54 protein-coding genes (1 of these 54 cut by a window edge) are annotated in these 52,245 nt (G+C 69.1%); 19 read left to right on the top strand and 35 right to left on the bottom strand.

Annotated features, from left to right (window positions below):
• Window positions 1-152 precede the first annotated feature (152 nt).
• Entirely contained in the window at window positions 153-2,390 is a 2,238-nt protein-coding gene (recG, locus tag ACWF0M_RS16805) for an ATP-dependent DNA helicase RecG (protein ID WP_452236570.1), read from the bottom strand.
• Window positions 2,387-4,000 carry a DAK2 domain-containing protein gene (locus ACWF0M_RS16800; RefSeq protein WP_452236569.1) on the bottom strand — a complete coding sequence of 538 codons (1,614 nt, stop codon included), beginning with the start codon at window positions 3,998-4,000 and terminating at the stop codon, window positions 2,387-2,389. The genes recG and ACWF0M_RS16800 overlap by 4 nt, the downstream gene beginning before the upstream one ends.
• 334 nt (window positions 4,001-4,334) lie before the next feature.
• Here ACWF0M_RS16800 and ACWF0M_RS16795 point away from each other — a divergent pair, with 334 nt between their 5' ends.
• The gene (locus ACWF0M_RS16795; RefSeq protein WP_452236568.1) at window positions 4,335-5,282 is read left to right on the top strand and encodes an SAM-dependent methyltransferase; all 948 of its coding nucleotides are present in this window, start codon (window positions 4,335-4,337) and stop codon (window positions 5,280-5,282) included.
• A gap of 57 nt (window positions 5,283-5,339) precedes the next feature.
• Here the strand turns inward: ACWF0M_RS16795 and rpmB are convergent, their stop codons facing one another.
• The 5 genes from rpmB to ACWF0M_RS16770 form a co-directional block, all read right to left on the bottom strand.
• Window positions 5,340-5,561: a 50S ribosomal protein L28 gene (rpmB, locus tag ACWF0M_RS16790; protein ID WP_130387610.1), complete on the bottom strand. Its 222-nt coding sequence runs from the start codon at window positions 5,559-5,561 to the stop codon at window positions 5,340-5,342.
• A gap of 85 nt (window positions 5,562-5,646) precedes the next feature.
• Window positions 5,647-7,635, bottom strand: coding sequence for an aldo/keto reductase (locus ACWF0M_RS16785; protein ID WP_452236567.1), 1,989 nt, complete (start codon window positions 7,633-7,635; stop codon window positions 5,647-5,649).
• Window positions 7,636-7,665: 30 nt separating this feature from the next.
• On the bottom strand, window positions 7,666-8,493 hold the full coding sequence (locus tag ACWF0M_RS16780) for a carbohydrate ABC transporter permease (protein WP_452236566.1): 828 nt from the start codon (window positions 8,491-8,493) through the stop codon (window positions 7,666-7,668).
• Complete coding sequence (locus tag ACWF0M_RS16775) at window positions 8,483-9,514, bottom strand: carbohydrate ABC transporter permease (protein ID WP_452236565.1); 1,032 nt, start codon at window positions 9,512-9,514, stop codon at window positions 8,483-8,485. Before ACWF0M_RS16775 ends, ACWF0M_RS16780 begins: the two co-directional genes overlap by 11 nt.
• Window position 9,515: 1 nt before the next feature.
• On the bottom strand, window positions 9,516-10,790 hold the full coding sequence (locus ACWF0M_RS16770; RefSeq protein WP_452236564.1) for an ABC transporter substrate-binding protein: 1,275 nt from the start codon (window positions 10,788-10,790) through the stop codon (window positions 9,516-9,518).
• Window positions 10,791-10,943: 153 nt separating this feature from the next.
• Between ACWF0M_RS16770 and ACWF0M_RS16765 the strand changes: the two genes are divergently transcribed.
• On the top strand, window positions 10,944-11,552 hold the full coding sequence (locus ACWF0M_RS16765) for an HAD family hydrolase (RefSeq protein WP_452236563.1): 609 nt from the start codon (window positions 10,944-10,946) through the stop codon (window positions 11,550-11,552).
• A 6-nt stretch (window positions 11,553-11,558) separates the two neighbouring features.
• On the opposite strand, the gene ACWF0M_RS16760 is transcribed toward ACWF0M_RS16765, so the two are convergent.
• The 4 genes from ACWF0M_RS16760 to ACWF0M_RS16745 all read right to left on the bottom strand — a co-directional run bounded on the left by ACWF0M_RS16760 (window position 11,559) and on the right by ACWF0M_RS16745 (window position 14,898).
• Window positions 11,559-12,041 (bottom strand): N-acetyltransferase family protein, encoded by a 483-nt coding sequence (locus tag ACWF0M_RS16760; protein ID WP_452236562.1) that lies wholly within the window; start codon window positions 12,039-12,041, stop codon window positions 11,559-11,561.
• A gap of 136 nt (window positions 12,042-12,177) precedes the next feature.
• Window positions 12,178-13,011: an SMP-30/gluconolactonase/LRE family protein gene (locus tag ACWF0M_RS16755; RefSeq protein ID WP_452236561.1), complete on the bottom strand. Its 834-nt coding sequence runs from the start codon at window positions 13,009-13,011 to the stop codon at window positions 12,178-12,180.
• Between the two features lie 37 nt (window positions 13,012-13,048).
• Window positions 13,049-14,281 (bottom strand): MFS transporter, encoded by a 1,233-nt coding sequence (locus ACWF0M_RS16750; RefSeq protein WP_452236560.1) that lies wholly within the window; start codon window positions 14,279-14,281, stop codon window positions 13,049-13,051.
• Entirely contained in the window at window positions 14,278-14,898 is a 621-nt protein-coding gene (locus ACWF0M_RS16745) for an HAD-IA family hydrolase (protein ID WP_452236559.1), read from the bottom strand. Before ACWF0M_RS16745 ends, ACWF0M_RS16750 begins: the two co-directional genes overlap by 4 nt.
• Before the next feature lie 48 nt (window positions 14,899-14,946).
• Between ACWF0M_RS16745 and ACWF0M_RS16740 the strand changes: the two genes are divergently transcribed.
• Entirely contained in the window at window positions 14,947-16,104 is a 1,158-nt protein-coding gene (locus ACWF0M_RS16740; protein ID WP_452236558.1) for an ROK family transcriptional regulator, read from the top strand.
• Here ACWF0M_RS16740 and ACWF0M_RS16735 read toward each other — a convergent pair.
• Genes ACWF0M_RS16735 through ACWF0M_RS16725 form a run of 3 tightly spaced genes read right to left on the bottom strand, consistent with a single transcriptional unit; the run spans window position 16,101 to window position 18,500 of the window.
• A complete protein-coding gene (locus tag ACWF0M_RS16735) occupies window positions 16,101-16,733 on the bottom strand; it encodes a DinB family protein (protein ID WP_452236557.1) in 633 nt (210 codons plus the stop codon). The genes ACWF0M_RS16740 and ACWF0M_RS16735 overlap by 4 nt on opposite strands.
• A complete protein-coding gene (thiD, locus tag ACWF0M_RS16730) occupies window positions 16,730-17,536 on the bottom strand; it encodes a bifunctional hydroxymethylpyrimidine kinase/phosphomethylpyrimidine kinase (RefSeq protein WP_452236556.1) in 807 nt (268 codons plus the stop codon). Before thiD ends, ACWF0M_RS16735 begins: the two co-directional genes overlap by 4 nt.
• Window position 17,537: 1 nt before the next feature.
• Entirely contained in the window at window positions 17,538-18,500 is a 963-nt protein-coding gene (locus ACWF0M_RS16725; RefSeq protein ID WP_452236555.1) for a thiamine-phosphate kinase, read from the bottom strand.
• Between the two features lie 134 nt (window positions 18,501-18,634).
• On the opposite strand from ACWF0M_RS16725, the gene ACWF0M_RS16720 reads away from it, so the two are divergent.
• The 4 genes from ACWF0M_RS16720 to ACWF0M_RS16705 all read left to right on the top strand — a co-directional run bounded on the left by ACWF0M_RS16720 (window position 18,635) and on the right by ACWF0M_RS16705 (window position 21,252).
• Complete coding sequence (locus ACWF0M_RS16720) at window positions 18,635-18,871, top strand: Lrp/AsnC family transcriptional regulator (protein WP_170990044.1); 237 nt, start codon at window positions 18,635-18,637, stop codon at window positions 18,869-18,871.
• 31 nt (window positions 18,872-18,902) lie between these two features.
• The gene (locus ACWF0M_RS16715) at window positions 18,903-19,448 is read left to right on the top strand and encodes a DUF3515 domain-containing protein (RefSeq protein WP_452236554.1); all 546 of its coding nucleotides are present in this window, start codon (window positions 18,903-18,905) and stop codon (window positions 19,446-19,448) included.
• A gap of 122 nt (window positions 19,449-19,570) precedes the next feature.
• Entirely contained in the window at window positions 19,571-19,987 is a 417-nt protein-coding gene (locus tag ACWF0M_RS16710; protein ID WP_452236553.1) for a YciI family protein, read from the top strand.
• 56 nt (window positions 19,988-20,043) lie between these two features.
• Window positions 20,044-21,252 carry an RNA polymerase sigma factor gene (locus ACWF0M_RS16705; RefSeq protein WP_452236552.1) on the top strand — a complete coding sequence of 403 codons (1,209 nt, stop codon included), beginning with the start codon at window positions 20,044-20,046 and terminating at the stop codon, window positions 21,250-21,252.
• Between the two features lie 1,173 nt (window positions 21,253-22,425).
• On the opposite strand, the gene ACWF0M_RS16700 is transcribed toward ACWF0M_RS16705, so the two are convergent.
• Both ACWF0M_RS16700 and ACWF0M_RS16695 read right to left on the bottom strand, forming a co-directional pair.
• A complete protein-coding gene (locus ACWF0M_RS16700; RefSeq protein WP_452236551.1) occupies window positions 22,426-23,556 on the bottom strand; it encodes a D-alanine--D-alanine ligase family protein in 1,131 nt (376 codons plus the stop codon).
• A gap of 58 nt (window positions 23,557-23,614) precedes the next feature.
• Complete coding sequence (locus ACWF0M_RS16695; RefSeq protein ID WP_452236550.1) at window positions 23,615-24,832, bottom strand: cytochrome P450; 1,218 nt, start codon at window positions 24,830-24,832, stop codon at window positions 23,615-23,617.
• Between the two features lie 108 nt (window positions 24,833-24,940).
• On the opposite strand from ACWF0M_RS16695, the gene ACWF0M_RS16690 reads away from it, so the two are divergent.
• Both ACWF0M_RS16690 and ACWF0M_RS16685 read left to right on the top strand, forming a co-directional pair.
• A complete protein-coding gene (locus ACWF0M_RS16690) occupies window positions 24,941-25,549 on the top strand; it encodes a TetR/AcrR family transcriptional regulator (protein ID WP_452236549.1) in 609 nt (202 codons plus the stop codon).
• Between the two features lie 146 nt (window positions 25,550-25,695).
• The gene (locus tag ACWF0M_RS16685) at window positions 25,696-26,808 is read left to right on the top strand and encodes a trans-sulfuration enzyme family protein (protein ID WP_452236548.1); all 1,113 of its coding nucleotides are present in this window, start codon (window positions 25,696-25,698) and stop codon (window positions 26,806-26,808) included.
• A 309-nt stretch (window positions 26,809-27,117) separates the two neighbouring features.
• Here the strand turns inward: ACWF0M_RS16685 and ACWF0M_RS16680 are convergent, their stop codons facing one another.
• Window positions 27,118-28,287 carry an MFS transporter gene (locus ACWF0M_RS16680; protein WP_452236547.1) on the bottom strand — a complete coding sequence of 390 codons (1,170 nt, stop codon included), beginning with the start codon at window positions 28,285-28,287 and terminating at the stop codon, window positions 27,118-27,120.
• Window positions 28,284-29,045 carry a DeoR/GlpR family DNA-binding transcription regulator gene (locus ACWF0M_RS16675; protein ID WP_452236546.1) on the bottom strand — a complete coding sequence of 254 codons (762 nt, stop codon included), beginning with the start codon at window positions 29,043-29,045 and terminating at the stop codon, window positions 28,284-28,286. Before ACWF0M_RS16675 ends, ACWF0M_RS16680 begins: the two co-directional genes overlap by 4 nt.
• A gap of 52 nt (window positions 29,046-29,097) precedes the next feature.
• Between ACWF0M_RS16675 and ACWF0M_RS16670 the strand changes: the two genes are divergently transcribed.
• The 3 genes from ACWF0M_RS16670 (at window position 29,098) to ACWF0M_RS16660 (ending at window position 31,160) form a co-directional block, all read left to right on the top strand.
• Window positions 29,098-30,279 carry an MFS transporter gene (locus ACWF0M_RS16670; protein ID WP_452236545.1) on the top strand — a complete coding sequence of 394 codons (1,182 nt, stop codon included), beginning with the start codon at window positions 29,098-29,100 and terminating at the stop codon, window positions 30,277-30,279.
• A gap of 86 nt (window positions 30,280-30,365) precedes the next feature.
• Window positions 30,366-30,557, top strand: coding sequence for a hypothetical protein (locus ACWF0M_RS16665; RefSeq protein WP_452236544.1), 192 nt, complete (start codon window positions 30,366-30,368; stop codon window positions 30,555-30,557).
• Window positions 30,558-30,611: 54 nt separating this feature from the next.
• Window positions 30,612-31,160, top strand: coding sequence for a GNAT family N-acetyltransferase (locus ACWF0M_RS16660; protein WP_452236543.1), 549 nt, complete (start codon window positions 30,612-30,614; stop codon window positions 31,158-31,160).
• Here ACWF0M_RS16660 and ACWF0M_RS16655 read toward each other — a convergent pair.
• Complete coding sequence (locus tag ACWF0M_RS16655) at window positions 31,106-31,789, bottom strand: FadR/GntR family transcriptional regulator (RefSeq protein WP_452236542.1); 684 nt, start codon at window positions 31,787-31,789, stop codon at window positions 31,106-31,108. The genes ACWF0M_RS16660 and ACWF0M_RS16655 overlap by 55 nt on opposite strands.
• A 79-nt stretch (window positions 31,790-31,868) precedes the next feature.
• On the opposite strand from ACWF0M_RS16655, the gene ACWF0M_RS16650 reads away from it, so the two are divergent.
• Window positions 31,869-33,035 carry a CynX/NimT family MFS transporter gene (locus ACWF0M_RS16650; RefSeq protein WP_452236541.1) on the top strand — a complete coding sequence of 389 codons (1,167 nt, stop codon included), beginning with the start codon at window positions 31,869-31,871 and terminating at the stop codon, window positions 33,033-33,035.
• An 84-nt stretch (window positions 33,036-33,119) separates the two neighbouring features.
• On the opposite strand, the gene ACWF0M_RS16645 is transcribed toward ACWF0M_RS16650, so the two are convergent.
• Both ACWF0M_RS16645 and ACWF0M_RS16640 read right to left on the bottom strand, forming a co-directional pair.
• On the bottom strand, window positions 33,120-34,127 hold the full coding sequence (locus ACWF0M_RS16645; protein ID WP_452236540.1) for a sugar phosphate isomerase/epimerase family protein: 1,008 nt from the start codon (window positions 34,125-34,127) through the stop codon (window positions 33,120-33,122).
• 11 nt (window positions 34,128-34,138) lie between these two features.
• Window positions 34,139-35,227, bottom strand: a complete 1,089-nt coding sequence (locus tag ACWF0M_RS16640) for a Gfo/Idh/MocA family protein (protein ID WP_452236539.1) — start codon at window positions 35,225-35,227, stop codon at window positions 34,139-34,141.
• Between the two features lie 75 nt (window positions 35,228-35,302).
• Between ACWF0M_RS16640 and ACWF0M_RS16635 the strand changes: the two genes are divergently transcribed.
• Entirely contained in the window at window positions 35,303-36,472 is a 1,170-nt protein-coding gene (locus ACWF0M_RS16635; RefSeq protein WP_452236538.1) for an ROK family protein, read from the top strand.
• Here the strand turns inward: ACWF0M_RS16635 and ACWF0M_RS16630 are convergent.
• Window positions 36,435-37,076 carry a response regulator gene (locus tag ACWF0M_RS16630; RefSeq protein ID WP_452236537.1) on the bottom strand — a complete coding sequence of 214 codons (642 nt, stop codon included), beginning with the start codon at window positions 37,074-37,076 and terminating at the stop codon, window positions 36,435-36,437. The genes ACWF0M_RS16635 and ACWF0M_RS16630 overlap by 38 nt on opposite strands.
• Window positions 37,073-39,145, bottom strand: a complete 2,073-nt coding sequence (locus ACWF0M_RS16625; RefSeq protein WP_452236536.1) for a sensor histidine kinase — start codon at window positions 39,143-39,145, stop codon at window positions 37,073-37,075. Before ACWF0M_RS16625 ends, ACWF0M_RS16630 begins: the two co-directional genes overlap by 4 nt.
• 168 nt (window positions 39,146-39,313) lie before the next feature.
• Here ACWF0M_RS16625 and ACWF0M_RS16620 point away from each other — a divergent pair, with 168 nt between their 5' ends.
• Window positions 39,314-40,015 carry a hypothetical protein gene (locus tag ACWF0M_RS16620; protein ID WP_452236535.1) on the top strand — a complete coding sequence of 234 codons (702 nt, stop codon included), beginning with the start codon at window positions 39,314-39,316 and terminating at the stop codon, window positions 40,013-40,015.
• A gap of 20 nt (window positions 40,016-40,035) precedes the next feature.
• Here ACWF0M_RS16620 and ACWF0M_RS16615 read toward each other — a convergent pair whose 3' ends face one another.
• Genes ACWF0M_RS16615 through ACWF0M_RS16605 form a run of 3 tightly spaced genes read right to left on the bottom strand, consistent with a single transcriptional unit; the run spans window position 40,036 to window position 42,739 of the window.
• Window positions 40,036-40,902, bottom strand: a complete 867-nt coding sequence (locus ACWF0M_RS16615; protein ID WP_452236534.1) for an aminoglycoside phosphotransferase family protein — start codon at window positions 40,900-40,902, stop codon at window positions 40,036-40,038.
• Between the two features lie 44 nt (window positions 40,903-40,946).
• On the bottom strand, window positions 40,947-41,951 hold the full coding sequence (locus ACWF0M_RS16610) for an NAD(P)H-dependent glycerol-3-phosphate dehydrogenase (protein WP_452236533.1): 1,005 nt from the start codon (window positions 41,949-41,951) through the stop codon (window positions 40,947-40,949).
• Window positions 41,948-42,739 (bottom strand): lysophospholipid acyltransferase family protein, encoded by a 792-nt coding sequence (locus tag ACWF0M_RS16605; protein WP_452236532.1) that lies wholly within the window; start codon window positions 42,737-42,739, stop codon window positions 41,948-41,950. Before ACWF0M_RS16605 ends, ACWF0M_RS16610 begins: the two co-directional genes overlap by 4 nt.
• Before the next feature lie 16 nt (window positions 42,740-42,755).
• Between ACWF0M_RS16605 and cofC the strand changes: the two genes are divergently transcribed.
• Window positions 42,756-43,427, top strand: a complete 672-nt coding sequence (gene cofC, locus ACWF0M_RS16600) for a 2-phospho-L-lactate guanylyltransferase (RefSeq protein WP_452236531.1) — start codon at window positions 42,756-42,758, stop codon at window positions 43,425-43,427.
• Between the two features lies 1 nt (window position 43,428).
• Complete coding sequence (locus ACWF0M_RS16595; RefSeq protein ID WP_452236530.1) at window positions 43,429-43,635, top strand: hypothetical protein; 207 nt, start codon at window positions 43,429-43,431, stop codon at window positions 43,633-43,635.
• A gap of 129 nt (window positions 43,636-43,764) precedes the next feature.
• Here the strand turns inward: ACWF0M_RS16595 and ACWF0M_RS16590 are convergent, their stop codons facing one another.
• The 4 genes from ACWF0M_RS16590 to leuC all read right to left on the bottom strand — a co-directional run bounded on the left by ACWF0M_RS16590 (window position 43,765) and on the right by leuC (window position 47,979).
• A complete protein-coding gene (locus ACWF0M_RS16590; protein ID WP_452236529.1) occupies window positions 43,765-44,346 on the bottom strand; it encodes an HU family DNA-binding protein in 582 nt (193 codons plus the stop codon).
• A gap of 168 nt (window positions 44,347-44,514) precedes the next feature.
• On the bottom strand, window positions 44,515-45,681 hold the full coding sequence (corA, locus tag ACWF0M_RS16585; RefSeq protein ID WP_452236528.1) for a magnesium/cobalt transporter CorA: 1,167 nt from the start codon (window positions 45,679-45,681) through the stop codon (window positions 44,515-44,517).
• Window positions 45,682-45,940: 259 nt separating this feature from the next.
• The gene (leuD, locus tag ACWF0M_RS16580; RefSeq protein ID WP_130387570.1) at window positions 45,941-46,540 is read right to left on the bottom strand and encodes a 3-isopropylmalate dehydratase small subunit; all 600 of its coding nucleotides are present in this window, start codon (window positions 46,538-46,540) and stop codon (window positions 45,941-45,943) included.
• Window positions 46,541-46,554: 14 nt separating this feature from the next.
• A complete protein-coding gene (leuC, locus tag ACWF0M_RS16575; protein ID WP_452236527.1) occupies window positions 46,555-47,979 on the bottom strand; it encodes a 3-isopropylmalate dehydratase large subunit in 1,425 nt (474 codons plus the stop codon).
• Window positions 47,980-48,088: 109 nt separating this feature from the next.
• Between leuC and ACWF0M_RS16570 the strand changes: the two genes are divergently transcribed.
• Window positions 48,089-48,808 (top strand): IclR family transcriptional regulator, encoded by a 720-nt coding sequence (locus ACWF0M_RS16570; protein WP_130387568.1) that lies wholly within the window; start codon window positions 48,089-48,091, stop codon window positions 48,806-48,808.
• 38 nt (window positions 48,809-48,846) lie between these two features.
• Here the strand turns inward: ACWF0M_RS16570 and ACWF0M_RS16565 are convergent, their stop codons facing one another.
• Both ACWF0M_RS16565 and ACWF0M_RS16560 read right to left on the bottom strand, forming a co-directional pair.
• Window positions 48,847-49,101, bottom strand: a complete 255-nt coding sequence (locus ACWF0M_RS16565; RefSeq protein WP_452236526.1) for a type II toxin-antitoxin system RelE family toxin — start codon at window positions 49,099-49,101, stop codon at window positions 48,847-48,849.
• The gene (locus ACWF0M_RS16560) at window positions 49,098-49,364 is read right to left on the bottom strand and encodes a hypothetical protein (protein WP_452236525.1); all 267 of its coding nucleotides are present in this window, start codon (window positions 49,362-49,364) and stop codon (window positions 49,098-49,100) included. Before ACWF0M_RS16560 ends, ACWF0M_RS16565 begins: the two co-directional genes overlap by 4 nt.
• Before the next feature lie 168 nt (window positions 49,365-49,532).
• Here ACWF0M_RS16560 and ACWF0M_RS16555 point away from each other — a divergent pair, with 168 nt between their 5' ends.
• Window positions 49,533-50,102, top strand: a complete 570-nt coding sequence (locus ACWF0M_RS16555) for an HdeD family acid-resistance protein (RefSeq protein ID WP_452236524.1) — start codon at window positions 49,533-49,535, stop codon at window positions 50,100-50,102.
• 146 nt (window positions 50,103-50,248) lie between these two features.
• Here ACWF0M_RS16555 and ACWF0M_RS16550 read toward each other — a convergent pair whose 3' ends face one another.
• The 3 genes in view from ACWF0M_RS16550 to ACWF0M_RS16540 are tightly spaced (at most 19 nt apart) and all read right to left on the bottom strand, a layout consistent with a single transcriptional unit that may run on beyond the window.
• Window positions 50,249-50,632, bottom strand: coding sequence for a VOC family protein (locus ACWF0M_RS16550; RefSeq protein WP_452236523.1), 384 nt, complete (start codon window positions 50,630-50,632; stop codon window positions 50,249-50,251).
• A gap of 19 nt (window positions 50,633-50,651) precedes the next feature.
• Window positions 50,652-51,650, bottom strand: a complete 999-nt coding sequence (locus tag ACWF0M_RS16545) for a LacI family DNA-binding transcriptional regulator (RefSeq protein ID WP_452236522.1) — start codon at window positions 51,648-51,650, stop codon at window positions 50,652-50,654.
• On the bottom strand, window positions 51,622-52,245 hold the 3' portion of the coding sequence (locus tag ACWF0M_RS16540) for a nucleoside hydrolase (RefSeq protein WP_452236521.1). Its footprint extends 294 nt past the window's final position; the window shows 624 of its 918 coding nt (coding positions 295-918); the start codon falls outside the window, past its right edge; its stop codon occupies window positions 51,622-51,624. Before ACWF0M_RS16540 ends, ACWF0M_RS16545 begins: the two co-directional genes overlap by 29 nt.

Below are 52,245 nucleotides of genomic sequence, written 5' to 3'. Positions count from 1 at the left end.
CCTGGGGTTTTTGGTTGGCTCGGGTTTTTGTTTATTGCGCTCGGGGGTTTCGGGAGGGGGGGGGGGGGGCCCCCCCCCCCCCGGCGCGACGAGGGAAGAACGGGAGTAACAGCCCCGTGACCCCCGCGCCGGAGGCGCGGCATTCAGCACAGTCAATGTTTCTCCAGGTATTCGGTGGTCTCGGACTGCAACGCGTTGCGGACGATCGTGAGCAGCTCCGGGAACTCGGACAGGGCGGGGTCCACCCCGACGATCCTGGTCGCCTCGTGCCGGGCCGCGAGGATGATGTCCTCGTCCCGCAGCACGCTGAGCAGTTTGAGGCTGCTGCGTCGCCCGGACTGCGCGACACCGAGTACGTCGCCCTCGCGGCGGGTCTCGAGGTCGATCCGCGACAGCTCGAACCCGTCGGTCGTCGACGCGACCGCCTCCAGCCGCCGGAACGGACTCGCGACGCTCGGCATGTCCGTGACCAGCAGGCACAGCCCGGGAACCTTGCCGCGCCCGACCCGGCCGCGCAGCTGGTGGAGCTGCGAGATGCCGAACCGGTCGGCGTCCATGATCACCATCGTCGAGGCGTTCGGTACGTCGACGCCGACCTCGATGACCGTAGTCGCGATCAGTACGTCGATGTCGCCGGCCGCGAACCGGGACATCACCGCGTCCTTCTCGTCGGCCGGCAGCCGCCCGTGCAGGATCTCGACGCGCAGGTCGTGCAGGATCTCCGCGAGCGCCTCCGACACCTGCATCACCGAGATCGGCGGCCGGGCCTGCCTCTTCCCGCCCTCGTCGGTCTCGAGGAGCTCGCCTTCCTCGTCGGCCGCATTCTTGACGTCGTCCCCGATCCGCGGGCACACGACGTACGCCTGGTGGCCCTTGCCGACCTCCTCGCGGACGCGCGCCCAGGCCCGCTGCAACCAGTCCGGCCGCTCCTTGGCGGGGACCACGGACGACTGGATCGGCGACCGCCCCGCCGGCAGCTGGGTGAGCGTCGAGACCGCGAGGTCGCCGAACACCGTCATCGCCACCGTCCGCGGGATCGGGGTCGCGGTCATCACCAGCACGTGCGGCGTGTTCTCACCGGATTTCGCGCTCAGCGCGGCCCGCTGCTCGACCCCGAACCGGTGCTGCTCGTCGACCACCACGAGCCCGAGATCCGCGAACTGGACCTTGTCCTCGAGCAGCGCGTGCGTCCCGACCACGATCCCGGCGGCGCCGCTGGCCGCGTCGAGCATCGCCGTCCGGCGGGAGGCCGCGTTCAGCGAACCGGTCAGCAGACCGATCTTGGTGGCGTGTTCCGCGCCGCCGAGCATGCCCTGTTCGGCCAGGTCACCGAGCATCTTGGTGAGGGTCTTGTGGTGCTGGACGGCCAGCACCTCGGTCGGCGCGAGCAGAGCCGCCTGGCCGCCGTTGTCGACCACGGACAGCATCGCCCGCAGCGCGACCACGGTCTTGCCGGAGCCGACCTCGCCTTGCAGCAGCCGGTGCATCGGGTGCGCTCGGGCGAGGTCGGCGAAGATCTCCTCCCCCACCTCGGCCTGGCCCTCGGTCAGCTCGAACGGCAGCCGCTGGTCGAACTCGTCGAGCAGCGCACCGGCCTGCCGAGGCCGCGGTACGGCGCTCTGCGCGTCCATCACCGCGCGGCGCTGGGCGAGGATCGTCTGCATCACCAGCGCTTCCTCGAACCGGAACCGCTGCTGCGCGTCGTGGATGTCCTTCTCGGTGTCCGGCAGGTGCACCTTCTGCAGGGCGTCCCGGAGACCGAGCAGCTGCTCGTTGCGAAGAACATGCTGCGGGACCGGGTCGTCGACGCGGTCGTCGAGACTGTCCAGGACGATCTTGACGGACCTCTCGATCGTTGCGGTGGGCAACTTCGAGGTCGCCGGGTAGATCGGACGGAAGGGCCGGGCCCGGCGTTCGATCTCGGCCTCGGTGAGGTCTTCCTCGTCGAGCACCTCGGTGCCGGGATTCTTCAGCTGCATGGTGGTGCGGAACATCGTCACTTCGCCCCAGAACAGGGCGGCGGTGCCGGGGGTCAGCTTCGTCAGCAGCCAGGGCTGGTTGAAGAACGCCAGCTCGATGTCGTTGCGGCCGTCGGTGACCACGACCTTGGTGATCGTCCGTTGCTTGCGGAACCTCTGGACCTGGTCGGGCTTGATCTCGATCTTGCTGTCCAGCGCGCGCGCCGTGACCCTCTTGACCCGCCCGTTGACGGTCGCCTGGTCGCCCACCTCCAGCTCGTCGAACGGGGTCAGCTCACCCTTCTTCAGGTACCGCCGCGGGTAGTGCCGCAGCAGCTCGCCGACGGTCTCGATCTCGAGCACGTCCGCGAAGGTCTTGGCCGTCTTCGCCCCGAGGAAGTCCCGGAGCTTGCGGTCCATGTCCGTTTTCATTCCACCCCGATCAGCAACGGGTACCTGTCCTGTCCTCCGTCGTACACCACGACATCGACATCTTTGCGTTGCCGGCGTACGTGCCGCTCCACGGCCTCGGCCAGGGCGGGGTCGGCGTCGCGGCCGGTGACGATCGTGAGCAACTCGCCACCGCCGCCGAGCAACCGGTCGACGACCTCCAGCGCGGCCTCCTCGAGGTCGCCGGTGATGAGCGCGAAGTCGCCGTCGACGACTCCGAGCGCGTCGCCGATCCGGCACCGGCCGGCCATCGTCCAGGCGTCCTTGACCGCGATCGTGACGGCGCCGTGCCGGGTCTGCCCGGCGGCGGCCGAGAGGTGTACGACGTCGTCGTCGAAGCTGCGGTCCGGGTCGTGGACGGCGATCGCGGCGAGGCCCTGGACCTGGGCGCGGGTGGGGATCACGGCGACCCGGATCCCGTCCTGGCGCGCAGCGGTCGCGGCGGCCTCGGCGACCGCGATCGAGTCCTGGTCGTTGGGCAGGATCACGATCTCGGGCGCCTGCGACTGCTCGATCGCCTGCAGCAGCTCGCCGGTCGAGCAACGGCGCCCGGGGCCGCCGCGGATGATCCGGGCGCCGGCCTCGGTGAACAGGTCGGCCAGTCCGTCACCGGCCACGACCGCGATCACCGCACGGCCGGGAGCCGGTTCGTGGTGGTGCGCCTGGTCGTCGAAGTGGGTGACCCGGATCCGGTGCGGGCGGCCGATGTCGATGCCCTGCTCGATCGCGGCGCCGACGTCGTCGGTGTGCACGTGGACGTTCCAGAGCCCGTCGCCGCCGACCACGACGACGGAGTCGCCGAGCGCGGCCAGGGTCTGGCGGAAGTCGCCGATCTTGTCGTCGGTCGCGTCGAGCAGGTACATCACCTCGTACGCGGGCCCGTCCTGGCTTTCGGCGCCCTCGCCCTGCGGCTCGACTCTGGCCGGTACGTCGACCCGCACGTGCTGCCCGGTGAGCACCGATTCCATCGCACCGAGGATCACGACGAGACCCGCTCCCCCCGCGTCGACGACGCCCGCGCGCCGCAGTACGTCGAGCTGGTCGGTCGTCCTGGTGAGGGCCTGGCGGGCGGAGGCGACCGCGGCGAGGCAGACGTCGGCGAGGGTCTTGCCGTCGTTCGCGGCGGTCATCGCGCCGGTGGCGGCGGCGCGGGCGACAGTGAGCATGGTGCCTTCGACGGGCTGCGCGACGGCCCCGTACGCGGCGTCTGCGGCGTACTTGAGCGCGTCCGCGAAGGCGGAGGCCTCGCTCATCCGTGGGTCCGCCAGGACGCCGTCTGTCTGGTGGTGCGGGAGGTTCTCGTCGAGGCGGAGGCCACAGGCGCGGATCAGCTGGGACGTGATCACGCCGGAGTTGCCGCGGGCGCCCAGCAGCGCGCCGCGGCCGAAGGCCTGGATCGCCTCGGTGAAGGTCAGTTCGCCCTTGGGCAGCGCGTCGCAGGCGGCTTCCCAGGTCAGGTAGAGGTTCGTGCCGGTGTCGCCGTCCGGCACCGGGTACACGTTCAGCTCGTCGATCTCGGTCCGGGCCTGGGCCAGGTCGGCCAGCGCTGTCCGGGCCCAGGCCCGCAGCACGTCAACGGTCAATTCCTCCACGCCCGGAAGGCTACTCGGCAACACCTCGACAAACCGCCATCCCATCGCCTCCTCCCAGCGCCCGGAACCCTCCCCAAACCGGTTTGGGACGTACCCCGTCACCAACTGGGGAGTCCCACCTACCCGAATCGGGCAGTAGAGCTCCCCAAACCGGTTTGGGACGTACCCCGTCACCGACTGGGGAATGCCACCTACCCGAATCGGGCAGTAGAGCTCCCCACACCAGCTTCGAGGGGGGTGGATAGGGTCGGGGTGGCGGCGAGAGGTGGGAGTGGTTGTGGGCTGTGGCAGGGCTGTGTTGTTCTCGGTCGCGGCCGAGAGTTACGAGTTGGCTGTGCGGGAGATCCGGGGCGAGTTCGGGCGGGACGTGCTGGTCCAGCGGGTCGGCGCGGAGCTCGGGCGGCTCGAGGGACCGTCGGTGAACGAGTTCGCGGCGGCGTGCGATGCGGGGCGGATCATGTTCGTGCGGCATCTGACGGTCGAGATCGCGAGCTTCGAGGAGCTGCCGCCAGAGTACGAGCTGGCCGAGGTCGTGCTGGGCGAGCTGCCCGAGTACCCGAAGGCGCTCGCCGTACAGGCCTGGACCGATGCGGCCGGCGCCGGCGGGTCGTACTACCACCGCCTGGAGGACGCGCTGGCCTCTCGTGGGGTGGCTGTCACGCGTTCCGGGCAGGAGTACGTCGTCTCGTGCTTCGCGGGCCGCAAGGCGGTGCTGCTCGGGCTGAACCGGCTGGCGGACAGCTTGTCGGACTGGCCCGGGGGACGGATGCGGTTGGCTCGGGGTGACGAGCGGGTGTCGCGGTCGGAGTTCAAGCTGGAAGAGGCGATCGCGACCTTCGGGCTGGAGTTGCCGCCCGGTGGGAAGGCGGTCGACCTCGGCGCCGCACCGGGTGGGTGGACGCGGATCCTGCGGCTGCACGGGCAGGAGGTGTGGTCGGTCGATCCGGGTGCGTTGGATCCGCGGCTGCGCGGTGATCGCCGGATCCATCACGAGGCGACGACGGCGGGCCGGTTCTTCGCCGCGAACCGGGTCCGCTTCGACGTGGCGGTGAACGACATGCGAATGGACCAGGTGACGAGCGCCCGGATGATGCTGGACGCGGCGGCGCATCTGCGCGGCGGCGGCCTCGCGATCGTCACGCTGAAGGGCGGCGGCAAGAACCCCCTGGACGGGGCCCGCCGCGGTATCCAGGTCCTCCGGCAGCGGTACGACGTACTGCACGCCCGGCAACTCCACCACAACCGGAACGAGATCACCGTGGTGGCGCGTAAACACGACTAGGCGCCCGGGGTGAACCGGGCGCCTGGTCGAAGGCCCTACACGGAGGAAAGCTTCAGGTCAGCCGACGACGCGCTGGACCTTGCCGGCCTTGATGCAGGAGGTGCACACCTTCATCTTGGTGGGCGTGCCCTTGATGATCGCGCGGACCGGCTGGATGTTGGGGTTGAACCGGCGGGGCGTACGAGCCTTGACCCGCCGGATCATCGCGCCCTTACCCAGGCGGGCAACGCTGTTGCCGAACGTCGGCTGCTTGCCGCAGACATCGCACTTCTTAGACATGATTCTCCGTGTTCAGGGTCGTGACACCGACAGACCATGTTACATGCGTGTCAGTGCCCCACCAATTCGGCTGTCAGGCGGTCACTCAGGCAGTGAGATAGGCCACTTCGTCGTCCGTCAAGGACACCGAGAGCCCCGGAGTCGAGGTCCGGGTTTCGCTGACGTGCCGCGGCCCGATCAGCGGAAACACAGGATACGGCTGGTGCAGCAGCCACGCCAAAGCGATCGCGGTCGGCTCGACTCCCTTGGCCTTCGCCAGCTCCCGCGCCCGGTCCAGGCGGCGGAAGTTCTCGTCGGAGTAGAAGCAGCGCACCAGCTCGGAGTCCGAGGTGTCCTCCGGCTTGGCTCGTCCGGTGAAGAACCCGCGGGCCTGGCTCGACCACGGGAACAGCGCGACCTGCCGCTCGCGCAGCCATTTCTGCGACTCGTCGTCGGCCACGTGCCGGCATCCGGCCCACGGTACGTCGTACGCCCGCGCGAGGCTGAGGTGGTTGCTCAGTAGCGTGAACGGCTGCTTGCTGTTCGCGTCGGCGTACGCGTTGGCCTCGTCGAAGCGCGCGGTGGACCAGTTCGAGCCGCCGAACGCCTTGATCCGGCCGGCCTTGAAGTGCTCGTCGAGGACGTCGACGAACTCCGAGACCGGGATCTCCTCGTTGTCGCGGTGCATGAAGTACAGGTCGACGTGGTCGGTCTGCAGCCGTTCGAGGCTCTCGTGCAGCTGCCGCGTGATCGATTCGGGGTCGCAGTACGGCGTATGCGCGCCCTTGCCGATCACGACGACGTCGTCCCGGTTGCCGCGTGACTTCATCCACTGCCCGAGCAGCTTCTCGCCACGTCCGCCGCCGTAGATGTACGCCGTGTCGAACGTCGTACCGCCGCGCTCGACGAAGTCGTCGAAGACCACTGCTGCGTGCGGCAGCGTCTGCTGGTTGTCGACGCCCATGACGAGCCGGGACACCTGCCGGTCGACGCCCGGCACCTTGCCGTACGTCATCGGGGCGTCGTCGCGGCGGGTGAGCGGCCGTCCGGTCGCGGTCGGGATGTTCGCGTCGTCCCGCTCGCTCGCGTACTGCTGCCCGATCGCCGCCCGCCACTGGTCCTGGACGGTGAGGTTGCCGAGCGTGTCGGCCCAGCTCATCTCCGGCGCCTCCTTCGCGCCGGCCTGGATCGCCGCCTGCACCGCCTCGGCCTCGGCCGTGTAGATCAGCGCCGGCTCCGCGGAGATGTCCCGCGGGTCCTCCCCCACCCGGTGCAGGGTGACGTGGGTCGGTTTGCCGTCGCCGCCGAACCACGGGTCCTCGACGACGAGGTATCCCTCGCTGCCGAAGATGCGGACCTGGTTCTGGTCGGCGAGCCGTACGCCGGTGCTCACCTGGGCGGTGACGCCGCCGTCGAAGAACAGCGTCGCCACCGTCCATTCGTCGGCGCCGGTCTCACCCACGTGCCCGACCGCGCTGACCGCGGCCGGGTCGGCGTACGGCTGCCCGGTCGCGGCGCCGGCGATCAGCCGGGCCATCGACACCGGGTAGCCGCCGACGTCGAGGATGCCGCCGCCGGCCAGGTCGTCGGCGAAGATCCGGCTCTCCGGCCGGAACCCGGCGGCGAACGCGAACGTGGCCTGGATCTGGTGGACGGTGCCGATCTCGCCGTCGCGGACCAGTTGGGCGATCAGCTTGGTCTGCGGCAGGCACCGGTACATGTACGCCTCCATCAGGAAGACGTCGTTGCGGACGGCGGCCTCGATCATCGCCTCGGCCCACGCGCGGTTGATCGCGAGCGGCTTCTCGCACAGTACGTGCTTGCCGGCCTCGGCCGCCTTGATCGCCCACTCGACGTGCATCGGGTGCGGCGTGGCGATGTAGACGGCGTCGACGGTTCCGTCGGCGAGCAGGTCGTCGTACGAACCGTGCCGGTTGGCGATGTCCCACTTGTCGGCGAAGGCGTTCGCCGACTCGAGGGACCGGCTGCCGACGGCGACGACCGCGTTGGTCTTCGACGTCGGCACCTGGCCGGCGAACCGGGAAGCGATGTTGCCGGTGCCGATGATGCCCCAGCGGAGCTTGTCGTCAGTCAAAAGGAATCCCGTGTTTGATTGTCGGTCGGATTAGAACTTCATTGCGCCTGCCGCGAGATCGGCGATGAACGAGCGGGCGCCGATCAGGAAGACGCCGATCAGGGGGATGACGCTCATCAACGCACCGGCCATCACCATCGAGTAGTCGGTGCCGTAGATGCCGTTCAGCTGGTCGAGAGCGACCTGGAGGGTGAGGCGGTTCGGATCCGTCATCACGATCAACGGCCAGAGGTAGTCGTTCCAGACGTTGATGAAGGTGAAGATGCCGAGGAAGGCCAGACCGGGCCGGAGCACCGGCAGGCCGACGGTGAGGTACTGCCGGAAGAATCCGGCGCCGTCGACCTTGGCGGCCGAGATGAGTTCGTCGGGGATGGCGCCCTTGGCGTACTGGCGCATCCAGAAGATCCCGAACGCGTTCGCCGCGCCCGGGATGACGAGGGCCTTCAGCGACCCGATCCAGCCGAACTCGGCGAGCGTCACGAACTGCGGCACCAGCGACAACTGGGCCGGGATCATGAACGTCGCGAGCAACAGGCCGAACAGCGCGTTCCGGCCGGGGAACTCGTACTTCGCGAACGCGAACGCGGCCAGCGAGTCGAAGAACAGCACGAGAACCGTGACGCCGAGGGAAGCGATCAGCGTGAGCAGCATCGAACCGAAGAAGTCGATGTTGTCGAGCACCTTGCCCATGTTCTCGAACAGGTGCGAGCCGATCAGCAGTTTCGGCGGGTAGCTGAAGATGTCCGGGGTGGTGTTGGAGGCCATCACCACCATCCAGTAGAACGGGAACAGCGAGACCAGCACGCCGAACATCAGCACGATGTGACCGACGGCGGTGCGCATGCGCTCAACGGACATCTGCGGCCTCCCTCTTGGCATTCTGGGCTGCGATCCTGCGTTCCACTCGCCGAGCGGCGCGTCGGGTCAGGCGTTCGTCGTCGTTTCCGCCGATCAGCCGCCAGTTGATGATGCTGAACAGCACGATCAGGATGAACAGGGCCCAGCCGATCGCGGCGCCGTACCCGAACTGGTTCTTGATGAACGCGCTCTGGTACAGGTACGAGACGATCGTCAGGCCGGCGTCACCCGGACCGCCGATGTTGGAGGTGTCGCCGAACAGCACCCGCGACTCGGTGAAGATCTGCAGTCCGCCGATGGTCGAGGTGACCGCGGTGAACAGGATGACCGGCCGCATCATCGGGACGGTGATCCGCCAGAACGTCTGCCGCGGGCTCGCGCCGTCCACCTTGGCGGCCTCGTACACGTCGGCCGAGATCGCCTGCAGGCCGGCCAGGTAGATGATCGCGTTGTAGCCGACCCAGCGCCAGGTGACGATGGTGGCGATCGCGATCTTGATCCCCCACGGCGAGGTCAGCCATTGCACCTCGCCGACGCCGATCGAGCGCAGGAACGCGTTCAGCAGGCCGAAGTTGTTGCTGAAGATCGAGCCGAACACGAGGGTGATCGCGACCACCGAGGTGACGTTCGGGATGAAGTACGCGATCCGGTAGAAGGTGCGCAGCCGGGTCGCGTTGTGCAGCGCGTTGGCGATCACCAGCGCGAGCAGCAGCATCGGGACGGTCGAGAGCACCCAGATGAGCAGCGTGTTGCCGATCGTCTTCCAGAACACGGCGTCGCTGAGCAGGTAGTGGTACTGCTCCAGGCCGACCCACTTCATCTGCCCGATGCCGTCCCAGGAGTGGAACGAGATCCAGATCGAGAACAGCACCGGGAACGCGCCGAAGATCGCGAACAGGATGAAGAACGGCGACACGGCGGCGTACTGCGGGAACGCCTGCCTGTACTTGTTCGGCGGCTTCTCCGCGATGCTGGACGGCCTGGTGATCGCGGCCGGGGCGGTCTTGCTGGTGACAGCCATCTCAGATCGCCCCCGCCCGGGTGAGTTCGCGCTCGATCTGGTGCTGGGCGTCGGCCCATGCCCGGTCCGGGTCCTTGCCGGACGCCTCGACGTTCACGAGTTCGGCGCCGATCGGCGTGTCGATGATGCTGTCGTACGGCGAGAAGTAGGCGCCCGGGTACAACTTGGCGGACTCCGCGAACACGTCGACGATCTTCTGGCCGCCGAAGAACGGATCGGGCGCGGACAGCGTCGGGTCGGTGTAGGTGGCCGGCGTGGACGGGAACAGGACCGGGTCGAGGAACGCCTGGGCCTGGTTCTTCGCCGACTCGAGCCAGCTGATGAACGCGAACGCCGCCTTCGGGTTCTTGCAGTACTTCGTGATCGCGAGGAAGGACCCGCCCTTGTTACCGGCGCCACCAGGAGCCGCCGTAACCCGCCAGAGTCCCTTGGTCTTCGGCGCCGCGTTCTTCGGCCCGAGCTGGGCCCACCAGACGGCGCCGTTGTAGGCGACCAGCTTGCCGTTGGTGACGACCGCGTTCTTGTCGGTCGAGTTCTGCGCGTTGGCCGAGAGACCTTCCTTGACCACCCGGACCGCGAGATCGAACGCCTGCCGGACGTGGTCCTGATCGCCGAGGTACTGCCCGTCCGAGGTCATGTAGCGCTTGGACTGCTGCGCCATCCGGTAGCCGTAGATGCTGGTGATGTTGTCGGTGATCGCAGAGCCGGGCACGGCCTGCTTGAGCTTCTTGCCGAGCTCGATGTAGGTGTCCCAGTCCGGGGCGATCCCCGCGACGGCGGCGGGATCGATGTCGACACCGGCCTTCTGGAAGATGTCGGTCCGGTAGAACAGCGCCGTCGGCCCGGTGTCCATCGGGTAGGCCATCATCTTGCCCTGCGGGGTGATCCCCCACTTCCACTTCCAGGGCAGGAAGTCCTTCTCCAGCTCCTTCGCGCCGAGTTCGTTCAGGTCGTAGAACTGGTCGGCGTTCGGGAAGTACGTCGCGACGTCGTCGTTGATCGCGACGATGTCCGGGACGAGCGACTTGCCGGCCAGGGCGGTCAGCACCTTGGTCTTGTAGTTGGAGCCGATCCGGGTCATCGCCAGCTTCATACCGTCGTACCCGGGAATCGCCTTCTCGGCCTGGGCGATCAGGTCGTCGTTGACGGACCCGACCCAGGTCCACATGCTGAGCTCGTTCGAGCCGCCCAGCGAGCTGCGGGAGCCGCAGCCGGTCAGTCCCGCGGCGGCTATGGCGGAGCCGGCCGCGAGGAAGTGCCTTCTGCTCAAGGTCATAGCCTCACCTGGCGCTTTCTGTTGGATTTCGCCGGAAGGTGTCCACATATGTTTACGTAGCCATTAGGTAAGCGCATACCGACTGAACCGGTCAAGGGGTGGTCCTATGTCCTCCGGGTGTCCTCCGGGGCTCCGCCTGCTTAGATGGCCCGCATGATCTCCGCCGTCCTCTTCGACGCCGACGGCGTCGTCCAGCACTCCAGCCGTGACTGGTGGACCCGGCTGACCTCGCTCGTGCCCACTGACGGCGACGCGTTCGTCGCCGAGCTGATGGCGGCCGAGAAGCCGGCACTCGTCGGGAAGGTCGATTTCCGGGACGCGCTGGCCGACGTACTGCGGCGCTGGAACTCGCCGGCGTCCGTCGACGAGGCGCTCGAGCCGTGGAGCTGGTTCGTCGCGGAGCCCGAGGTGATCACGCTCATCCAGTCACTGCGCTCGGCCGGCGTCGGATGCCATCTGGCGACCAACCAGCAGGCGTACCGGCGGGCGATCATGCAGGACGAGCGCGGGTACGGCGCATGGTTCGACCGGACGTTCTACTCGTGCGACGTCGGGCTGGCCAAGCCGGACCCGGCGTACTTCCGGGCGATCCTCAGCGTGTTGGATCTACCTGCCTCGTCGGTCCTGTTCATCGACGACAACGTGGCCAACGTGCAGGGCGCTCTGAGCGTCGGGCTGCGCGCCGAGGTGTACGACCTGTCGTCCGGCGTACCGGCCCTGGTAGAGCTGCTTCGCCGGCACGACCTGCCCGGGATCTTGTGACTGGGCCTACAGTTCGCGGAAGTACACGGCGACCGGTAACTGCACGCAGCCGAGCGATTCGTAGAGCGCGCGGGCCGGCGCGTGGAAGTCGTCGCCTCCCGTGCCGATCTCGACGTACTCCGCTCCCTCGACCCGCATCGCCGCGAACGCGTGCTCACACAACGCGGTCGCGACGCTAGAACGACGCTGCTCCCGCGCGACCGCCAGAAGCTCGACCGTGGCCCGCCGGCGGGCGGGGTCGAGATGCCAGGCGGCGTACCCAGCAGGTACGCCGTCAGCGACAGCAACGGCGATGTACTTGTGTTCGGCCGGATCGTGCAACCCAGCGACCTGCTTGCGGTAGTCGCCGCGCCAGTCGCCGTGCTGGCGGGTGAAGATCAGGTCGCCGACCAGCGGCCGGAACGATTCCTCGTAGAACGGCCCGAACGTGTCGATGGTGAGGTCGATGAGCCGGGCCAGGTCAGCGTCGACGTACGGACGAATGTGCATGGAGTGTCCCTCTCGCGAGCGAGTGCAGAAGAAATCCGGGCAGGCGCGACCGACCCACCGCACGCGCAGCGCGACGGCGGTGGGCCGGGATCAGCGCCGGGTACGCCCGGCTGCGAAGCACTCCATGTCCGCGATGCTAGCGAGCGGCCGGCGGTACGGCGACCGGAACCGTGTGGACCTGCCCGGTCCGTAGGCCGCTGGTGAGCCGACCGAGGTTGTCGGCGATGCTGTCGCCCGCCCGCCATTCCGCAGTCAGGATGCACAGCGTCGGGCCGTCGAAGTCGACCAGGCCGAGCGCGAACGGCGCCCGGTTCTCGGGTACGTCGATGCGCTCGAGGATCTCGCCGCCCGCCGCGACGCGGACCACGCCCTCGCCGAGGGTCTGGCACCAGATCGCTCCCTCGGCGTCGAGGCAGATGCCGTCCGGGCCGAGGTTCTCGGCGTACACGCGACGGTTCGACAACCCGCCGTCCGGCTCGACGTCGAACGCGGTCAGCCGCCCGGCGAACGACTCCGCGATCACCAGCGTCCGGCCGTCCGGGGTCAGCACCATCCCGTTCGGGAACTGGATGTCGTCGGCGACCTGCCGCACCTGGCCGTCCGGCGTGACCAGCTTGATCCAGCCGGGTTTCGGCGCCTCGCCACCGACGAAGTCGAAGTCCGCGCCGTTCAGATAGATGTTGCCCCGGGCATCCACCACCGTCTCGTTCGCGCCCTGCTCGGCGAGCACGGTGATCGTGCCGTCGGGCTCGTACCGGCGCAGCTTGTCGCCGGTGGTCAGCATCCGGCCGTCCGGCAGCCAGTCCACGGACCAGCCCATCGGGCGTTCGACCGGCGCCTCGAACGTCTCCGTCCTGCCGTCGGCGTCGACCGCGACGATCTGCTGCTCGATCCAGTGGCAGAACCACAACCGGCCGTCGTGCCAGCGCGCGCCCTCAGGAAAGGCCAGGCCGTCCAGGAGAAGCTTCATCACGTCACCTCGTTCGTCGTTTCGGGTTGTTCACCCCCTACACGAACGAAGGCCGGTGAGATCGACGGCTGAGCAGAAAAAGTACGGCGATCAACGGCAACGTCACCAGGTACGCCGTACGCAGGTCGACGACACGTGCCAGTACGGCGAGGAGCGCCGGCGCGACCAGGATCGCCGTACCCGAGGCCATTGCACCGACCGCTGCGAGGCGGGCCGAGCTGAGACCTGGGGTCGCGACGAGGGCGGCGAGCGTCACCGGGTACAGCGGGGCGACGCCGAGACCGGCCACGACCAGGCCGAGCGCGACCGCGGCCGGCGAGTCGAAGAGGCTCACCAGCAAGGTGCCGCAAGCGGCGAGTGCGCCGGACGGGAAGACCGGCGACCAGCCGCGGTAGCGGATCGGTCCGATCGCGCGACCGACCGCCATACCGATCGGAAACGCACTACCGAGCAGGGCCGCAGCCGCAGTGGGCAGCCCACTGGCCACCAGCCGCGCCACGGCCCACACCACGAAGCAGAACTCGACCGACACGGCGAGCACAACCCGCAACCACCCGGCGCCGACATCCATCACGACCCGCCGCCCCACCCGCCGCCACTTCCACCCCAACCCAACCGCCGGAGCCGAGTCAATCAACACCGGCATGCCGACCCCCGGCCGCGTACCTTCCGCGTCCCACCGAGATGCCGCGACTGGTTCGTGGGGTGGTTGGGAGCGCCGGGTTAGCACTGCTAGGAAAAGGAGCGGTGGTGCCGCGGCGAGCATGGCGTAGCGCCCGCTGGGGCCTAGACCGTCCAGGGTGCCGATTGCTAGCGGCGCTAGAATTCCGGTCCCGCTGGCGACCGCGTTGACCCGGCTCAGGCGCTCGGCGGCCGTCGGGCCGTTGAGCATCAGCGGCGCGACCAGGACCAGCAGCGCACCGCCCAGGCCGACCAGCAGCCCACCGGCGATCACGACCGCGTACGTCGGGGCGACTGCGATCAGGACCGCACCCACCGCGCAGACGACCGAACCGACCGCAAGCACCGTCGGCATCGGCCAGCGCTTGAGCATCCGCGGACCGACCACCGCGACGAGCAGCAACCCGACCGCGAATCCCGAGGACAGCAGCGCCAGCCGGCTGGTCGGTTCGTCGAGATCCCGCGCGAGAATCGCCACAGACGCCCCTAGCCCGGCCAGCACGAACCCCATCGCCGACAGCGCGATACCGATCCGCACCTCGTCGCCACGGGCGTCGGTCTGCGGCGGGGCCTGAGCGCCCGCGGTCATTCCAGACCTTTGAACAGCGCGTCGAGCCGGTGCAGATCCGCCAGCTCGATGTCCGCCGAAATGCCCTTCAGACCGGCCGTGAGCGCACCCGCGGCCTGGCCGGCCGACAACCCGACCACGGTGTCCTCGACCACCAGACACTGCGTCGCGGGTACGCCGAGAAGCTCCGCCGCACGCAGGTACCCCTCCGGGTCCGGCTTGCCGCGGCTGACGTCGTCAACCGTGACGAGGACCGACGGCGCGATCCCGGACGCGGTCAGCCGCACCTTCGCGAGCTGGGCCGGCGCACTGGTGTAGACCGCCCACGGCAGGCCGATCCGGTCGAGCGTGCCGAGCAGGTCCAGCGCACCCGGCTTCGCCACCACGCCGGCGACGTCGTTGACCTCGAGATCGAGCACCCGCGCCCCCGCCGCTGCACGCTCGGCCGGCGTCGCGTCGGGCAGCATCTGCGCGACGGTCGCCACCGCGGGGTTCCCGTGCGCGACAGCAAGCACCTCGGCCGGCGACAAGCCGTACTCGGTCGCCCAGCGGCTCCAGCTCCGGTCGACGATCGCGTCCGAATCGACCAGAGTGCCGTCCATGTCGAACAGGACGGCGCGGATGTCCCGGATCTCCATGACCCCTCCTATTAAACTCGTCCTCCGAGCATAACGGGAAGGGCAGCGATGACTCCAGTACGCCGTGGACAATGGCAGACGGCAGCGGACGTGCTGACCCAGGTCACGCGTCAGCCCGGGATCACGCGGGCGGCGGTAGCCCGGGCGCTGCGGTTGAGCACGGGTTCGGCGACCGAGGTGACCGCTCGGCTACGCGACGTACAGCTGCTGACTGAGGTACCTGCTCCGAGTCAGGGGCGCGGTCGGCCGACCACGGTGCTGCAGGCGCATCCGCAGGGACCTGTGGTGCTCGCACTCGACCTGCGGCAGAGCAGTTGGCGCAGTGCGGTCGTAGCGCTCGACGGGTCGCTGCAGGAGCCGCAGTACAAGAGGCACCGGAGTCGGCGCGCACAGGTCGTGCTGAACAACCTGCGGCGTGAGGTGGAGCAGGCGCAGCAGCGGTACGGCGCTCGGCTCCAGATGGTCAGCCTCGCCGTACCGGGCACTGTCCGTGACAACCACCTGATGCAGGCACCGACGTTGGAGTGGGTAGAACTGGACCTGGCACAGGTCACTGCCGATACCGGCGTACCGCTGCTTGCTGGCAACGACGCGACGCTGAGTGGCGTGGCAGAGGCGCGTACTGGTGCTGCTGCAGGAGCTGGTACGGCGGTGCACCTCATCATCGAGGTGGGTATCGGTGGGACGCTGCTGATCGACGGGGTGCCAGCACAGGGTGCGTCGGGTGCAGGTGGCGAGTACGGCCACATGCCCTTCGGTGACCGGTCCCGTACCTGTCCGTGCGGTGCACGCGGCTGCTGGGACCTGGAGATCGACGGACGCGCTCTTGCGCGCTATCTCAAGCAGCCGACACCGGACGACCCTGTTGCGTATGCAGAAGAGGTACTGCGGCGCAGTGACCGGGCTGCTCGCGCTGCAGTGACCAGAGTGGTCGCCGCACTGGGCTACGGCATCGCAGGTCTCGTGAACGCGCACGACCCGGATGTGGTCACGATCGGCGGTCTGGCGATCTCCCTGCGGGCAGCAGCGGAGGACACCTTTGCGGAGGCGTACGAGAGCGGACTGATGGCGTTCCACCGCAGCGCTCCCCCACCGGTGCTGCCGGCCACGCACCAGCCAGACGGACCGCTACGTGGCGCTGCTGCACTGGCACTCGACCAGCTCACCAGCGAACAGGCCATCGCAGCCTGGGCCGCCCAGCGCTAGTCCGCGACCTCCACGCCCTCAGCTGCCCCGTCTACGTCTTCAGCTTCCTCAACCTCTTCGACGCGGGGCTTGGGGATGATCGGCGGTTCCACCTTCGCCAGGATCTCCAGGATGTCGTGGCGGTGGTGCTGGATCTCGTGGGCGGTGTGCCGAATGATCCAGCCCAGCGTGCGGGGCGCCCGGACCGGGTAGTTGTACAGCCCCAGCTTCCCCAGCTCCTGCGGCTGCAGCACCCGCGCCGCGGCACCGAACTCCCGCGCGAATCGCACCAGCGCGGCCGCGACCTCCATCGGGTCCTGGTTCTCGTACTTCTCCTGCTTCACCCGACCGGTCCGGTCCATCGGCGCGTACACCGGCCGGTCCTCAGCCAGGCACTGCGCGATCCGGTGCCGCTGCACCTCGAGTACGTCGCGCACGTGGCACGCGTACTCGATCGCCGACCACACGTCCGGCTCTGGTCGCAGCCGCACCACGTTCGGGTCCGGACCGGCGGCGGCCTTCGTCAGTGCCATGCTGCAGTCCGCCGACTGCCGGACGAGCAGCGTCACAGTGCCCTGCAAGGTCCCGGTGTCGTAGTTGAAACCGCACTGCTCGCAGTACCCGTCAACCGGGGGCTGCTGCTTGCTCAACTGGCACTCCCTCGAAATCTCCACGCATGATCTACCGGACCGATGCCCTCACCGAGCGCGAACCCGGCCGCGATCGCCCCGGTCACGTACTCCTTCGCAGCACCCACAGCAGCCGGTACGTCGTACCCACGAGCAAGGTACGACGCGATGGTGCTCGCCAGCGTGCATCCCGTGCCGTGGGTGTGCCTGTTGTCGGCCCGGAGCGCGCTGTACGAACGCCGTACCCCTTGACCGTGCAGTACGTCGACAGCCGCCGTACCGACGTCGTGGCCGCCCTTCACCAGCACCCATGACGCACCTGCCTCCAGCAGAGCCTTCGCTGCGAGCTCCCGGTCCTCTACCGTCTCCAGTTCGATGCCGGAGACCGGTCCGAGCTCAGTGAGGTTCGGAGTGAGGACTGTCGCCAGCGGAACGATCTCCGCGCGGACAGCCTCCATCGCGTCTACAGCGAGCAGAGCGTCGCCGTGCTTGGACACCGACACCGGATCGACCACCACCGGCACCTCCGGCGGCAGGGTCCGCAGCAGCGACGCGACGACGTGGACCATCGACTCGGACGCCAGCATGCCGGTCTTCACGGCGTCGACCCCGATGTCGTCCACCACGCTGCGGAACTGGGCGCGGACCTGCTCCTCCGGCAGCTCCCAGGCGCCCTGGACGCCGACGCTGTTCTGCGCGGTGATCGCGGTCAGCACGCTCATGCCGTGCACACCGTTCGCGAGCATGGCCTTCAGATCCGCCTGGATCCCGGCCCCGCCGCCGGAGTCGGAACCGGCGATCGTCAGCACTCTGGGGGGCGGCATCTCAACTCCTGAAATGGGCGTGTCCGGTGTCCGCAGCATACGGCGCGCCGTCCACCGTCACCGTCCCGGCCGGTCGCTCCTCGTTGCCCTCAGCAACCGAGCCGATCACTGTCCAGCCCTCGGGGACGTCGGCCGGCTCGAAGGTACCGACCAGGGCGTGATCCTCACCGCCGGTCAGCACGAACTTCATCGCATCCACACCGGTCGCCGCAGCCACCGCCTGCAGCGGCTCGGGCACGGTCAGCGCCTTCGTGTGCACGTCGATGATCACCTGACTCGCCGCCGCGATATGCCCCAGATCGGACAGCAGACCGTCGCTCACGTCACACAACGAGGAGGCCCCGGCGAGTGCGGCCAGCGGACCTTCGGCGTACGGCGGTTGCGGGCGCCGGTGCGCCTCGACGACAGCCCGTGGCGAGCGGAACCCGCGAGCGAGCACCGCCCAGCCCGCCTCCGCCCAGCCGAGCCGGCCCACGAACGCGACCTCGTCACCCGGGCGCGCGCCCGAGCGCAGCACCGGCTGCCGGCCGTCCAGCGAACCGAAGGCAGTCACCGAGACGACGATCTTGTCGGACTGGACCGTGTCGCCGCCGATGATGCTGGCCCCGACCAGCTCGCACTCGTCGACGATGCCCTGGTTCAGCTCCAGCGCCCAGGCGGTCGGCAGGTCGGCAGGGCCGCCGAAACCGACCACGAGCGCCGTCGGGCGGGCACCCATCGCCGCCACGTCGGCCAGATTCTGTGCGGCGGCCTTGCGGCCCACGTCGTACGCCGACGACCAGTCCTGGCGGAAGTGCCGGCCCTCGACCAGCAGGTCCGTCGTGATCACCATGCGGCCGTCCGGCACCGCCAACACGGCCGCATCGTCACCAGGACCGACCAGGACGTCCTCACCTCTGGACAGCCCCTTGGTGACGGCCGCGATCAGGCCGAACTCACCAGTGCTCCCCAACGTCTCTGTCACGTCAGCAGACCTCCCATATCGCTAGGCGGAGTCTAGGCGGTACCGTGACCGGGCAACGAAGAGTACGCCCGGCGCTCCCGCAGTACGCCTGTGGGTGGCCGGAGCCAGCTGAGGACGACTGAGTGGAGAACGACGTGGTGGTCCAGGCCTACATCCTGATCCAGACCGAGGTCGGCCGCGCGGCCGACGTCGCGGCACAGATCGCCGAGGTCCAGGGCGTCACCCTGGCCGAGGACGTCACCGGTCCGTACGACGTGATCGTCCGCGCGGAAGCCCGCAACGTCGACGAACTGGGCAAACTGGTGGTTGCCCGGGTCCAGAACGTCCCCGGCATCACCCGCACCCTGACCTGCCCCGTCGTCCACATCTGATCTCCGGCACGGGGACCCGCCACTTCTCAGCATGCCCAAACTCCCGTCCGCCGGATCGACCCGGTCCGGCCCCCGGCCCCTGCGCCGTACCCGCAGCCAACTCCGTCTACGCGGCCAGCTCGGTCTGCGCGGTCTGGTCGGTCTGGTCGGGCTGCTGCTGATCGCGGGGTGCAGCCCGGGGCCGGCGCCTGTGCCTGTCCCCTCCCCCGCGCCCGAGGTGGCCGCCGCCTGCGCCGACCTGGTCAAGGCGCTCCCCGCCAAGGTCCTGGACGCCAAGCGCCGCGAGGCCTCCCCGAAGAGCCCGCTGACCGCGGCGTACGGCGACCCGCCGATCGAAATGACCTGCGGCGTCTCACCCCCGGCCGGCATGGCCGAGGCCCAGTCCCAGTGCTTCGAGGTCAACGGCGTCGGCTGGTTCGCCAAACAGGTCGAGAACGGCTTCATCTTCACCACCATCGGCCGCTCCCTCTACTTCGAGGTAGCAGTCCCCGCCAAGTACTCCCCCGAAGCCAACGCCCTCACGGATGTCTCCGACGCTGTCCACAGATTCGACAAACTCGTCACACCCTGCACCTGACGACTGCATACTCCTTGGCGAGATCGAAAATCGTCTGCCGGTCGTGTCCGGTCGGGAGGAGTGGGAGCGACGTCTCGGGTGGAAGCGCCCTGTGGTGGGTGCTCGGAGGACGGGAGTGGTTGATGAAGTACATGATCCTGACGTACGCGTCACAGCAGGACTACGACGGGATGGCGGGGAAGGACACGGGGAAGCCTGCCTGGAAGCCGGAGGACTTCGCGGCGATGGGGGCGTTCATGGAGAAGTTCAACAGCGAGCTGATCGAGTCGGGCGAGCTGATCGAGACGCGTGCGCTGGCAGCGCCGGTGCTGACCCGGCGGCTGGGATCGAAGGACGGGCAGTCGGTGGTGACCGACGGGCCGTACGCCGAGACGCAGGAGGTGCTCGCGGGGTACTGGATCGTCGAGTGCGAGTCGTTCGACCGGGCCACGGAGATCGCGTCGCGGCTCGCCGACACGCCGGCGCCCGACTTCGTCCGCGCGACGGCGTACGCGGATATCCGCCCGCTCGTCGAGGGTCGCGACGACCTGGTGGAGTGATCGACGATGACCGCACGTCTGGCCGGGCTGCCGGCGCGGTCATGGGGCTGTGACTCATGACCGCGCCGCTCGAGGAGCTGATGCGGGAGCTGGCGCCGCAGGTTCTCGGGGCGCTCGTCCGGCGGTACGGGCACTTCGACACGGCCGAGGACGCGGTGCAAGAAGCGCTGCTCGCGGCGGCGCAGCAGTGGCCGGCGGACGGAGTGCCCGACAGTCCGCGCGGGTGGTTGATCACGGTCGCTTCTCGTCGGCTGACGGATCTGCTCAGGCGGGAGCAGGCCCGTCAGCGGCGGGAGGACCGGGTCGCGGCCTGGGCGCTGCAGGGCGAGCCGGTCGGGGACGCGGACGACACGTTGGTGCTGTTGTTCCTGTGCTGCCATCCGTCGTTGTCACCGGCGTCGCAGATCGCGCTGACATTGCGAGCGGTCGGTGGTCTGACGACGGCGGAGATCGCGCGGGCATTCCTGGTGCCGGAGGCAACCATGACGCGACGGATCACCCGGGCGAAGGCGACTGTGCAGGACAGCGGCGCGCGGTTCACGATGCCGGCCGACCGCGACGAGCGGCTGGGCGCGGTGCTGAAGGTCGTGTACCTGATCTTCAACGAGGGCTACGCGAGTACGACGGGGCCAAGCCTGCAACGCGTCGAACTGGCAGCCGAGGGGATCCGGTTGGCGCGGATGCTCCACAGGCTCCTACCGGACGATGCCGAGGTGGCCGGATTGCTGGCGTTGTTGTTGCTGACGGACGCGCGACGGCCCGCGCGTACGGGACCGCTCGGCGAACTGGTGCCGATGGCGGAGCAGGACCGCTCCGTGTGGACTCCCGAGCTGATCCGGGAGGGCGTCGACCTGATCACGGCAACGCTCCCGCGCGGGCCGGTCGGCCCCTACCAACTCCAAGCGGCGATAGCGGCCGTACACGACGAGTCACCGACGGCCGAGGAAACGGACTGGCCGCAGATAGTCGCGCTGTACGAGGTGCTCCTGCAACTCACCGACAACCCGATGGTTGCCCTCAACCACGTGGTCGCGGTCGCGATGGCGCGAGGTCCGAATGAGGGCCTCGCGTTGCTGCGGTCAATCGAACACGACGACCGACTCGCCAACGACCATCGCCTGTCAGCAGTCCGCGCACATCTCCTGGAAATGTCAGGCGACGCACCCGGCGCACGAGCGGCATACGAAGAAGCAGCAAACCGAACAACAAGCGTCCCCCAACAACGCTACCTCCGCACCCGCGCCACCACCCTCCCCAACCCCTAACCCCCACCCACACCCCGTCCCACGCCCACCCGCACCAACCCCCCGTGCCGCGCCCCCACCCGCACCAACACCCCGCTCCGCGCCCCCACCCCGGCCCGCGGGCCCACCCGGGCCAACATCCCGCTCCGCGACCCCACCCCCACCAACATCCTTCTCCGCGCCCCCACCCGCACCAACACCCCGCTACGCACCGCCCCCGCGCCACCGCTCCCACCCGGGCCAACATCCCGTTCCGCCCCCGTCGCCGCCCACCCCGCCAACATTCCCTTCCGCACTCCGCCCGCGCCGCGTCCCCTGCCGGCGGCGGTGCCTGCACGGCGGGGGCGTCGAACAGGCTATTTCCTGAGCACTCGAACCAGTTCCTGTGCACCGCCCCGCCAGCTGACCCACCAGCCGCGCACGTCCGCGCACAGGCGTGGCGCGCCGGTGCCCTACTCCGGGGCGGCGCACACGTGGCGAGCCGGCGCACACCTGGCGGGGCCCGTGCACACGTGGCAGGGCCTGTGCACACGTCGCGGGGACGGTGAACAGGAAATTTCCTGTGCACTCGCACCAGTTCCGGTGCACTGGCCTGCCAGCTGACCCAGCAGGCGCGCACGTCAGCGAACGCGCGTGGCGGGGGCCCCGCTGCGGGGCGGTGCACACCTGGCCCGGGGGTGGGCACACCTGGCCGGGCGGTACCCGCGTGGCGGGGCGGAACCCGCGTGGCGCCGCTGCTCGCGTGTGGGACGGTGCCTGCGTGGCGGGGCGGAACTCGCGTGGCGCCGCTGCTCGCGTGTGGGACGGTGCCTGCGTGGCGGGGCTGGTGAACAGGTTATTTCCTGTGCACTCGCACCAGTTCCTGTGCAATGGCTTGCCAGTTGACCCGGTGGGCGCGCAACGTCAGCGGACACGTGTGGCGGGGGCCAGTGCCCCGTACCGGGAAGCTGCTTGCGTGGCCGGGCGGTGCGCACGTGGCGGGGCGATGCCTGCGTGGCGGGGTTGGTGGACAGGTTATTTCCTGTGCACTCGGACCAGTTCCTGTGCACTGGCGTCACGGGGCGCGGTACATGGGTCCGGCGGGTGGGAGCGGTTCGGGGCGATGGGTGGGGCGGCGTATGGGATGCGCTTGACGGGCAGTGTGGCGCCGTCGGTTCTCGGGACGGCGCCGTGTTGCGTGGTGACGGGCAGAGGTCAGCGGAGGCCGGTGGGGCGGGTCATGGCTAGGGTGAGGAGGTGCTCTACGAGGGCTGCGTAGTCCTTGCCGGAGGCTGCCCATAGCCGCGGGAACATGCTGGTCGGGGTGAACCCGGGCATGGTGTTGATCTCGTTGATGATCACGCGGTTGTCGGCGTCCAAGAAGAAGTCGACCCGCGCCAGCCCTTCGGCCTCGATCGCGTCGAAGGCGATCAGCGCCTTCGCGCGGACCTCGTCCGCGATCTCCGCAGGCAGGTCGGCCGGGACCGAGAGCGCCGTGTACTCCTCGCCCTCCGGCAGGTACTTGGTCTCGAAGTCGTAGAAGTCGTGCCCGCCGCCCGAGACCGAGATCTCGCCGCAGACGCTGACCTCCGGGTTGCCGCCGTTCAGGCCGCCGAGGACGCCGATCTCGATCTCCCGCGGGCTCTTCGCCGACGCCTCGACGATCACCTTCGGGTCGTGCGCCCGCGCCACCGCGACCGCTTCGTCGAGCTCGTCGAGGCTGTTCACCTTGCTGATACCCAGGCTCGACCCGCCGCGGGCCGGCTTCACGAACACCGGGTAGCCGAGCGCGTCGACCGCCGTGCGGCAGGCGTCGGGGTCCCGGATCCAGTCCCGGTCGCGAATCACGACGTACGGCGTGACGTCGAGCCCGGCCGCCTGGAAGACGACCTTCATGTAGTGCTTGTCCATGCCGACGGCGCTCGCGAGGACGCCGGAACCGACGTACCGGATGTCGGACATCTCGAGCAGGCCCTGGATGGTGCCGTCCTCACCCCACGGGCCGTGCAGCAGCGGGAAGACCACGTCGACCTCGCCGAGCGTGCTCGGCACCTGGTCGGGTTCGCTGACCACGAGTTCGCGGTTCGCGCCGAACAGCACCGGCATCGCGGTCACGTCGACCTCGGGGAGCTTGCCGTCGGTGATCGACAGCCGCTCGGGGTCGCCGCTCTCGAGCACCCAGTGCCCGCTGGTACTGATGCCGACCGGGACCACGTCGTACTTGTCCCGGTCGATGACCTGCAGGACGTTCGCGGCGGTCACGCACGAGATGGCGTGCTCGCTCGACCGGCCGCCGAACACGACGGCGACACGGGGCTTTCGCTGACTTTCCGAGTACTCACTCACCGGCTCGACTGTAGCGGCCCCGGGATCAGGTTCCGACCTGGGTTCGGTTAAGAACCCTTCAGATCGCAGTGGGTAGCGGCTCGTCCCAGGTGACTGGCAACGCTGTCACTCCGTACACGAGCGTGTTGTCTCGGTAGTCGATCTCTTCGAACGGTACGGCGAGTCGCAGCGTCGGAATGCGCGCGAACAGCCGCGTGAACACCTCCTGCAGCTCGACCCGCGCGAGTTGTTGCCCGATGCACTGGTGCGGGCCGAACCCGAACGCCACATGCGCCGCGGCGTTCCGCTCGAGATCCAGCCGGTCCGGGTCCGGGAACACGCTCGCGTCGCGGTTGGCCGAGGAGAGCGCCGCGATCAGGTATCCGCCGGCGTCGATCGTCAACGGGCCGACGGGCAGGTCGTCGGTCACGTACCGGAACAGTCCGAAGTGCACCACGGACAGGTACCGCAGCAGCTCCTCGACCGCGGCCGGTGCGAGCGACGGATCGGCCCGCAGCGCATCGAGCTGCGCCGGATTCGCTAGCAGCGCTAGCGTGCTGAGCGCGATCATGTTCGCGGTCGTCTCGTGGCCGGCGATCAGCAGCGTCACCCCGACCGTCACGAGCTCCTCCAGGCTCAGCGGCGTACCGAGCTCCTCGCCGCGGGTGATCAGCCGAGACAGCAGGTCGTCTTCGCGATGCGACTGTTTCGCCAGCACCAGCCCGACGATGTACTGGTTCAGGTCGTCGCCGGCCCGCCCGATCTCGTCGGTCCACCCGTCGACCCGGACGAGCAGGGCGCTCCGCTGCTGGAACTCGTCGCGGTCCGCGTACGGAACGCCCAGCAGTTCGCAGATCACCAGCGACGGGATCGGCAACGCGAACTCGTGCACCAGATCCACCGGTCCGCCACTCGCCAGCATCGCGTCGATCCGCGACTCGATCATCGACGCGATCCGCGGCCGCATCGCCTCCATCCGCTTGACCGCGAACTCGGTTGCCAGCAGCCGGCGCAGACGTTTGTGCGCGGCCCCGTCCACCTGCAGGATCGACCCCGGCTCCACCTCCCGGTCCAGATCCGCATCCGGTACGACGTGATCGGACGGCGCCAGCCGCGAACTCAGCCGGCTGTCCCGGAGCAGGGTGCGGACGTCGTCGTACCTGCTGATCACGTACGCGTCGACACCGGCCGGCGTGGACACCTTCGCGGGCGCCTCAGTACGGCGGAACGCGGCGTACTCCTGCGCCGGATCGAACGGGCAACCGGACGGCCTGCGGACGGGAAAGCTCTCGGTCATCGCGTGCCCTCTCCATGGATTTTGGTAGTGACTACCATATGACTGACGCTTCCGATCAGGAACAGGCTGCGGCGCGTCGGAGGCGATACCCTGCCCGCGGAGGTGCTGATGGGACTGCGCGAGGTGAAGCGGGAGCGGACCCGCCGGCTGATCGCGGACAAGGCGTTCGAGCTGTTCAGCGACAACGGGTTCGGCCGGACGACGGTCGAGCAGATCGCGGCGGCGGCCGAGGTCGGGCCGAGCACGCTGTACCGGTACTTCCCGACCAAGGAGGGGCTGGTCCTCGAGTTCGTCGACGACTGCCTGGCCGACGCGGTCGACTGGTTCCACAAGCAACCCGCGATGGACCTGCCGGACGGCCTGCGGGCGGTGATCGAGCGGGTCCTTGAACAACTCGAGCGCAACCCGGACCGCATCCGCGCGGTGTACGACCTGGCCGACCAGACCGGGTCGGTGAGCGCCCACCTCAACGAGCTGATCTGGCGCTTCCGCACCGACCTCGCCGACGAGCTGGTACGCCGGCTGCCCACGGACGACCCGCGCCGCTCGGAGTTCGTCGCCGGACTGTCCGCGGGGATCGCGATGAACATCATCGAGACGGTCGTCCAAGTCTGGGTCGAGACTCCGGACACCGTTGACGTGAAGTTACTCGCCCGGCAGGCGATGCGCCTGCTCTGCACCGGCGGCGTCCCACTCCCCGGCGCCCAGGACATTTGACCCCGCGCGGTGCACAAGGTCGCCTAACCCCGCGTGGCGCACAGGGCGCCTAACCCATCCGACGCACACCACGCCTGACCCCGCGCGGTGCGCAGACGCCTGACCCGCTCCACGCGATCACTCGGCGGGTAGGGACAATTCGGGGTATGACTCCTGACCTCGATCCGTCCACTGTCGTCGTTCACGCAGGTCGGCCGGCGCGGGTGCCGAATGCTCCCGTCGGCGGGTCCCCGGTCTTCAGCTCGACGTACGTTGCCGGCGGGGACCGTGGATACGGGCGGTTCGGCAACGACGCCTGGACCGCGCTCGAGGAGACCCTCGGACAGCTGGAGGGTGGACGCGGGCTGACGTTCGCGTCCGGGATGGCGGCCGCCGCGGCCCTCGTCGACCTGGTCCCGGTGGGCGGCCGGGTGGTCGCGCCGCAGCACGCGTACTCCGGCGTACTGGCGCTCCTCGACCAGCAGGCCGCAACGGGCCGGCTGAAGGTGGACCGGGTCGACATCGCCGACACGGACGCGGCCGTGCAAGCCGTCGCCGGCGCCGACATGCTCTGGATCGAGTCGCCGACGAACCCGGCGATGGAGGTCGCCGACATCCCGGCCCTCGCCGCGGCAGGTCATGCCGCCCGCGCGACAGTCGTCGTCGACAACACGTTCGCGACTCCCCTGCTCCAGCAGCCGCTGAGGCTCGGTGCGGACGTCGTGATGCACTCGGCAACCAAGTTCATCGCGGGTCACTCGGACGTCCTGCTCGGCGCGGTCGTCACCGCGGACGACGACCTGTGGTCGGCGATCGACCTGCGTCGCCGCAGCCTCGGTGCGATCCCGGGCCCGATGGAGGCCTGGCTCGCGTTGCGCGGCCTGCGCACCCTCGCGCTCCGGCTGGAGCGGGCTCAGTCGAACGCCGCGTTCCTGGCCGAGCGGCTGTGCGCGCATCCGCGGGTCAGCCGGGTCCGCTACCCCGGCCTGCCGGACGACCCGGGCCACGACCGTGCCGCGGCGCAGATGTCCGGCTTCGGCGCGATCCTCGCGTTCGAGCTCGGCGGCGACGCGGCCGGCGCCCAGAAGGTCTGCGAGAGCACCGAACTGTGGGTGCACGCGACCAGCCTCGGCGGCGTCGAGTCGATGCTGGAACGCCGCCGTCGCTGGCCGATCGAGGTCCCGACGATCCCCGAGGACCTGATCCGCCTCTCCGTCGGCATCGAACACCCCGCCGACCTCTGGACCGACCTCGAGCAGGCCCTTAGCGCTTCGATCTAGTGGTCCGCGCCGTTGGTCCGTCGGGGGTGACTGCCGGCTTGGCCGTGTGGGGACTTCTGCTGGTCGTTCCAGGTGGGTAGAACTCCCCGGACCATGCATCGCCCGCGCTCACCGGTGTCGACCAGAGCACTCGCGCCGGTCGACCGCGGACGCTGGGAAACTATTCGTCACTGAGTCACGATTTCTTACCCCACCGCGCGGTCGGCTGGTGCAATGACGCACTCCCAGTGCGCGAATACCCTGCTACCGGTGCCCTCGGCAACCAATCGACTGACGTCCACGAGAGGTGGAACCGGCGCGCCGCAGGTGTCACCTCGTGGCAGGATCTTTGAGGACCGGTCCGCCGAAGAACGTCAGCACGCAGAGCACGACCGGCAGGATGAACGCGATGTTCAGCGGCATCCAGTGCGCGAGGCCGCCGATCAGTGCGGGACCGGCGAGCAGGCCGACGTACCCGAGTCCGACCACGCGCGCCATCAACGCACCGGACGACCGCGGGTCGAGGTTGCCCGCCGCGGTGAACAATTGCGGTACGCCGCCCGCGAGGCCGAGGCCGAAGATCGCCCAGCCGACGAGCGCGACGGGCACCCACGGTACGACGATCACCAGGGTCAGACCGACCGCGGCCATCGCGGCGCCCCAACGCACGATCGCCGCCGGCCCGACCACAGCAGCGACCCGGTCGGTGAGGAATCGTCCCACGGTCATCGCGACCGCGAACGCGCCGTACGCGAAGGCCGCCGTACTGACCGAGGTGCCGAGGATGTCGCGGAAGTGCAGCGCGGCCCAGTCGTTGGCCACCCCCTCGGACAGCATCAGGCCGAACGCGAGTCCGCCGAGCGCCCAGACCAGCTTGGCCGGTGGCTTCTCCCGCGGCTCCCCCTCGTCCCCATCCACCTCAGGAACAGTTGCCTCCAGCAAGAACCGACTGGCGACCAGCGCAACAAGAATGCAGATCAGGCCCGCCAGGCCGAGCGTGACCTCGGTCGGTACGCCGGCCCGCAGCGTGGCCGCGCCGATGACGGCGGCGATCGCGCCGCCGATCGACCACATCGCGTGGAAGGCGGCCATGATCGGTCGCGGGTAGCCGCGCTCGACCACGACGGCCTGCGCGTTCATCCCGACGTCGATCGAACCGTTGCCGAAGCCGACGAGGATCAGCGTGAGCCCCAGCGTCCACCAGTTCGTGGCCAGGCCGGGGCCGGCCAGCGCGATGCCGAGCAGTACGCCGGCCGCCGGGACGAGCCGCCGTTGACCGAGTTTGTCGACGAGCGGCCCGGCGACCTGCATGCCGATGAACGCGGCGCCGCCGAGGACCAGCAGGAGCAGCCCGAGGGTGCTGTGCGTGATCCCGGTCTTCTGCTCGATGCTCGGGATGTGCACGACCCACATCCCGACGGCGAATCCGTTCAGCCCGAAGTACAACCAGGTGGCGACCCGAGCGGCTCGGGGCGGTGCGGTCTCCAACAGAGCAGTCAAGAGGCCACCTCTACCAGTACGCCACGTTGGGTCAGCATCGTTCGTTGGTCCTCGGGTGCGGAGTCGTCGGTGATGATCAGGTCGGGCCGATCGGCCGGGCAGACGTAGGCGAGGGCGGCGCGGTCCCACTTGGCGCCGTCGGCGAGCACGATGGTGCGGGTGGCAACGTTCATCGCCTCCTGCTTGACCTCCGCGTCCCCCAGGTCGAACGCGGTCAGCCCCGCATCGAGGCTGAACGCGCACGGGCTCAGTACGGCGGCGTCGAACCGCAGCGCCCGCAGCGAGGCAAGGGTCAGCGGACCGACCAGCGACAGCTCGCCCTTGCGCGCCTCGCCGCCCGGCATCAGCAGCCGGATCCGCGGCGCGTCGGCCAGTTCGTGCGCGATGTGCAGCGAGAGCGGCATCACCGTCAACGCGCGGTCGTGCAGCAGCTTCGCGGTCTCGAGTGCCGTCGTACCGCTGTCGAGCACGATCGTCTCGCCGTCGCGGAGATGCTCGACGGCGGCGCGGGCGATCGCCTGTTTGGCGGCGACCGCGGCCTGGGCGCGCAGCGAGTGCGGCGGCTCCAGGCCGGACGGCATCGCGGACACCGCGCCGCCGTGGACGCGCTTCAGGACGCCCTGCGCCGCCAGGAATTCGAGGTCGCGGCGGACCGTCATGTCCGAGGCCTCGGTCGCTTCGACCAGTTCCTGGACCGACACTCGGTCAACGACTCGTAGTCGTTCTACGATCACTTGGTGCCGTTCCGCACTTCTCATGCGCAAAAAACTACCATCCGCCTGATCGTTCAAACAGATAGTGTGTTTGCTTGTGACTGAAGACACCACCATCGTCAAGCGGTCGCGGTACGCCGTGGCCGCCGTCTTCTGCGTGCACGGATCGGTGACCGGGTCGTTCGCGACCCGGGTGCCCTGGATCCAGGAGCACGCGGGGGTGTCCGCGGGCCAGCTCGGTCTGGCGCTCGCGTTCCCGGCGCTCGGGGCGGCGTTGATGATGCCGCTCGCCGCCCGGGTCAGTCACCGGTTCGGGACCCGCACCGCGCTGCGCGGGCTACTCGCACTCTGGACACTCGCGCTGATCCTGCCGTCGTTCGCCCCGGGCTTGCTGACGTTGTGCGCCGCACTGCTGATCTACGGCGGTGCGGCGGGGATGGCCGATGTCGCGATGAACGCGCTCGGCGTCGAGGTCGAGCACCGGCTGAAGAAGTCGATCATGTCCGGGCTGCACGGCCTGTGGAGTGTCGGCGCGCTGCTCGGATCCGCGGTCGGGACGATCGCGGCGCATGCGAATCTCAGCGCGCAGATCCATCACGCGGTCGCGGCCGTCGTACTGACCGTCGTCGGCGCGGTGGTGTGCCAGTTCGTGCTGAACATCCATCCCGAGGACGACGAGGAGCCGCCGGCGCGGTTCGCGTTGCCACCGAAGTCGGCGTTGCTGATCGGGGCGGTCGGGTTCTGCGCGGTGTTCGCGGAGGGCGCGAGCCTGGATTGGTCGGCCGTGTACCTGCGCGACGTCCTGGACAGCTCGGCGGGCGTCGCGGCCGGTGCGACGACGGGGTTCGCGTTGACGATGGCGATCGCGCGGATCACCGGCGATTCGGTCGTCGACCGGTTCGGCGCGGTCCGGACGGTGCGGTGGAGCGGCGTGATCGCGACGCTCGGCGGTCTGCTCGTCGTCGTCGCCCCGAACGCGATCCTCGCGATGACGGGCTTCGGCCTGATCGGCATCGGCATCGCAGTCGTCGTACCGCTGGCCTTCGCCGCCGCCGGCCACGCCGACGGCAACTCGAGCCATGCGATCGCCGGCGTCGCCACGATCACCTACGCGTCCGGCCTGGTTGCTCCGTCGATCATCGGCGGCATCGCCCAGGCCAGCAGCCTGACCATGTCGTTCATCGTCGTCACCGCACTGGCGGCTGGGCTGGCCGTGTTCGCTCGCGTCCTCGCAACAGGCCGGCCAGCCAGGGCAGGAGCTGAACCACTCCAAAGCTGACCTCCACCACCAGGAACCCCACGAGGATCTTGGAAGCGCCCTGCGCCAACGCGTACGCCTGCCAGCACGCAAACAGCACCCGCGCAATGCCGTCGTACAAACCGTGCAGCGGCAAGGTCCGGAAGAGGCGCAAGAGTGCCCAGACCACCACAACCGAACCCATCAGGTTCGCGTACAGCGTCTGGATGGTGTCGGCCGGCGGGATGGCCGAGCTGACCACCCTTCGGGCCGACCTGACCGAACGCATCGGCACCGGCTGTCCGCTGCGGCCGGCTTAATCACCTGGCGGACAGCTCCAGGTGAGGCGCTCAGGCGGTGATACGAATCGTCAGGTGACGACATTTCGGGTGGCTGGACCAGCTGACGCGGCGGCGGTTGCCGAGTTGCACGGGGACAGTTGGCGGCGGCATTACCGGGGTGCCTACGCGGACGGGTTCCTCGACGACGAGTCGCCCGAGTACCTGGGATCGATGTGGGCCAAGCGGCTCGCGGCGCGGGAGAGGACGCGGACGACGGTCGCGGAGTACGACGGGGAACTGATCGGACTCGCGCACGTGGTGTTCGACGCGGATCCGACGTACGGGGCACTGGTCGACAACCTGCACGTACGCGCACCGCTCAAGCGGCAAGGCATCGGCACGCGGCTGCTCGCACTCACGGCCGAGACCGTGCTGGAAACCGGGATCTACCTGTGGGTGCTTGAGCAGAACACCGCCGCACAAGGCTTCTACGAAGCACGTGGAGGCATCAAGGGTGACCGCCAGGAGGTTCCGCCGCCGGGTGGTGAACCGCGCCGCCTCAACGGCCGACCCAAATGCTTCCGCTACTACTGGCCGGATCCCGCTACCTTGACGGACTCGATCAGCGCGTACGACGCCTGACTCGCCGCCTCGGGATCACCCGCCCGGATCGCCTCCAGTACGTCGATGTGCGCGTCGAGGATCCGATGGTCCTCGGGGATCGTCGCGGTTTCCCGGATCGACTCGGCGAGGACCTCGGCGAGTGCGTCGTACAACCGCAGCAGCAACGGGTTCCCACTCGCGATGACGACGCCGCGGTGGAAGTCCGTGTCGACGGCCACGAACGCGTCGAGGTCCCCCGCCGCCAACGCCGCGCCACGAGCCTCGAGCGCGTCGGACAGCGGCGTCAGACTGGCCGGATCCGCGTGCTGAGCGGCCAGCCGAGCCGCGGCCGCCTCGATGCCGGCGCGGGCGTCGAGGACGTGCGTGAGCGACGCTGAGAGCTCGTCCCTGACCAGTACGCCGCTGATCTCGTTGGTCGCCCGCACGTACGTGCCGTCGCCGACGCGCGGCTCCAGCAGCCCCGTCAAACTCAGCGAACGCAACGCCTCCCGCACTGTCCCGCGGCTGACCCCGAGCTCGCTCGCGAGCTGATTCTCGCCGGGGATCCGCGACCCGCGCGGCCAGGCCCCGGACTCGATCTGCGCCCGGAACTGCCCCGAGACCTGCAGCACCAGCGGCACCTGCCGCACCGGCTCGTTGAGAGACACACCAAGAGAATAGCGTAGGATGTAAATGTAGGACATCTGCACAAGAGAGAGGTGTGTTGTGGCGGTACTGACCGAACCAATGGCTCGAGAGCGGTCGGCGCTGATCACCGCCACCGCCTTCGTGGTCGCGCTGAGCCTCAGGCCGGCACTGACCGCGGTCGGTCCGGTGCTGCCGCGGATAGGGCTCGATCTGCACCTCGGTGAGGCCGCGCAGGGTCTGCTGGGCACGCTGCCGCTGCTCGCGTTCGCGGTCGCCTCTCCCCTGGTCCACCTCGCGTCGCGACGGTTCGGGATGGAGCGGGCGGTGTTCGTCTCGCTCCTGGTGCTCGCGGCGAGCAGCGCACTCCGCCCGTACACAGGTCACGCCGGTCTGTGGATCGGTACGGCGGTGGTCGGCGCCGCGATCGCGGTGGGCAACGTACTAGTGCCGGTCATCATCAAGCGCGACTACGCCGGAAACGTCTCCCGTGCGACCGGCGTCTACACGGCCTTCATCACCGGCGGCGCCGCGATCGCCTCGATCCTCGCCGTACCGATCGCCGACGCCGTCGACTGGCGGCTGTCACTGGCGGTCTGGGGCGTCCTCGCCGTACTGGTCGCCGTGATCTGGCTGCCGCGGACCCTGTCCCCGGAGCCGATGCCCCTGGCAACTTCGGACGGCGGCACTCCCCCTGTGAGCGTTTGGCGGCAGCCGATGGCGTGGCTGGTCACCGGATTCATGGGGCTCCAGTCCACGAGCTTCTACCTGTTCGTGAACTGGCTGCCCACAATCGAGATCTCGACGGGCGGCGTGTCCGAGCGCGCTACCGGCGTACACCTGTTCGTCTTCCAGGTGTTCGGCCTGATCGGCGGGCTCAGCATCCCGTTGCTGCTGAAGCATCCGACGAACCAGCGAGCCGGCTTGATGACCGCGAGTACGCCGATTCTGCTAGCACTGCTAGGACTTCTGCTGGCGCCGCACCTGGCGATCGTCTGGGCGGTCGTCGGCGGACTGGGTCAGGGCGCCGGACTGGTCGCCGCGCTCTCGCTGATCAGCCTCCGCGGTCGCGGCCATCACGAAACCACGCAGCTGTCCGGGATGGCGCAGGCAGTCGGCTACACGCTGGCCGCTGCCGGTCCGGTCGTCGCGGGCTACCTGACCCAGGTGACCGGCGGCTGGCGTACGACGCTGAGCGTGTTCGCGGCCCTGGCCGCCGTACAAGTAACTCTCGGCTTCGTAGCCGGCCGCGACACCCGCCCTGCGTGAACGACCTAGGAGGGTTTCACCCGGCTGACGGGGCAAAACCCTCCTAGGAGGATGCTTCTAGCGGGGGCAACCCTCCTAGGAGGGTTACTTGTCCGTGGCGAAGGCGGCGTCGAAGGCGGCTTCGGGCTTGTCGAAGGCGAGCGCGCGGATGACGTTGACGGCCTCGGCCGCACCGACCTTGCGCTCCATGCCGGCGTCCTCCCACTCGACCGAGATCGGGCCGTCGTAGCCGATCGAGTTCAGCACCCGGAAGCAGTCCTCCCACTGCACGTCGCCGTGCCCCGTGGAGTAGAAGTCCCAGCCGCGGCGCGGGTCGCCCCACGGCAGGTGCGAGCCGAGCCGGCCGTTGCGGCCGCCGCCGACCCGCATCCGGGTGTCCTTGCAGTCCACGTGGTAGATCCGGTCCTTGAAGTCCCAGAGGAACGCGACCGGGTCGATGTCCTGCCACACCATGTGCGACGGGTCCCAGTTCAGGCCGAACGCCTCGCGGTGGCCGATCGCTTCGAGGGTGAGCGTGGTGGTCCAGTAGTCGTACGCGATCTCCGACGGGTGCACCTCGTGCGCGAACCGGACACCCTCCTCGTCGAAGACGTCGAGGATCGGGTTCCAGCGGTCGGCGAAGTCCTTGTAGCCGGCCTCGATCCGCTCCGCGGGCACCGGCGGGAACATCGCGACATACTGCCAGATCGACGAACCGGTGAAGCCGATGACGGTCTTCACGCCGAGCTTCGCCGCCGCCCGCGCGGTGTTCTTCAGGTCCTCCGCGGCCCGCTGCCGGACACCTTCCGCGTCGCCGTCGCCCCAGATCCGGGACGGCACGATCGCCTGGTGCCGGAAGTCGATCGGGTCGTCGCAGACCGCCTGCCCCACCAGGTGGTTGGAGATCGCGAAGACCTGCAGGTTGTACTTCTCCAGGATGTCCTTGCGGCCCTGGACGTACGAGTCGTCGTCGACGGCCTGCTGGACGTCGAAGTGGTCACCGGAGCAGGCGATCTCGACGCCGTCGTACCCGGCCTCGGACGCGAACTGGCAGACCTCCTCGAACGGCAGATCGGCCCACTGACCGGTGAACAGCGTGATCGGGCGTGGCATCTCACAGACTCCTAAGAATTGTCGACGGTGGTCCAGGCGGAGTCGCTCGCAGCCGACCGCAGTACGGCGTCAACCACGCGAGCGGACCGCGCTCCGGCGGCGAAATCGGGCAGGCCGTCCGGGCGGTCACCCAGTACGGCGGCATAGCTGTCGGCGACGAACGAGTCGAACGCGTCCTGGTACCCCTGCGCATGCCCGGCCGGCAGCCGGTTCACCCGCGCGGCGGGCGGGCTGAGCGTCTCGGGGTCCCGGGTCAGCAACTCCGAAGCTTTGCGCCGGCCGACCCACAGGCGGTCCGGGTCCTCCTGGTCGAAGCCGAAGCTCGACTCGGTGCCCGAGACCTCCAGGTACAGCCGGTTCTTCCGGCCCGCCGCGACCTGGCTGACCACGATCGTCCCGACCACACCGGCCTCGGTCCGGAACTGTGCCGTGGCGAGGTCTTCGGTCCGTACGTCGACGCCGCCGCGCTGCGCCCGTACCGTCCGCAGCTGGGCGCTGATCGCGGCGATCCGGTCGCCGGTGACGAACTCGGTCAGGTCGCACCAGTGCGAGCCGATGTCGGCGAACGTCCGCGACGGTCCACCGGTCGTGTCGTCCACGCGCCAGTTCTGGTCGTCCGCACCGGCCAGCCAGTCCTGCAGGTACGAGCCGTGCAGGCTCGTGATCACGCCGGCGTCGCCCGCGGCGATCCGGGTGCGCAGCTCACGGACCATCGGGTGGTACCGGTACACGAACGGCACAGCGCCCACCAGCCCGGCCTCGACCGCGGCGGCATGGAGCCCGACGGCGTCCTGCACCGAGGTCGCGAGCGGCTTCTCGCACACCACGTGCTTGCCCGCTTCGAGAGCCTTCAGCGCGACGTCGCGATGCGTGTTGTTCGGCGTACAGATATGGACGGCGTCGATGTCCGCAGCGAGGAGTTCGTCGAGGGTCGCGAAGCCACGCTCCGCACCGGTCGCCTCAGCCGCCGCGTCGGCTTTTGCAGGCGACGAGCCAACAGCACCGACGACCGTGGCGCCGGAGACCAGCGCCGACCTGCCGTGCACCTGACCCATGAAGCCGCCGCCGACGATTCCTACCCTGAGCCGTTTGGTGGACACGTCGTAGGACGCTATGGGACCCTTTTGAACCCTGTCAAGCAAAAGTCCACGGCCAGTACGACGAAAGTCCGACACATGAGCGATCTCGGTACGGCGGACGCGGTGCTGCGGCTGCTCCTCGACGGGCGACCGCGGACGCGCGCCGAGCTGATCGAACGCAGCGGACTCGCGCGGTCCACGGTCACCGGGCGGATCGAGGCGTTGCTCGCGGACGGGCTCGTGGTGCCGTCGGGCGAGGCGGCGTCGACGGGTGGCCGGCCGCCGGCGCGATTCCGGTTCAACCCGACCGCACGGCTGATTCTCGCCGCGGACGTCGGCGCGACGCACCTGTCCGTCGCGCTCACCGATCTGACCGGCGCGATCCTGCACCGGTCGACGACGCCGCTCAAGATCGCCGAAGGACCCGAAGTCGTACTCGATGCGGTCGCGCAGGCAGGACACGCGCTGCTCCGCGAGGCCCAACGATCACCGGACGATCTGGCCGGCACCGGCGTCGGACTACCCGGACCGGTCGAGCACAGCACAGGCCGGCCGAACCATCCGCCGATCATGCCGGGCTGGGACTCGTACGACGTGGTCGGCCGACTGAGCCGGGAGCTCCCCGGGCCTGTGCTCGTCGACAACGACGTGAACATCATGGCGCTCGGCGAGCACGCGACGACGTACCCGGACGTCGAGCACCTGCTGTTCGTGAAGGTTGCCACCGGCATCGGAGCGGGCGTCATCAGCGGCGGCCGGTTGCACCGTGGCGCGCAAGGAGCGGCCGGCGACATCGGCCACATCCAGGCGCCCGGGCACACAGAACTCTGCCGCTGCGGCAACACCGGCTGCCTGGAAGCGATCGCGTCGGCGGCCGCACTCGCCACCACGCTCGGCGTCGAGACCAGCCAGGACATCGTCGAGCTCGTCCGCGCGGGCAACACCAGCGCGACCACCGCCGTACGCCAGGCCGGCCGCGAGATCGGCGCCGTCCTCGCCGCGGCCGTCAGCCTGCTCAACCCGTCGGTGATCGTGGTCGGCGGCTCGCTGTCGCAGGCCGGTGACAGCCTCCTGGCCGGCCTCCGGGAATCCATCTACGCCCGCTCGTTGCCCCTGGCCACAACCCACCTGCACGTCGCCCCGTCCCGCACCGGCCCGGACGCCGCCCTCCTCGGCGCCGCCGCCCTCGTCCAGCGGCAGGTACTCGCGCGCCAACCTCACGAACAGCTCAGTGGTCGCCGAGCCCGGCGGAGCGAGCCCGGATGATGGCCTCGGAGCGACCGGCCACCTGGAGCTTGGCGAAGATGCTGGTGATGTGGTTGCCGACCGTCGCCACCGCGAGTCCGAGCCGGCCGGCGATCGCGGCGTTGCCCAGGCCGCCGGCGATCAGGTCCAGCACCTCGCGTTCGCGGGGTGTCAGCTCGGGAAAGGCCGGCTGGTCGGCACGCGGTCCGGACAGGTAGGCCAGCGCCCGGCGAGCGACCCCCGGTCCGAAGATCGCTTCGCCCGCGGCGACCGCGGCGATGGCCCGGATCACGTTGTCCGGCGCTGCACCCTTCAGCACATATCCCTGGGCCCCGGCGCGCATCGCGGCGAACACCGACTCGTCGTCGTCGAACATGGTCAGCATGAGCACCGCCACGTCGGGCGCGACCCGGGCGATCTCGCTGGTCGCGTCGATCCCGGACAGTCCGGGCATCTGGATGTCCATCACCAGTACGTCGGGATGCAGCATCACGGCGGCTCGAACCGCCTCGTCGCCGTTGGCCGCCGTACCGATCAACTCGAAGCCGTCGTGCGCCGACAGCAAGGCGCCGAGGCCTTCGCGCACGATGCCGTGGTCGTCGGCCACCACGATCCGCAGCGTCATGGCCGCACCTGGAGCAAGGACGCCCCCAAGGGCAGTACGACGCTGACCGTGCACCCGGTCCGGTCGTACCGGACGTCGCACTCGCCACCGAGCTCGGCCGCCCGCTCGGTGATGGAGGCGAGACCGACACCGGGTTGCCACTCCGGCCCGTCGTTGAACCCGTTGTCGCGCACCTCCAGCCGGAGCCGATCTTGCTCGACGGCCAGCCGGACCCCGGCGGTGGTCGCACTCGAGTGCCGGATCACGTTCGTCAAGGCCTCCGTGACAATCCGGTACGTCGCGACTTCTACCGCCGCGGGCAGTTCGCCGAGCTCGGGCGGTGCGTCCACCGTGATGCCGAGTGCGCCACCGTCGCTGCGCGGGCCCGCGGCCGCCACGTACTCACGAAGGGCGCCGACCAGACCGAGCCCGTCCAGCGCGGCCGGCCGCAACTGGTCCACGAGCCGGCGGATCTCCTCGACCGCCCCGATCGTCAGGTCGCGAAGGCGTGCCAACAGCACCGAACTCCGCTCGCGATCGGTGTCGAGCAGGCGCAAGGCCGCCTCGGCGTTCAGGACCACCGCGGTCAGCACCGGACCGAGCCCGTCGTGCAGATCGCGGCGGATCCGCCGGCGCTCTTCCTCGCGGCCGCTGATGGCCCGCTCCCGCGAGTCCCGCAACTGATCGGCCAGCCGTCTGGCCCGCACCGCCACCGCGAGCGGAGCCGCCAGCAGCGTCAGCACTCGCTCGTCGGCCGGATCGAGCCGCTGTTCGCCCGGTCGCAGACCGACGACCAGCTCACCAAGCCGCTCGGCACCGGACCTGAGCGCGATCGCATGCCGCGCCGCGGGCAACTCGGCGTACACCGACACCTGGTTGCCGTCGACCAGCACAGCTGCCGCCGGGAAGCGCATCACCCGGCACAACGCGTCGAGTACGCCGTCCAGCCCGGCGCCGGACACGGTGTCGGCCCCTATGTCGGCCCCTATGTCGGCCACTGCGCCGAGCGAGGCGCCGACCTCGACCATCGCCCGTACCGGATCCTGGCGCGCACCGTAGAACGCCCGGTGGATCGTTCGCTGCAACCAGACCCGTGCGGGGTTGAAGGCGAGCGCGATCACGAGGGTGGCGAGGACCGACGAGTTGAGCGAGACCTGGTGCCGGACGGTTCGGTCCAGGACGAGGACGAGCGCCAGATAGGCGGCCACGACCGCGCCGGTGAGCAGGAGGTACAGCACCGATCGCGAGACCACCAGCCGGATGTCGAGCAGCTGGTACCGCAGGATGGCGACCGCCACGGCCACCGGGACAAGCAGGATCGGCAGTACCCCGAGCAGCAGCGACTCCGAGCCGGCCGCGGTCGTGACCGCGAAGCAGGCGACCATCAGGATCGTTGCCAGTAGCAACCAGAGGACCTGCCGGCGGACTTGGTCGGAGCCGCGCCGGTAGCGGATGACGACCGCGGTCAGAGCCGCCAGGTAGCCGACGGCGAGGCCGATCGCGCTCGCGTCCTGAAGCCAGACGATCTGCTGGAACCCGGACCAGGCCGGGTATCCCGGAATGCCCAGCTCGGCCGTCAGTCCGCCGTTGGGATCCAACACCGCGGCGGCGGTCCAGCTGACGCCAGTGACGACGAGCACGGCGACGACCCAGCGCCAGCGCCGGCCCGGCAGCCGTCCGTCGGGGAAGAGGACGAGCGACAGCGGCAGGAACGTCGCCAAGGTCCAGGTCCAGCCACCGTTCGTCACGGTGGCAACTTCCCGCCAGAAGGCGCTTGGCTCCCCTGACCAGGCGAGCACGCTGGTCCCGAGCGCGGTCGAGCCGTAGCAGCAGCCACCGATGAGGAGCGACCAGCCGACCAGGTTTCGCGGCTGCCGGTCAGCAATCGGCCAGCCCGCCAGGGCCAGGCACAGCCCGATCAGGGCGTTGCTGACGACAAACAGATCGACCAGCCGGGACCAGCTCAACCCGGACGCCGTCGCGGCGACGACGGTGACCACGGTTCCCAGCAACGCCATCCCGAGCACAGCGCGAGCCACCGATCGCAGCCGGCGATCCGTCCTGCCGGAGACCTCCCGATTGGCGCCCACGAGCCCATCATCAGACCTCGGACCCACAGGCGGGTAGGGGTCTGCCCCCAGAGCATCCAGGAAGGTCTCCGGGGTAGGTGTGAGCTGCGAACCTGCCATCTGGGGCCGATCCGGCCCGACGCTGAGATCTCCAGCGCTGACGGCAGCGCACTCGCAAAGGAGATGCTCATGTCCACCACAGCCTCGAAGGCCGCCAAGACCGCACGGAAACCGCGTGACGTGCGCGCCTTCTGGCGGGTCCTGCTCGCCGTGATCGCCCCGGTGCCGATGCTGCTGCAGGGAATCGTCTACTTGATCAACCCGGTCGGCGGCGACGCGCCGTTCGATGAGACGGTCACGGCGGTCGCGGCGCACCAGGGCCGGTTCGAGCTCATGCAGTGGCTGCAGTTTCCCTGGTTCCTGCTGGTCCCGGCGTCCTTCGCCGTCGCGTGGGTTGCCCGTCGGCGAGTACCCCGACTGTCGACCGCCGGAGCCATCGTCACCATGGGCGGTCTGGGAGCCGGGTTGTTCCTGCTGGGTGGTCCGGTGACACCGGAATACCTGACGGTCCACGAAGGGCTGGATCCGGCGACGATGGAGAAGCTGCGGTCCGCGATGGAAAACCTGCCGATCCTCGCCGTCGGAAGTCTGCTCTTCATCCTCGCCATCACGGTCGGTCTGTTGCTGCAGGGGATCGCTCTGGCGCGCAGCCGGGTTGCGCCGGCCTGGATGGGGATCGCCCTCGCCGTCGGTGGCTTCACCCACCCGTTCATGCCGGGGCACGTGGCCGCCGGTATCGGGCTTGTCGTCACTGCGGTCGGCTTCGCCGGAGCCAGCGTCGCGCTCCTGCGCACCCCCAACGACGCCTTCGATCTGCCACCTGTGGGCTGAGGTGTCCCGATCGCCGTGGATCAGTTCCAGGCGATGGCGACCTGGTCGACCAGCTGGACCAACCGGTCGAGTTCGCTGCCACCGCGGGCTCGGCCGTAGCCGTGGCGGCGGCCCCAGAACGAGGACTGGACGGCGATCAACTGGGTCCAGCGCCGGATGCGTTCGGCGTCGACGCCGGAGGCCTCGGCGAATCGCCCGAGCTCGGTCCGCAGCTGCGGCAGCAGATCGTGCGTGGCGAGAGCGTCGCCGATCAGCAGGTAGTAGGCCCGGGTGCGGAGGAAGATGGCGGCGTCGTACGCCGGGTCGCCGACGTACCCCTTCGGATCGACCACCAGCCAGGGCTCGCGATCCGCGCGCAGGATGTTGCGGGCGTGGAAGTCGCCGTGGACCAGGGTCTCCGGCTGTTCACGGCAGAGTTCGTCGACGACCGCGAGCGCCTGGTCGACGACCGACGAAGGCAGCGGGTGGTCGAGCTCGGCCGCGTCCTTGCGCAGTTCCTCGGTCCAGGCGTCGGCCTGCTCCGACATCCGGGGCAGGCCGTCCGGCGCCGGGATCGTCAACTGGCGCAGCAGATCCCCGGCGATCGTGGCGACGTCGCCGGTGTGCTCGACCAGCGTGCTCGTGTGCGCGCGTTCGAGCAGCATCGCGTACCGGGCGTCGTCACGCTCGTACAGCTTCACCGCGCCGCGCCCGTCCCACGCCTCGAAGGCGTCCGGCTCGTGCACGTTGCCTGGATGCGGAAACGACACCTTCAGCACCGCATCACCCGCGACCGGCACCACAACGCCGACCTGACCGTGCAGCACATCACCGACCCGCTCGAGCTCCCAGCGTCCGAGCAGCTCGTCGACGATCCCGGGAAGCTCCGCGAGCCACGCCTCGCCCACCGAACCTTCGCGCGCAACCGTGCTCTCTACGAACGCCGGCGGGATCAACCCCAGCGCTCCGACTTCGCCGACCGGGACACGAGGCTGAACAGCATGTCTTTCGGGGTCATCTCACCGGCGACCACCTTCGTGACGTGCTCGGCGATCGGCATCTCCACGTCGTGCCGGTGGGCCAGTTCGCTGATCGAGGCGCAGGACTTCACGCCCTCGGCGACCTGCCGGGTTCCGCTCGCGATGTCGGCGACCGTCATGCCTTGGCCGAGCTTCTCGCCGAAGGTCCGGTTCCGCGACAACGGCGACGAGCAGGTCGCCACCAGGTCGCCCAGCCCGGCCAGCCCGGAGAACGTGTGTTCGTCGGCGCCCAACGCCGTACCCAGACGGGCGATCTCGGCGAGCCCGCGGGTGATCACCGAGGCCCGGGCGTTGTCGCCGAACCCGAGGCCGACCGCCATCCCGACCGCGAGCGCGATCACGTTCTTACTGGCGCCGCCGAGCTCACAGCCGACGACATCGTTGTTCGTGTACGGGCGGAACGTCGGGGAATGGCACAACTTCTGCAACCGCGCCGCGGTCCCCTCGTCCGCGCAGGCGACGACAGACGCAGCCGGTTGACCCTCGGCGATCTCCCGTGCCAGGTTCGGCCCCGACACCACCGCGATCCGCTCGGGACCGGCGCCGGTGAGCTCCGCGATCACCTCGCTCATCCGCTTCGTCGTACCGAGCTCGACGCCTTTCATCAGGCTGACCAACGGTACGGCGTTCGGCAGGACGCCCGCCCAGTCCACGAGGTTCTCCCGCAGCGACTGCGACGGCACCGCGAGCACGACGGCCTCCGCCCCGTCGGCCGCCGCGGCGGGATCGTGCGTCGCGGTGATCGCGTCCGGCAACCGCAGTCCCGGAAGGTAGTCGGGGTTCTCGTGCGCGGTGTTGATCTCCGAGCACAACGCCTCGCGCCGTGCCCACAGTGCCACCTGGTTCCCCGCATTCGCCAGCACCACAGCGAACGCCGTACCCCACGACCCCGCACCGAACACCGCTACTTTTGTCATGCCTTGTCCTCACCTTCAGCCTTCCGGGCTTTGCGCAGGTCGTAGAGCTCCTTGGGCGGGGTCTCGCCGCGCAGTTCACCGAGGGTCTCGGCCACTCGGGCCATGATCACCTCGGTTGCCTCGTGCAACAGCTGGTTGGTCAGCGGCTTGCCCGCGAAGGCGCTCAGGTCGACCGGCGCCCCGGCCCGCACCTGCAGGGTCTTGCGTGGCAGCAACCGGAACCGGATCTTGCCGGTGTACGACTGGAGGATCTCCTGCGCGCCCCAGTTCGCGACCGGGATCACCGGGCAGCCGGTCATCAGCGCGATCCGCGCGGCGCCGGTCTTCCCGGTCATCGGCCACATCTCGGGGTCGCGGGTGATCGTTCCCTCCGGGTAAACGCCCACACACTCACCGCGTTCGACCGCGGCCACCGCGTCCCGGAACGCGTCCACGGCCTGCGCGGAGTCCCGGTACACCGGGATCTGCCCGGCGCCCCGGATGATCGCCCCGGCGACCGGAATCTTGAACACCGACGCCTTCCCGAGGAACCGCGGAATCCGCCGGCACTCCCAGATGAAGTACCCGAGCAGCACCGGGTCGAAATGCGAGATGTGATTCGGCACGTACACCACACCGCCGGTGCGGGGCATGTTCTCGCGTCCGGTGAACCGGCACTTGGTGAAGACGATCATGAACGGCTTGACGATCGCGACGATCACCCCGAACCAGAACCCACGCGGCGGCCGTGGGTCCGCCTGCCTCGCGTCCACAGCTGCCTCCTGGTGCTCATGCTGGCCGTCGGTCATGGGAGAATCCTGCCTGATGGCAGACCTACAGGTCGTTCCCTGGACCCTGGTGATCCCGGTGAAGCGTACGGCGATCGCGAAGAGCCGGCTCGCTCCGGCCTACCCTCAGCACCGTCCCGAACTGGCCCGCGCGTTCGCTGTCGACACTACTGCGGCCGCCCTCGGTTCTCCCCTGGTGCAGGCCGTCCTGGTCGTCACCGACGACCCGCTGGTCGCGACGGACGTCACCGCGGCCGGTGCGCACGTGGTCCCGGACCTGCCCGCCGCCGGTCTCAACGAAGCCTTGCTGCATGGAGCCACTGTGGCCGCTGCCGAGTTCGGAGGCAACGGAATCGCAGCCCTCTCGGCCGATCTCCCCGCGCTGCGCCCGGCCGAACTGACGGCCGTCCTCGCAGCCTGTACGGCGCCGCGCTCGTTCGTGATCGACCAGCCCGGCACCGGTACGACGTTGCTCGCAGCCGCTCCCGGCGTACCGCTGGATCCGCGCTTCGGTGTGGGTTCCGCCCTGGCGCACCAGGCGTCCGGCGCGATGCCGATCGAGCTGACCGCGATCGAGTCGGTACGTCGTGATGTCGACACAGCCGCCGACCTCGCGCACGCCGTACAACTGGGAGTCGGTCCGGCGACCGCGGACGTGATGTCACTGGTGCTCGGTGCCGCGACCGGGACCGAGGGTCTAGCCTGCTGACATGCAAGCGACCGTGAGCCGCTACGACGGCGAGACCTTCTCCGGAGCCGTGCTGACGGACACCGGGATCGAACTCCCGTTCACCGTGCACGCGATCGCCAGCACCCCGGTCCGCCACCTGCGCGTAGGCCAACGGGTGACGATCGAGACCACCGGCTCCGGTCCCGCGCTGACGATCGCCAGGCTGGAGTTCGCAACCCGCCTCTGATCGCTTACGTCCGAAGAAGTCGCGAGACGGGTCGCCAGTTGTTCGGACGTAAGAGGTTGCTGTCGACAACGGCGAAGGCCGGTCGACCCCTGGTGTGGGGTGACCGGCCTTCGCGGTGGTGCGTGAAGATCAGCGAGCGGTGCGCTTCGCCGCGGTCTTCTTGGCGGGGGCCTTCTTGGCCGGCGCCTTCTTCGCAACGGTCTTGGCCGGGGCCTTCTTCGCGACCGTCTTGGCCGGGGCCTTCTTGGCCACGGTCTTCGCCGGGGCCTTCTTGGCAACCGTCTTGGCCGGGGCCTTCTTCGCGACCGTCTTCTTCGCGGCGGCGGTCTTCGTCGCAGCGGCGGTCTTGGCCGGAGCGGCCTTCTTCGCCGGGGCAGCCGCCTTGGTGGCGGTCGCGGCCGGCTTCGGGGCTACCAGCTTCGGCAGCTTCTTGGCACCGGAGACAACGGCCTTCAGCTCCGCACCCGCGCGGAACTTCGGCACCGTGGTCTTCTTGGCGCGCTTGGTCTCACCGGTCCGCGGGTTGCGCACGATGCGCGCGCCACGCTCGATGGCCTCGAAGGCACCGAAACCGGTGATGGCGACCTTGCCGCCCTTCTTGGTCAGCTCGCGCTGGACGGTGTCGATCACCGACTCCAGTGCGTGCTGGGCCTGGCGGCGGTTTCCGTCGAAGTGCACTGCGAGCGCTTCGACCAACTGGCTCTTGTTCACTGCTTCCCTCCGTGAACGTAGGCGTCGAGCACAGCGCTCGATCTCACAGGAACGTTATGGACTCAACACGCCGTTCACAAACACCAACGCGGCAATTCGGCCTTGTTTTAGGCGATTCGTGCCACAATCTGGCCCGATTCGGCACTCAGACAGGGTTTTCGGGGTGGTTCAGAGCCAACCGCGGCGTTTGAAGATCTGGTGCAGACCTCCACACACCAAGGCCATCAGGCCGATCGCGAACGGGTATCCGAACTGCCAGTGCAGCTCCGGCATGTTGTCGAAGTTCATCCCGTAGACGGTCCCGATCAGCGTCGGCGCGAACAGGATCGCCGCCCAGGCAGAGATCCGCTTCACCTCTTCGTTCTGCTCGCTGCTGGCGATCGCGAGGCTCTTCATCTCCTCGTTCTGCTGCTGGGCCACCAGGGTCGCGTTCACGGTCAGGATGTCGCGCAGCAACTCCCGGAACCCGCCGACCTTCTCCACCACTTCGGTGACGTGGTCGGCCACGTCCCGCAGTGAACGTTGCAGTTCCTCGTCGACGCCGTACTTCTGGAAACCGCCGCGGAGCTGCTCGAGCATGCCGACCAGCGGCCGGGTCGCGCGCTGGAACTCGATCACCTCACGGGACAGTTCGTAGATGCGCCGCGACACCTTCGGGTCACCGCGGAACACCTCGGTCTCGATCTCGTCGATGTCGTTCTCCAGACCGGCGACCACCGGCGCGTATCCGTCGACGACCTTGTCCATGATCGCGTACAGCACCGCTTCGGCACCGCGGCCGAGGAGTTCGGGGTCGCGCTCGACACGGCGCCGTACCGCTGCCAGATTGGGCGCTTCGGCATGCCGGACCGTCACCACGAAGTCCGGGCCGACGAAGACGTGCACCTCACCGAACTCGACCTCCTCGGTCGCGTCCCGGTACCGGGCGGCTTTCAGTACGACGAACAACGTGTCGCCGTACCGCTCCAGCTTCGGCCGCTGATGCGCCTCGTTGGCGTCCTCGATCGCGAGCTCGTGCAGGTCGAACTCCTGTGCCAGCGAGGCGAGCTCGCGGCGGTCCGGACGGTACAGGCCGATCCAGGCCAGGCTCTGCGGCGACGTGTGCAGCGCCGTGTAGGTGTCGGCGAGCGAGTCCGGGGACGCGATCCGGGTGCCGCCGCAGTAGATCGCGCTGTCGACGACGCTGTGCCCCTTGGGCTTCTGCGGATCGCGGGCCGGCTTCTCGACCGGCTCGATCGCGGTCGCGGCAACGGATGCGGCGTGCTTACGGGCGGCGGCACGCAGTGACGGGGTGCGGCTGAACGCGCGAAGCGAACGCAGGCGCAGGTCGGACATGAGTCCTCCAGGTGCGGTGGATCAGGTGAGTGATGAACGCACGTCTGCCCGACCCGGCACTACTAGAGGTGGAACGCCCCCGACGGTCGAGCGAGACCGGTATGTCTGGAGGGATCGCTGCTGTTCGTCATGAGCGCCTCACCTCCCAGGTCTCGCAAGCCTTGTTCCGATGATGTTCTCGGCAACCACGCAAGGGTAACACCAGAGTTATCGCCACCGACCCGCCGAACGTTACGGCGGCGACAACTCTGGTGGTTGATCAGGCCTTCGCCGGAAGGGTTGCCGGCTTGAAGGACGGGCGGGTCGCTTCGTAGGCAGCGATCTCGTCCGCGTGCGACAACGTGATGCCGACGTCGTCCAGACCGTTCAGCAGCCGGTAGCGCGTGTAGTCGTCGATCTCGAACGGCGCGGAGACGTCACCGGCCGAGATCGTCTTGTTCTCCAGGTCGACCGTGACCTTGGTCCCCGGGTCGGCCTCGATCGCGGTCCACAGCTGCTCCACGACGTCCTGCGTCACCAGGGCTGCGAGCAGACCGGCCTTGCCCGAGTTGCCGCGGAAGATGTCGCCGAACCGCGACGACACGACCACGCGGAACCCGTAGTCGAGCAGGGCCCAGACCGCGTGCTCACGGGAGGATCCGGTGCCGAAGTCCGGTCCCGCCACGAGTACCGAGACACCGTCGTACTCGGGCTGGTTGAGGACGAACGAAGGATCGTTGCGCCAGGCAGCGAACAGCCCGTCCTCGAAACCGGTCCGGGTGACCCGCTTCAGGTACACGGCCGGGATGATCTGGTCGGTGTCGACGTTGCTGCGGCGCAGCGGAGCCGCCGTACCGATGTGCTGGGTGAAGGCGTCCATGATTCCGTTGCTCCTCAGGCGTTCGCAGGTACGGCGACGGGCGGCAGGTCGGCCGGAGCGGCCAGGGTTCCGGTGACCGCAGTCGCGGCGGCGACCAGCGGCGACACCAGGTGGGTGCGGCCGCCCTTGCCCTGGCGGCCTTCGAAGTTGCGGTTCGAGGTGGAGGCGCTGCGCTCCCCCGGGGCCAGCTGGTCCGGGTTCATACCCAGGCACATCGAGCATCCGGCGCCCCGCCATTCGGCGCCGGCGTCCTTGAAGATCGCGTCCAGGCCCTCGGACTCGGCCTGCAGCCGGACCCGGCCGGAGCCCGGGACCACGAGCATCCGGGTGCCCTCGGCAACCTTCCGCCCGGCCAGTACGCCGGCCGCGGCGCGGAGGTCCTCGATCCGGCCGTTGGTGCAGGACCCTAGGAACACTGTGTCCACATGGATCTCGCGCAGCGGCGTACCGGCGGTCAGGCCCATGTACTCCAGGGCGCGCTCGGCGGCGACCTTGTCGTTCTCGTTGTCGAAGTCGTCCGGCGACGGCACGACCGCGGACAGCGGAACGCCCTGGCCGGGGTTGGTGCCCCAGGTAACGAACGGCGCGATGTCCTCGGCGCGCAGCACGATCTCGCGGTCGAAGGTGGCGTCGGCGTCGGTGGCCAGGCTCTTCCAGTACTCGACGGCGGCTTCCCAGTCGACGCCCTGCGGCGCGTGCGGCTTGTCCTTCAGGTACGCGAACGTGGTCTCGTCCGGCGCGATCAGGCCGGCCTTCGCGCCCCACTCGATCGACATGTTGCAGATCGTCATCCGGGCTTCCATGCTCAGGGCCCGGATCGCCTCGCCGCGGTACTCGACGATGTAGCCCTGGCCGCCGCCGGTGCCGACCTGCGCGATCAGCGCGAGCACCAGGTCCTTGGCCGAGACCCCGTCGGGCAGTACGCCGTCGACCGTGACCGCCATCGTCTTCGGGCGGGCCTGCATCAGCGTCTGGGTGGCGAGCACGTGCTCGACCTCGCTGGTACCGATGCCGAAGGCAATCGCTCCGAACGCACCGTGAGTAGAGGTGTGGCTGTCACCGCAGACCACGGTCATCCCGGGCTGGGTCAGGCCGAGCTGCGGGCCGATCACGTGCACGACGCCCTGGTCCGGGTCGCCGAGGGTGTGGATCCGGATGCCGAACTCCTCGGCGTTCTTGCGCAGCGTGTCGACCTGGGTGCGCGACACCGGGTCGGCGATCGGCTTGTCCACGTCGTACGTCGGGACGTTGTGGTCCTCGGTCGCGATGGTGAGATCCGGGCGCCGGACCCGACGGTTCGCCAGCCGGAGGCCGTCGAACGCCTGGGGACTGGTCACCTCGTGCACCAGGTGGAGGTCGATGTAGAGGAGGTCGGGCTCTCCGTCGGCATGGCGCACGACATGCGCATCCCAGACCTTTTCCGACAACGTCCTACCCATCAGACTCTCCTTCGAGGATGTGTGTGGTGAAGTGCTCTCGCTCACAGTGCTCTCGGTTGGGCAGCTGAAGCGACTTGCGTTCCACGATTCGAGACGGCAATATCGTCTCATGGACAACTCTAGCGGAGTCGGTGTTCTCGACAAAGCAGCCCTCGTACTGTCCGCCCTCGAGTCCGGGCCGGCGACCCTGGCCGGTCTGGTGGCGGCCACGGGTCTGGCCCGTCCGACGGCTCACCGGCTGGCGGTCGCGCTGGAGCACCACCGTCTGGTCGGCCGCGACATGCAGGGACGGTTCGTGCTCGGGCCGCGACTCAGCGAGTTGGCCTCCGCGGCCGGTGAGGACCGGCTGCTGGCGACCGCCGGTCCGGTGCTGGCGCGGCTGCGGGACATCACCGGTGAGTCGGCGCAACTGTTCCGCCGCCAGGGTGAGTACCGGGTGTGCGTCGCCGCCGCCGAGCGTCCGTCCGGTCTGCGCGACACCGTCCCGGTGGGCAGTCAGTTGACCATGGCGGCCGGGTCGGCCGCTCAAATACTGCTTGCATGGGAAGACCCGGAGCGGATGCACCGCGGTCTGCACAACGCCTCGTTCAATGCGGCAGCGCTGGCCGGCGTACGGCGTCGCGGCTGGGCGCACTCGGTAGGCGAACGCGAGCAGGGTGTCGCCTCCGTGTCCGCCCCGGTCCGCTCCCCCAGCGGCAAGGTGATCGCGGCCGTGTCGGTGTCCGGCCCGATCGAACGCCTGTCCCGCCAGCCCGGCCGCATGCACGCGCCCGCGGTCATGGCCGCCGCCGAACGCCTCTCCGAAGCCCTCCGCCGCGCCTCCGAGTAACCGTGGACACGCGCGAGACCGTCAGCGCGGCAAAACCGTCAGCGCTTGACCGATCCGACGCTGACAACGTGGACCGTCACGCGCGCTTCCGAGATCTCGTACAAAACCCGGTGGTCTCCCAGCCGAAGCCTTCGGAGATCCGTGCTGCCCAGCGTGTTGCTCCCAGCGGGGCGCGGGTCAGCCGCCAGGCCGAGAATCGCGCCGGTCAGAACCTTCGCCGTGTCCGGATCCTCCCGGCGAAGCCGGTTGAGCGCTCTGATGACCTCGCCGCTCCAGATGATGGTGTAGGTCATGAAGGATCGGGTTCATCGATCTCCAGGAGCCTGACGGCTTCCTCGTGGGAGATCCATTCGCCTCGCGCCTTGATCGCCTCGGCTTCGGCGATGTCAGCCTCGTCCACTGCGGCTTGCATTTCCTGGTAGTCGGCCAGGGAGATGATCACCGCGACGGTGGTGTCGTCGTCGGTGAGGTCCACCCGTTCGTGCGCCCCAGCGGCACGCGCCACCAGGGCTCCGAGTTCGGCCGGGCCATCGGCCAAGGAGTAGCTGTCGCTCATGGGAAGACTGTAGCGACCTGCGCCCATGAATATCGGGCGTCAGAGCGGATCTGTGGAAATCGAAGAGGAGGTAGGCGGAGACTGGCATCTGACCGCAGTACGTCGGTGATTGCCCTGAGTGAGCGACCGGAGCACCATGAGGGGAACGAGCCCTCAAGGAGGTCCGACATGGAGCGGGACTGGTTGACTCTGGGATGGAAGATGCTGCTGGTGCGCGGTGTGCTCGGGATCGTCTTCGGGATCCTGGCCATTGCCTGGCCGATCTCGACGGCGATCGCGCTGGCGCTGTTGTGGGGCTTCTGGGCCCTCGTCGACGGCATCGGCTCGATCGCGCAGGCGTTCCAGCCGGACTACCGGGGTAGCCGGGTCTGGCTGATCGTGCTGGGCGTGATCGCGTTGCTGGCGGCGTTCTTCGCGATCACCAGCCCCGGCATGACCGCCACGACACTGACCTGGATCCTCGGGATCTGGCTGATCGTCCGCGGCGTCTTCGAACTGGCCGGCGCCTTCAGCAGCCATCTCCCGATGCCGCGCTGGCTGCTGGTCCTGAACGGCCTGCTTTCCCTCTTCATCGGCATCCTCTTCGCCGCCAACCCCGGCGCCGGCGCCGTCAGCATCGCCGTCCTGCTGGGCGTCACCGCCCTCGTCTGGGGCGTCGTCCTCATCGGCGTCGCCTGGTCCGTACGCCGAGCCGCCGCAGGCCCTGCCGCGCAGACCGGAAGCCCGTCACCCGCGTGATCGTGGGCGCTGTCCGGAGCAATCTCCGGACAGCGCACCGGTCTCAGTTGTGCGTGCCGATCCAGTTCATGTTGTCGCCGTAGCCCAGGTACGGTGTCGGCACGAGTTCACCGATCGTTGCCCGGAGCGACGATCTGACCGGCCTCCTAGGCGGCTCCGCCGTACGGCACCGTGAGAATCTCCAGGTTGTGGCCGTCGGGGTCGTCCCAGTAGAGGCCGCGCCCGCCGTCGTTGGTGTTGATCTCGCCCTCGCGCCGGTGGAACGGGTCGGCCCAATAGGTCAGCGCACGGTCGACGATCCTGGCGTGGATCTGGTCGAACTCGTCCTCGCTCACCAGGAAGGCGTAGTGCTGCCGGTGCGGCTGCCCGTGGTCGTCGGCGAAGTCGAGTGACGTGCCGTTGCCGAGCTGCACCACAGCGAACGGCCCGTAGCTGCTCGGCTCGCCGAGTCCGAGAATCTCGGCCAGGAAGCGCGCCGACATCTGCTTGTCGGTGCAGTTGACGATGGTGTGGTTGAACTCGACGGCCATCGATCCAGCGTACGCCGGGTTACTCGGCGCAGCCGCAGGACGTGCTCGGGACCAGCTCGTAGTCGAGGACGTGCCGAGCCGCTGGTGGGTTGGTGCGGTCGAGCAGCAGTTCAACTGCCTGCCGCGCGGTCTCCTCGATGGGCTGGCGGACGCTGGCGAGTGGCGGGATCGTCACCGTGCACTCGCTGGTGCCGTCGAACCCCATCACGGCCACGTCGTCCGGCACCTGCAGCCCGGCTTCCCAGGCCGCGAACAGTACGCCGAACGCCTGCTCGTCCGTCGAGCAGTAGATCGCCCGCGGCGGCCGCTTCTGCGCGAACCACGGCCGTACGGCGTCGCGCGCGGCGAACCGCGACACGGGCGAGGCGACGTACCGCGCCGAGGCTCGCGGATGGGCCTCCAGCGCGCGCTCGATCCCCCTGCGGTGTTCCGCCGTACCGGGTGAATCCTCGGGGCCGGTGACGACGCCGAGGGTCCGGTAGCCGTGTGACAGCAGGTGGCCCGCCGACGCCTCGGCGCCCGCGACGTAGTCGATCGAGAGCGTCGAAACAGTCACGCCCTCGGGCACAGGATGCAGTGCGACAACGGGTACGCCGGCGGACGCGAAGCGCTGGATCGCCGGCGCGACGAGCAGCGAGACGAGGACGACGCCGTCGACCTTGCGTTCGATGAACGAGCCGATGTGGGCCGATTCCTGTTCCGGGTCGCCGGCCGAGTCGCCGATCAGCAGCAGGTGGTCGTGCTGTCGCGCGTAGTTCTCCAGGTGTTCGGCGAGCGTGGCGAAGTACGGGTTGCGGATCTGCGGGATGAGGAGCCCGAGCGAGTACGTGCGTCCCGCGCTCAGCGCACGGGCGAGGATGTTCGGCCGGTACTCCAGCTCCGCCGCGGCCTCCAGCACGCGCCGACGGGTCTCCGCCGACACGGGCCGGGGGCCGTTGTTGAAGACGTAGCTGACGACCGCCGTGGACGTGCCGGCGCGTTCCGCGACGTCACGTGCGGTCGCCATCGATCTCCCCACGCCCCACAGCGTATGCCGTCCCCGCGGCCACGATCCGCGCTGTGATCTCCTCCGCCACCCCTTCGGCGTCGACGCCCGTGACGATCCGCACCGAGCCCCCAGGATCAGCGGTGAACGTACTGCGCCCGGCGCCGTCTCCACCAACCGTGATCGCCACCCGCCCGACCTCGGAGAACTCGAACAGTTCTGGGCGACTGAGCGCGAGCACCGCGACCGGGTCATGCGGGACGTTCCAGGTCTCGCTCCAGTACGCCCACCACTGCTCGATATCAGCCCCGAGTGCCGCTCCCAATGGCCCCGCGGCCCGAATCCGCTCAAGCCGCGACGCTTCGATCGTCACCTGCTGGGTGATCTCCAGCCCGGTGATCGTCGTCGGTATGCCCGCGTTCAGCACGGTCTGGGCCGCCACGTCGTCAGACTTGAAGTTGTGCTCCGACTTGTCGTCCCCGAACGACCCGCCCATCACCCACAAGTGCCGGATCCACCGCGCCACCTCAGGTTCGAGAGCGAGGGCGGCGGCCAGGTTGGTCAGCGGACCGATCGCGGCGACGTCGAGCTCACCAGGTTGCTCGCGTAGCCGGGCGACCAGCCGCTC

It is taken from the genome of Kribbella sp. NPDC055110, assembly GCF_053607525.1.
This window is presented reverse-complemented; position numbering and strand designations above follow the sequence as displayed.

Bases quoted from the DNA above. Each gene is read 5' to 3' on its own strand.
- recG (WP_452236570.1), bottom strand. From the start codon at position 2,390: ATGAAAACGGACATGGACCGCAAGCTCCGGGACTTCCTCGGGGCGAAG.
- rpmB (WP_130387610.1), bottom strand. From the start codon at position 5,561: ATGTCTAAGAAGTGCGATGTCTGCGGCAAGCAGCCGACGTTCGGCAAC.
- ACWF0M_RS16780 (WP_452236566.1), bottom strand. From the start codon at position 8,493: ATGTCCGTTGAGCGCATGCGCACCGCCGTCGGTCACATCGTGCTGATG.
- ACWF0M_RS16775 (WP_452236565.1), bottom strand. From the start codon at position 9,514: ATGGCTGTCACCAGCAAGACCGCCCCGGCCGCGATCACCAGGCCGTCC.
- ACWF0M_RS16770 (WP_452236564.1), bottom strand. From the start codon at position 10,790: ATGACCTTGAGCAGAAGGCACTTCCTCGCGGCCGGCTCCGCCATAGCC.
- ACWF0M_RS16765 (WP_452236563.1), top strand. From the start codon at position 10,944: ATGATCTCCGCCGTCCTCTTCGACGCCGACGGCGTCGTCCAGCACTCC.
- ACWF0M_RS16760 (WP_452236562.1), bottom strand. From the start codon at position 12,041: ATGCACATTCGTCCGTACGTCGACGCTGACCTGGCCCGGCTCATCGAC.
- ACWF0M_RS16755 (WP_452236561.1), bottom strand. From the start codon at position 13,011: ATGAAGCTTCTCCTGGACGGCCTGGCCTTTCCTGAGGGCGCGCGCTGG.
- ACWF0M_RS16750 (WP_452236560.1), bottom strand. From the start codon at position 14,281: ATGACCGCGGGCGCTCAGGCCCCGCCGCAGACCGACGCCCGTGGCGAC.
- ACWF0M_RS16745 (WP_452236559.1), bottom strand. From the start codon at position 14,898: ATGGAGATCCGGGACATCCGCGCCGTCCTGTTCGACATGGACGGCACT.
- ACWF0M_RS16740 (WP_452236558.1), top strand. From the start codon at position 14,947: ATGACTCCAGTACGCCGTGGACAATGGCAGACGGCAGCGGACGTGCTG.
- thiD (WP_452236556.1), bottom strand. From the start codon at position 17,536: ATGCCGCCCCCCAGAGTGCTGACGATCGCCGGTTCCGACTCCGGCGGC.
- ACWF0M_RS16715 (WP_452236554.1), top strand. From the start codon at position 18,903: ATGCCCAAACTCCCGTCCGCCGGATCGACCCGGTCCGGCCCCCGGCCC.
- ACWF0M_RS16710 (WP_452236553.1), top strand. From the start codon at position 19,571: ATGAAGTACATGATCCTGACGTACGCGTCACAGCAGGACTACGACGGG.
- ACWF0M_RS16705 (WP_452236552.1), top strand. From the start codon at position 20,044: ATGACCGCGCCGCTCGAGGAGCTGATGCGGGAGCTGGCGCCGCAGGTT.
- ACWF0M_RS16695 (WP_452236550.1), bottom strand. From the start codon at position 24,832: ATGACCGAGAGCTTTCCCGTCCGCAGGCCGTCCGGTTGCCCGTTCGAT.
- ACWF0M_RS16690 (WP_452236549.1), top strand. From the start codon at position 24,941: ATGGGACTGCGCGAGGTGAAGCGGGAGCGGACCCGCCGGCTGATCGCG.
- ACWF0M_RS16685 (WP_452236548.1), top strand. From the start codon at position 25,696: ATGACTCCTGACCTCGATCCGTCCACTGTCGTCGTTCACGCAGGTCGG.
- ACWF0M_RS16675 (WP_452236546.1), bottom strand. From the start codon at position 29,045: ATGAGAAGTGCGGAACGGCACCAAGTGATCGTAGAACGACTACGAGTC.
- ACWF0M_RS16665 (WP_452236544.1), top strand. From the start codon at position 30,366: ATGCCGTCGTACAAACCGTGCAGCGGCAAGGTCCGGAAGAGGCGCAAG.
- ACWF0M_RS16650 (WP_452236541.1), top strand. From the start codon at position 31,869: ATGGCTCGAGAGCGGTCGGCGCTGATCACCGCCACCGCCTTCGTGGTC.
- ACWF0M_RS16645 (WP_452236540.1), bottom strand. From the start codon at position 34,127: ATGCCACGCCCGATCACGCTGTTCACCGGTCAGTGGGCCGATCTGCCG.
- ACWF0M_RS16635 (WP_452236538.1), top strand. From the start codon at position 35,303: ATGAGCGATCTCGGTACGGCGGACGCGGTGCTGCGGCTGCTCCTCGAC.
- ACWF0M_RS16630 (WP_452236537.1), bottom strand. From the start codon at position 37,076: ATGACGCTGCGGATCGTGGTGGCCGACGACCACGGCATCGTGCGCGAA.
- ACWF0M_RS16620 (WP_452236535.1), top strand. From the start codon at position 39,314: ATGTCCACCACAGCCTCGAAGGCCGCCAAGACCGCACGGAAACCGCGT.
- ACWF0M_RS16610 (WP_452236533.1), bottom strand. From the start codon at position 41,951: ATGACAAAAGTAGCGGTGTTCGGTGCGGGGTCGTGGGGTACGGCGTTC.
- ACWF0M_RS16605 (WP_452236532.1), bottom strand. From the start codon at position 42,739: ATGACCGACGGCCAGCATGAGCACCAGGAGGCAGCTGTGGACGCGAGG.
- cofC (WP_452236531.1), top strand. From the start codon at position 42,756: ATGGCAGACCTACAGGTCGTTCCCTGGACCCTGGTGATCCCGGTGAAG.
- ACWF0M_RS16595 (WP_452236530.1), top strand. From the start codon at position 43,429: ATGCAAGCGACCGTGAGCCGCTACGACGGCGAGACCTTCTCCGGAGCC.
- corA (WP_452236528.1), bottom strand. From the start codon at position 45,681: ATGTCCGACCTGCGCCTGCGTTCGCTTCGCGCGTTCAGCCGCACCCCG.
- leuD (WP_130387570.1), bottom strand. From the start codon at position 46,540: ATGGACGCCTTCACCCAGCACATCGGTACGGCGGCTCCGCTGCGCCGC.
- leuC (WP_452236527.1), bottom strand. From the start codon at position 47,979: ATGGGTAGGACGTTGTCGGAAAAGGTCTGGGATGCGCATGTCGTGCGC.
- ACWF0M_RS16570 (WP_130387568.1), top strand. From the start codon at position 48,089: ATGGACAACTCTAGCGGAGTCGGTGTTCTCGACAAAGCAGCCCTCGTA.
- ACWF0M_RS16565 (WP_452236526.1), bottom strand. From the start codon at position 49,101: ATGACCTACACCATCATCTGGAGCGGCGAGGTCATCAGAGCGCTCAAC.
- ACWF0M_RS16560 (WP_452236525.1), bottom strand. From the start codon at position 49,364: ATGAGCGACAGCTACTCCTTGGCCGATGGCCCGGCCGAACTCGGAGCC.
- ACWF0M_RS16555 (WP_452236524.1), top strand. From the start codon at position 49,533: ATGGAGCGGGACTGGTTGACTCTGGGATGGAAGATGCTGCTGGTGCGC.
- ACWF0M_RS16550 (WP_452236523.1), bottom strand. From the start codon at position 50,632: ATGGCCGTCGAGTTCAACCACACCATCGTCAACTGCACCGACAAGCAG.